The organism is Curvibacter sp. GW821-FHT09D12 (genome assembly GCF_059416245.1).
In genome coordinates this window covers 1-55101 of the sequence record NZ_JBWKOU010000022.1, presented here as the reverse complement: position 1 = coordinate 55101, position 55101 = coordinate 1, and the positions used below count along the sequence as shown (strand labels likewise).

The window sequence follows — 55101 nt, the reverse complement described above, 5'->3', positions numbered from 1 at the left end:
CGTGGGCTCGCCCAACGGTGCCGCACCGGACCCGCAGACCACCACCAACTACCAGGTGGGTGCCGTGCACAAGTCGGACGCGCTCACGCTGTCGGGCGACATCTACTACATCACGGTCAACAACCTGCAGCTCAACACCGGCACCAGCGCCAACCCGAACTACATCAACGCCGGCGGCGCCATCTACAAGGGCATTGAAGGCGAGGCCACCTACATGATCGGCCAGGGCCTGGCCGCCTACGGCAACGTGGGCGTCAACAGCGCCAAGTACAAGGCCGGCAACGCGGCCAACGGCCAGCCGACGGGCGACGTGCCCAACGCCCCCAATGTGACCACTGCCCTGGGCGCGCTCTACAACATTGGCCCCTGGAACGCCTCGCTGATCTTCAAGCGCATCGGCGAGCAGTACAACGCCAAGCTGGGTGGCAAGCTCAGCCACATCGACAACACCGACCTGAACGTGGCCTACACCTTCAAGAACGTCGGTGCGTTGATGGGTGCCAAGGCCCTGAAGCTGCAGTTCAGCGTGTTCAACCTGACCAACCGGCAAAACCTGATCGCCGTGAGCGGCCCGCTGAGCAGCGCCTCCACCCAGTACCAGTGGCAGGCCCCCCGCAGCTACATGCTGTCGGCACGCGCCGATTTCTGAGACGCCGAGCCCTTGGCGCTCTGACTGGGGCCAGCACCCGCTGGCCCCAGATGCCTTCTGCCCCCGCCACTGACCCACTGCACGAGCCCGACATGACCCCCTCAAAACTGTTTGAACTGGCCAACGCCTCCGGCGGCACCCTGTACCTGATGGGCCTGCTGCTGCTGATTGCCCTGACCGTGATCATCGAACGCAGCCGCCACCTGCTGAACATGCAGCAAGCCGGCGTCGACCTGATGAATGCCTTGCGCGACGACCCGGCCCTGCTGGCGCCGGCCACCCAGGTGTTGCTGAAAAAACATGCCGATCAGCCGCATGTGCGGGTGATCCGCAGCCTGGACAACGAGCCCGCCGAATCGTCCAGCGACACCGCAGCCGGCCACATCGAAGAATCGCTGATGCACGAGGTGCCCTTGCTGGACCGATCGCTGTGGGTGCTGGACACCGTCATCACCCTGGCCCCGCTGCTGGGCCTGTTCGGCACCATCGTGGGCATGTTCCGCGCCTTCTCGGTGCTGGACGATGTGCAGAACGGGGCCAGCCAGGTCACCGGCGGCATCGCCGAAGCCCTGATCGCCACTGCCTGCGGCCTGTTCATCGCCATGCTCGGCCTGATCTTCTTCAACTGGCTGAGCACCCGGGTGCGCGTGATCGTGCACCAGCTCGAAACCCTCAAGATCATGCTGCTGAACCGCCGCCGCCCACAGCCCACGCAGCAGGCCTCGCACCTGAAGGCCGTGTGAGTCGCCATGCGTTACTTCGAAACCAAGAAAGCCCGCATCGAGATCATTCCGATGATCGACATCATGCTGTTCCTGCTGGTCTTCTTTGCCATGATGACCCTGAAAATGATCCCCACCTCGGGCCACGTCAGCAAGCTGCCCACCAGCAGCACGGCCACCGCGATGCCTTCGCCCAAACTGCTGGTGGAGGTGCATGAGGACGGCTCGCTGCATGTCGATGGGCAGGCCCTGCCAGCCCCCGAGCTGACGGCCCTGGTCAAGCAGCGCGATGCCGCCCACCTGGCCGTCACCATCGCGGGTGGCGAGCACGTCAACCTGCAGCAGCTGATGGGCGCGATCGACGCCGTGCGACTGGGCGGCGCCACCCAGATCGGGCTGGCGGCACGCACCGTGCGGCCATGAGCACCTTGCCTGCCGCCACCAGGCTGCTGCCCCGCCCCGCAGCGCCCACGCGGCCCCCGCTGTGGCCAGCGTTTGGTGCCGCCTTGACCCTGGAAGCCGCCGCCGTGGCGGGCCTGCTGCTCTGGCTGAGCCTGCACCCGGCCGAGCCACCGCTGCGCGTGCTGCCCTTGCAGATCGAGGCAGCGCCTGCCCCCACGCCCCAGACAGCACCGACACCGCCGGTGAGCAAGCCGCCCCCACCGCTGCCGACCCCCCAGCCCGTGCAACGCAGCCCGCGCCCCGCCATGGTCCCGCCCGCAGCGCCGGCCCCCACGCCACCGCTGCCGGTGAGCAGCGCCCCCAGCGAGGTGGCAGCCACGCCCCAGGCCCAGGCCGCCGCTGCGCCGGCCGTGGCCGCGCCACCGGCACCGCCGCCCCCACCGCCGCCCGCCGGCCCGACGGGGCCTTCGCCCGAGTACATCGCCAAGGTGCGCGCCGCTGTGCAGGCCGCCTTCATCTACCCGCCCGCGGCCGTGGCAGCCGACTTCCATGGCCGTACCCGGGTGGCCTTCACGCTGCGGGGCACCACCCCGGCCAACGCCCGCGTGCTGGTGGGCAGTGGCATGGGCCTGGTGGACCGGGCCGCCCTGCAGTCGGTGCGCTCGGCCATCTATCCATCACCGCCCCCGGAGATGAGCCAGACGGAGTCGCAGTTCGAGGTGTGGGTGGAGTTCAAGCCCTGACCACGGTCAGGGGCAGGTTCAGCGCAGGCCGCCGATATAGCGCGGGGCCTCCGGGTCGGCCGGGCTGGCTGGGGCCGCAGCACGCAGGCCCACCCGCGCCAACTGCTCGCGCGCCGACACAGCCGGCGCCGGCCGAGGGTTCCAGGCCTGATCCAGCTTGTCAGCCCATTCGGCCAGGTCGGCGTGCGCGCCTTCCTGGGCCGCACTGCGCGCCACCCGCACCATCTCAGCCGCGTAGTCGGCATTGACGGCCATCCATTCGGTGTCCGTCACCCGACCGGCCTTGCGGCGCAACAAGACATGCAGGTGGGCCGCGATGGCCAACTTTTCACTGGCAAGCATGAGCGGTTCTCCAGACAAATTCCATCGGGCAGCGGGGACGCAAGCTCATGCCCCCAGGTGCTCTCGGTGCTGGGCCACATCCAGGCCCCCTTGCTCACTGGCCTCGTCCACCCGCAGGCCCACCAACACGCGGGTCAGCCCCAGCACCACCCAAGTCATCACCAAGCTGTAACCCAGCACCGCCACAGCCCCCAGGGCCTGCACCACGAGTTGCCCCTTGGCCCCACCCACCACCGGGTTGGCCAGCAAGCCCGTCATCAGGCAGCCCACCAGGCCCCCGATGCCATGAACGCCAAAGACGTCCAGTGAGTCGTCGGCGCGCAGCAGGCGCTTCAGGCCGGTGGCCCCCCAATAGCAAGCCAGCCCGGCCACCGCGCCGATCAGCACGGCCGAGGCCGGTGTCACATAGCCCGAAGCCGGCGTGATGGCCACCAGGCCCGCCACCACCCCGGAGCACAGGCCCAGCAGCGAAGGGCGGCGGCGGCGCACCCATTCCCCCAGCATCCAGGCCAGGGCACCGGCACAGGCGGCCAGGTGGGTGACCAGCATGGCCAGGCCGGCCCGGCCGTCGGCGGCCAGGGCCGAGCCCGCGTTGAAGCCAAACCAGCCCACCCACAGCAGGCCCGTGCCCACCATGGTCAAGGCCAGGCTGTAGGGCTCAAAAGGCTCCCGCCCGTAACCCTGGCGCGGCCCCAGCACATAGGCACAGACCAGACCTGCCGCACCGGCGTTGATGTGCACCACCGTGCCGCCGGCAAAATCCAGCGTGCCCAGCTGGGCCATCCAGCCCCCAGGCTCCCAGGCCCAATGGGCCACCGGGGCGTACACCAGCAGCGACCACAGGCCGGCAAACCACAGCAGGGCAGAAAACCGCATGCGCTCGACCAGGGCCCCCACGATCAAGGCCGGCGTGATGACGGCGAAGGTCAGCTGGAACATGGCGAACACCGACTCGGGCACATGCGGCGCCAGATGGCTCACCGCCACCTGGGCCCCCTCTTTCACGTAGTCCATGCCTGCAAAGCCGGCCCGCGCCCATGAGCCCAACCAGGGCGTGCCCGGCGTGAAGGCCAGCGAATACCCCAACCCCAGCCACAGCAGGCTGACCAGGGCCGCCACCGCCAGCACGCTGGCCATGGTGTTGATCACGTTCTTGCGCCGCACCATCCCGGCGTAGAACAAGGCCAGGCCCGGCAGGGTCATGAGCAGCACCAGGGCGGTGGCGCTCAGCATCCAGGCCGTGTCGGCCGGGTTCAGGCTGGCCTCGGGCACCAGGCCCGGGCGGCTGATCGCCAGCGCCGACTCGGCCCGCACCGAACAGGCCAGACAGGCCCAGCCCAGCGCCCCAATCACCTTGCTGTTTCCCAACACTCTTGCGCGCATCCTGCCTCCAGGGGTTCTTCTGACGCACAAGCTGCATGACTCATGCCAGGGGCTGAACGGGGCCTGCAGCACGATTGGGGGCAGGGAAACCCCCAATGCACCGAAATGGTCCAAAGTTATACATTTCATGCACTCGCGACGGGCACACAGTGACCTGTCATGGCGGGGGATCGAGGAGACAAACCTTCAAAACAACCAGAACATCATCTGGACGGTGCTCAAAGAAGCTGCCGCAACCTGACAAAGGCGCCCAACCGGGCGCCTTTTTTATTGGCTGAAACGCCTCCGACCCGATCAGCCGATCCCCCCGGCAGGCGATGCGACAATCCGCCCAATGGACTTCTTTCTTGTATCGCTGGCCTCGTTGCTGGCAGGATTCATCGATTCGATCGTCGGCGGCGGCGGCCTGGTCCTGGTACCAGCCCTGTTCGCCATCTACCCCACCACGCCACCGGCCACCCTCTTCGGCATCAACAAGAGCGCCTCGATCTGGGGCACAGGCATCGCCACCTGGCAGTACCAGCGCCGCGTGAGCCTGCGTTGGCCCACCGTGTTGCCCGCCGCAGCCGCGGGCTTTGCCGGGGCCTTTGCGGGGGCCTGGGCCGTGACCCAGATCTCGCCCGAGTTTCTGCGCCGCCTGCTGCCCCTGATCCTGCTTGGTGTGCTGGCCTACACCCTGGCCCGCAAGGAACTCGGACGTCACCATGCGCCGCGCTTTGCGGGCCTGCATGAGACCGCCGCCATCAGCCTGATCGGCTTGGTGATCGGTTTCTACGATGGTTTCTTCGGCCCGGGCACGGGCAGCTTCTTTGTCTTTTTGCTGGTGCGCTGGCTGGGCTACGACTTTTTGAACGCGTCGGCCAATGCCAAGCTGCTGAACACCGCCACCAACCTGGCCGCACTGATCCTGTTCAGCCTCAAGGGCCATGTGTGGTGGCACTACGCGCTGCCGCTGGCGGCGGCCAATGTGCTGGGCAGCGTGCTGGGCACGCGGCTGGCCCTCAAACATGGGGCAGGCTTTGTGCGCGGCGTGTTCATCGCCGTGGTGTCGCTCCTGATCCTCAAGACGGGCTACGACGCCTTCCTGCGCTGAGGCCGGCGGGCCGCGGCCCGCCGCCGCCCGCTCGGTGCGTCAACGGCTGCTGCCGCGCGCCGGCAGTTGGCCCTGCGACAGATCGGGCAACCCGGGCACTTCCGACACCTTGCGCGGGGTGCCTATCGGGGTCTGGGCCTGGCCGGCCTGCACGGCGGCCAGGTCCGGCTCGCTGGGGTATTGCTGCATCAGCCAGTAGTCGAACACCCGGCGTGCGATGGGCGCTGCCGTGGCCCCACCCCAGCCCGCGTTCTCGACCACCATGGCCAGGGCGATCTGCGGGTCCTGGGCCGGTGCAAAGGCCATGTACAGCGCGTGATCGCGGTAGCGCTCGGACAGCTTGGCGGCGTCGTATTTTTCGTTTTGCTTGACCGTCACCACCTGGGCGGTGCCGGTCTTGCCGGCGGCCACATAGCCGGCGCCCCGGAAGGCCGTGGCCCCGGTGCCCTCGGTGTTCACACCCACCAGCGCATTGCGAATGACAGCGATGTTGGCGGGCTTGGCGGTCAACTCGGCCTTGATTTCCTGCTGGGTGTCTTGCGACTGGCGCGTCACCACATCGGTCACCTGGCGGACCAGGTGCGGCTTCATCTTGACGCCATTGTTGGCCAGCACGCCCGTGGCCGTGGCCAGTTGCAGCATGGTGAAGTTGTTGTAGCCCTGGCCAATGCCCAGCGAGATGGTCTCGCCCGAGTACCAACGCTTCTGCTCAGGACGCTTGTAGGCGTTGCGCTTCCAATCGGTGGAGGGCAGGATGCCGCGCACCTCACCGAAGATGTCGATGCCGGTGAGCGCACCAAAGCCGAACTTCTGCATCTCGTCGTGGATCAGGTCCACGCCCATGTCGTTGGCCAGCATGTAGTAATAGGTGTCGCACGACTGCACGATCGACTTGTACATGTCCACCGTGCCATGGCCGCCTTCCTTGTCATCGCGGAAGCGGTGGTTGCCGAACATGAAATAGCCCGGGTCGTAGATCGTCTGCTGGGGCGTGCGCTTGCCCGTCTCCAGCGCGGCCAGGGCCATGAAGGGCTTGTAGGTGGAGCCCGGCGGGTAGGTGCCACGCAAGGCCCGGTTCAACAGGGGCTTGTCGGGTGACTCGTTGAGGGCTTGCCAATTCTCCTGGTCGATGCCGTCCACGAACAGGTTGGGGTCGAAAGTGGGCTTGCTGACAAAGGCCAGCACCTCGCCGGTCTTGGGGTCCAGTGCCACCAGGGCACCCCGGCGCTCGCCGAACAGGTCTTCGACCAGCTTCTGCAGCTTGATGTCGATCGACAGCATCACGGTGTTGCCCGGTGTGGCCGGGTGGCTGGCCAGGCGCCGCACGGCGCGGCCACCGGCCGAGGTCTCCATCTGCTCGACACCGGTGATCCCATGCAGCTGCCGCTCGAAGCTCTGCTCCACGCCCAGCTTGCCGATGTACTCGGTGCCTCGGTAGTTGGCTTCGTCGTCCGAATCCTGGATGTCTTCCTTTTCCCTCTGGTTGACGCGGCCGATGTAGCCGATCACGTGGCTGGCCAGCGGCCCATAGGGGTAGTTGCGAAACAGCCGGGCCTTGATCTCGACGCCCGGAAAGCGGAAGCGCTGGGCGGCAAAGCGAGCCACCTCTTCGTCTGACAGCCGGGTGCGGATGGGCAGCGACTCGAAGCTCTTGGACTCTTCGACCAGCTTCTTGAAGCGACGCCGGTCGCGGGCCTGGATGTCGACCACGGTGGCCAGGCCATCGATCACCTCGTCCAGCGGGCCGGCCTTGGAGGGCGTGATCTCCAGCGTGTAGGCCGAGTAATTGGTGGCCAGCACCACGCCATTGCGGTCCACGATCAGGCCGCGGTTGGGCACGATGGGCACCACCGCGGTGCGGTTGTTCTCAGCCTGCTCGGCCAGGTCCTCGTGACGCACCACCTGCAGGTAGATCAGGCGGGCCACCAGCAAAGAGAAACAAATCAACACCACCGCGCCCGCCGCCACCACACGGGTGCGGAAGCGCCACAGGTCGACCTCGACGTTGCGCAGCTCGGTCATAGCGGCCGGTTTTCATCGCGATCCGGCGGACGCCGTTGAGGCGCCAGCAGCACCCAGGACGCCAGCGGCCACAGCAAGGCCTCGAGCGTGCCCGCCAGCAGGAACCAGAAACCCGGAAAGATGCCGCCCAGCAACACCCGCAAAGCCAGCTCGACCAGGTGCGCACCCAGGAACAATGGCAGCAACTGCAGCGCCTGCGACGGCACACTGAACCACAGCAGGCGGCGTTGCATCTGCGTGGCCAGGTAACTCAAGCCGGCATAGACCAGGGCATGCTGCCCCAGCAGCGCCGACTGGTGCACGTCCATGACCAGGCCCAGCACAAAACCCGCGCCAATACCCACCCGCTGGGGCTGATGCACCGACCAGAACATCAGCAACAGCAGCAGCACATCGGGCATGCCCGGCATGCGGCCCAGCGGCAGCAGGTTGACCAGCAGGCCCACCACCACGGAGGTCCAGATGAAGACCGGATTGGCTGGCAGCAAAAGCTGCTGGCCGCTCGCTTTGCCCATCATTTGCGGCCTCCCTTGCGCTGCGGTGCGGCGGGTTCGGGCTGCGGCCGCGGCGGCACCTGGTCGCCCAGGGGGCTCAGCACCATCACGTGACGCGACGCCATCACCAGGCCCAGGGGCACGCAATGGATGCGCGCAAAGGCCGAATCGGCCCGGCGCTCCACCTTGTCCACCCGGGCCACCGGCAGGCCGGGCGGGTAGACGCCGTCGACCCCGCTGGTGGACAGCAGATCGCCGGCCTGCACATCCGCATTGGCAGGCATGTAGCGCAGCTCCAGGCCGCCACCGTTGGCGATCGGGTCGCCATAGGCCACGCTGCGCGCGCCGGTGCGGGTGTTGAGCACAGGAATCGCGAAATCGCGGTCGATCACCAGGGTCACCTCGGCCAGCAGCGGGTCGACCCGTGTCACCTGGCCCAGCACCCCGGCCTCGTCGATCACCGGTGAGCCCAGCGCCACGCCCTTGAGCTGCCCGCGGTCGATGATGACGCGGCGGGTGTAGGGGTCGGGCGCGTCGTACAGCACCTCGGCCGCCTGGGCCTCGGATTTGAATCGCTCATGCAGCCCCAGCAGCTCGCGCAGGCGGGTGTTCTCCTGCTGCAGTTGCTCGACCTGGTTGGCGCGCTGCGACTGCAAGGCCAGCTTGCGGCGGGCCTCTTCTTCGATCGCCTGTGCCGAATTCAGCGACTCGAAGTACTCAGCCGCCGATTGGCTTGCCCGCACCGGTTGCAAGGCCACCCATTGCAGCGGGTACAAGGCCGTGTCGACCGCCGCCCGCAGAGGGTGCGTCAGGTGAAAGCGCGCATCGGCCACCATCAGAAACACCGACAAGGCGCTGAAGAACAACAGCCGGGTCAGCGGTGTTGGCCCTTGCCGGAAAAGCGACGGCGCGTTGCGGTCCAGGGTTCCCAGAGGCATGTTCGGCTAGACCCAGGTGTCACCAGAATCGCAAAAAGCCGGCCGCCTGAACGACGAACCGGCTTGGTGCGGACATGGTGGTGTTATTCGCTCGTGAAGATGCTGCCCAGACGGTCCATGCGCTCCAGCGCGATGCCGCAACCGCGCACCACGCAGGTCAGCGGGTCTTCGGCGACCAGCACCGGCAGGCCGGTTTCCTCGGCCAGCAGGCGGTCCAGGTCGCGCAGCAAAGCACCACCGCCGGTCAGCATCATGCCGCGGTCGGCAATGTCGGCGCCCAGTTCGGGCGGGGTCTGTTCCAGCGCGTTCTTGACGGCCGAGACGATCTGGTTGAGCGGGTCGGTCAGCGCCTCCAGCACTTCGTTGCTGGAGATGGTGAAGCTGCGCGGCACGCCTTCGCTGAGGTTGCGGCCCTTGACTTCCATCTCGCGCACTTCAGAGCCCGGGAAGGCCGAACCGATCTGCTTCTTGATGGCTTCAGCGGTTGGCTCGCCGATCAGCATGCCGTAGTTGCGGCGGATGTAATTGATGATGGCCTCGTCGAACTTGTCGCCGCCCACGCGGACCGAGCCCTTGTAGACCATGCCGCCCAGCGAGATCACGCCGACTTCGGTGGTACCGCCACCAATGTCCACCACCATCGAGCCGCTGGCTTCGGACACCGGCAGGCCGGCGCCGATGCCGGCCGCCATGGGTTCTTCGATCAGGTACACCGCGGTGGCACCTGCGGCCTCGGCCGCGTCCTTGATGGCGCGACGCTCAACCTGGGTGGAGCCACAGGGCACGCAGATGATGATGCGCGGGCTGGGGGCCAGCAACGTGCGCGGGTGCACCATCTTGATGAACTGCTTGATCATCTGCTCGGTGATCACGAAATCGGCGATCACGCCGTCTTTCATGGGGCGGATGGCCTCGATGTTGCCAGGCACCTTGCCCAGCATGGCCTTGGCCTCACGGCCCACGGCCTGGATGACCTTCTTGCCGTGCGGGCCGCCTTCATGGCGGATGGCGACCACAGAGGGTTCGTCCAGCACGATGCCCTTGTCGCGGGCAAAGATCAGGGTGTTGGCAGTGCCAAGGTCAATGGCAAGGTCGGTGGAGAAATACCGACGGAAGGCTCCAAACATTCAAAATCCTCTCAGGCACGGCATGCGCTTCGGCCCGCCGTCGCCTCAATTTTCGGGGTCAGTTACAGGGTCACCAGGGGTCAAAATGAGCGGTTTTTAGCTCAATTACCAGCACTTTGGGGGGTAACGCGACAAAGACGGGATAATACCCGATCCCCTGTGAATAACTTCCTCCGATCCCCTCGGAACACCGCTGCGACAGCGGCTTTTTTCAGATACCACCCGCTCAAACTCTATGGCCCTCACCTCTCAGGACATAGCCCGGATCGCCAACCTGGCCCGGCTGGAACTTCAACCTGCCGAAAGCGAGCGCATGCTCACCCAGCTCAATGGTTTCTTTGACATCGTCGAAAAAATGCGCGCTGTCGACACCACCGGTCTGGAGCCCCTGGCTCACCCGGTGGCCGCCATCCAGGAGGTGGCGCTGCGCCTGCGTGACGACATCGCCAGCGAGCCCAACCAGCGCGAGGCCAACCAGCAAAGCGCGCCCGCCGTCGAGCGGGGCCTGTTCCTGGTGCCCAAGGTGATCGAGTAAGGAATCGTTCGAATGACCTCCCCTGCATTGCATGACCTCAGCGTGGCCGAACTGGCCCGCCAGCTTCAGAAGCGTGAAGTTTCCGCCGTCGAGGCGGCCCAGCATTTTCTCGGCCGCATCCAGGCCGCACCTGAACTCGGGGCTTTTGTCGCCCTGAACGAAGAGGCCACCCTGGCCCAGGCCCGGGCCGCCGATGAGCGGATTGCGGCCGGCCAGGCCCGCGCCCTGGACGGTGTGCCGATTGCACACAAAGATATTTTTGTTACAAAGAGTTTCCCCAGCACCGCCGGCTCCAAGATGCTGGCGGGCTACCAGTCGCCGTTTGACGCCACCGTGGTCACACGGCTGGCCGATGCTGGCGCGGTGACCCTGGGCAAGCTCAACTGTGACGAGTTCGCCATGGGTTCGGCCAATGAGAACTCGGCCATCGCCCCGCTGGGCTTCGAGCAGCCCGCCCCGGTGCGCAACCCCTGGGACCGCAACCGCGTGCCCGGCGGCTCGTCGGGTGGCAGCGCCGCGGCCGTGGCGGCCCGCCTGGCCCCGGCCGTGACCGGCACCGACACCGGCGGCTCGATCCGCCAGCCCGCCAGTTTCTGCGGCATCACCGGCATCAAGCCCACCTATGGCCGGGCCTCACGCTACGGCATGATCGCCTTCGCCTCCAGCCTGGACCAGGCCGGCCCCATGGCCCGCAGCGCCGAAGACTGCGCCCTGCTGCTGTCGGCGATCTGCGGCCCCGACCCGGACCGCGACTCGACCTCGCTCGACGTGCCGGCCGAAGACTTTTCGCGTGGTCTGAACGACTCGATCGAAGGCCTGCGCATTGGCGTGCCGGCCGAGTTCTTTGGCGAAGGCCTGGCCCCTGATGTGCGTGCCGCCGTCGACGCCGCCCTGAAAGAGTATGAGAAGCTGGGCGCCACCCTGGTGCCGATCAGCCTGCCGCGCACCGAACTGTCCATCCCGGTCTACTACATCATCGCCCCGGCCGAGGCCAGCTCGAACCTGAGCCGCTTCGACGGCGTGAAGTTCGGCCACCGCGCCAAGGACTACGGCGACCTGACCGACATGTACAAGAAGACCCGCGCCGAAGGCTTTGGCGACGAGGTCAAGCGCCGCATCATGATCGGTGCCTATGTGCTGTCGCACGGTTACTACGACGCCTACTACCTGCAGGCGCAGAAGATCCGCCGCATGATTGCCGACGACTTCCAGCAGGCCTTCAAGCAATGCGACGTGATCGCCGGCCCGGTGGCCCCCACCGTGGCCTGGAAGCTGGGCGAGAAATCAGCCGACCCGGTGGCCAACTACCTGGCCGACATCTTCACCCTGCCCGGCTCGCTGGCCGGCCTGCCCGGCATGAGCCTGCCGGCCGGCTTCGGCGAAGGCGGCATGCCCGTGGGCCTGCAGCTGATCGGCAACTACTTCGGCGAAACCCGTCTGCTGAACGCCGCCCACCGCTTCCAGCAAGCCACTGACTTCCACCTCCGCCGTCCGGAGAGCATCTGATCATGAGCAGTCAACCCAAACTCGTGCACGGCTACGAAGTCGTGATCGGCTTCGAAACCCATGCCCAGCTCTCCACCCAGAGCAAGATCTTCAGCCGAGCGCCCACGGCCTTTGGTGCCGAACCCAACACCCAGGCCTGCGCCGTGGACCTGGCCCTGCCCGGCACGCTGCCGGTGATGAACAAGGGCGCCGTCGAACGCGCCATCGAGTTCGGCCTGGCGATCGGCTCGCACATCTCGCCCAAAAGCATCTTCGCGCGCAAGAACTACTTCTACCCGGACCTGCCCAAGGGCTACCAGATCAGCCAGTTCGAGATCCCGGTGGTGGTCGGCGGCCAGGTCGAGTTCTTCCTCGGTGACGAGAAGAAGACGGTGCGTCTGGTACGCGCCCACCTTGAAGAAGATGCCGGCAAATCGCTGCACGAAGACTTCATCGGTCAGTCGGGCATCGACCTGAACCGTGCCGGCACGCCGCTGCTGGAGATCGTGACCGAGCCCGACATGCGCTCCAGCGACGAAGCCGTGGCCTACGCCAAAGAGCTGCACAAGATCGTCACCTGGATCGGCATCTGCGACGGCAACATGCAGGAAGGCAGCTTCCGCTGCGACGCCAACGTGTCGGTGCGCAAACCCGGCCAGCCCCTGGGCACCCGCCGCGAGATCAAGAACCTGAACAGCTTCAAGTTCATGCAGCAAGCCATCGACTACGAGGTGCGCTGGCAGATCGACCAGATCGAAGACGGCCATGCCATCCAGCAGGCCACCGTGCTGTTCGATCCCGACACCGGCGAAACCCGCGCCATGCGCACCAAGGAAGACGCAGCCGATTACCGCTACTTCCCGGACCCCGACCTGCCCCCACTGGTGATCGCCGACGAATGGGTGCAGCGCGTGAAGGCGGCCATGACCGAGCTGCCGCGCACCATGGCCGCCCGCTTCGTGGCCGACTACGGCCTGCCCGAGTACGACGCCACCACCCTGACCCAGAGCAAGGCCATGGCGGCCTACTTCGAGTCGGCGGCCAAGGCCAGCGGCCAGCCCAAGCTGGTCAGTAACTGGGTGATGGGCGAGCTGTCACGCCGCCTCAACAGCGGCGAAGCCAGCATCGAGACCGCTGCCGTGAGCGCGGCCCAGCTGGCGGCCCTGGTGGGCCGCATTGCCGATGGCACCATCTCCAACAACGCCGGCAAGCAAGTGTTTGAAGCGCTCTGGAGTGGCGAGGCCAGCGAAGTCGACGCCGTGATCGAAGCCAAGGGCCTCAAGCAGATGAACGACTCGGGCGCGCTCGAGAAGATCATCGACGAGGTGATTGCCGCCAACGCCGACAACGTGGCGCAGTACAAGGCCGGCAAGGACAAGGCTTTCAACGCCCTGGTGGGCCAGGTGATGAAGGCCAGCAAGGGCAAGGCCAACCCGGGCCAGGTCAACGAACTGCTCAAGAGCAAACTGGCCTGAGGCCAGAGCGAGCGCCTACGCCTGTGTCAGCACCGGGGCCCGCACGGCCCCGGGTGCGCTCAGCGGGCGCCACCCCAGAGCAGGGTCAGGCGCGTCAGCTCGCGGTCAAAACGCTGATTGATGCGTTTTTTCTCCTGCGCCTGCTCCTCGATGAAGCGCAGTTGCGCCTGCTCGGTCGCCAGGTTGTCCTGGCGCCGCATGCGCAGCGCCAAAGGTGCTTTGTTCGGGTCGTGGCGGTAAAACTCGAACTCGGTGTCAATGGCCTTGCGCTGGGCCTTGAGATCATCGATGCGACGCTGCGCCAACACCACCACCTCGTCAACCTGCTTCAGCGACTCGCCACGCTCCGCGTCGTGCGAAGCCCGGTCTGGGTAGCGCGCCAGCAGGGCGCGGTCGCGGCGCTTTTCTTCCAGGACCCGCGCCTGCTCCTCTTCGGCCTGGCGTTGACGAGCCTCCTCTGAGGCGCGCTCCTGGGCGGTCTGGCTGGGGGGAATCTGGCGTTTGACGGTCCCGCTGGGGTTGAGCTCGCGTTGCTCGCGGTCCAGGCACTCGGGAATGGGCCGGTCTGAGGTGATGCGACGGCCCTTGCCGTCCACGCAGGTGAAGATGGCTTGGGCATGGGCAAGCTGCAGTCCACTGTGGACTGCCAGCAAGCCCATCACGGCCCAAACCCTGATCGTCACTCTTTATCCTTCGCTGACTCCGTAGCGTTGGCGATAGGCCAGAACACGCTCGTGATCTGCCGCCGAACCACCCTGCCCGGTTTGTTGCAGATACTGTAACAAGTCCGCCAGCCTGGCGATGGCACAAACCTGCAAACCCAGCCGATCCCGGACATATTGCACAGCGCTGTAAGGCACGTCCTGCCCGTTTTCGGTGGCTTTCTCCTGACGGTCCAGGGCCAGGGCCACGGCATGGGATTGGGCCCCGGCCGCCTGGATGATGGCAATCGACTCGCGCGCGGCAGTCCCGGCCGACATCACATCGTCCACGATCAGCACCCGCCCCTTCAACGGCGCGCCCACCAGGGTGCCGCCCTCGCCATGGTCCTTGGCCTCTTTGCGGTTGTAGGCAAAGGGCACGTTGCGGCCCAGGCGGGCCAGCTCGATCGCGACCGCCGCGGCCAGTGGAATGCCTTTGTAGGCCGGGCCAAAAATCATGTCGAACTCGATGCCGCTTTCCAGGATCCGTTTTGCATAGAATTCGGCCAGACGGCCCAGCTTGGCGCCATCGTCAAACAGCCCGGCATTGAAGAAGTAGGGGCTCAGGCGGCCCGCCTTGGTCTTGAATTCACCAAAGCGCAGCACCCCTGCATCCACCGCAAACTGCACAAAATCCTGGGCCAGCAGGTCTTGACCAGACCCTTGCACGCTCTCAACCACCATGGGGAATTCCTTGTTCAAATTAACCAGCCTCAATCTCAACGGCATCCGTTCGGCCACCACCAAGGGCGTCGAAGCCTGGATTGCGGCCACCCAGCCGGATTGTATTTGTGTGCAGGAGATCAAGGCCCAGGCCCCCGACCTGGCCGGCCGCTTCGAAGAGCTCGCGCAGCTCAAGGGGTACTTTCATCTGGCCGAGAAAAAGGGCTATTCAGGCGTGGGCGTCTACACCCGTCACGCGCCCAGCGACGTGGTGGTCGGCTTCGATGGCGGCGAGTTCGATGCCGAAGGTCGCTATGTCGAATTGCGCTTTGACACCCCCCAGCGCAAGTTCTCGGTCATCAGCAGCTACTTCCCCAGCGGCTCTTCGGGCGAGGAGCGCCAGCAGGCCAAGTTCCGCTTCCTGGCGCTGATGCACCCGCACTTGATGGCCCTGAAGCAACAGCGCGACTTCGTGCTGTGCGGCGACATCAACATCGCCCATCAGCAAGCCGACCTGAAAAACTGGAAGGGCAACCAGAAGAACAGTGGCTTTCTGCCCGAAGAACGCGCCTGGATGACCCAGTTGCTGGCCGATGGCGTGGTCGACGTCTACCGCCGCCTGCAGCCCGACACCACCGAGGCCTGCTACACCTGGTGGAGCAACCGCGGCCAGGCCTACGCCAAGAACGTGGGCTGGCGCCTGGACTACCACCTGGCCACCCCCGCCATCGCCGAGACCGCGCGCACCGAGGCCATCTACAAGGGCGAGAAGTTCAGCGACCACGCACCGATCACGGTGGAGTACGAGCTGGCGCTCTGACACCGCGCCGCCCATCGATGGCGCCCGGCCAGCCGCCAACGGGCTGAGCAGCACCGGATTTGATTCAGGTTTTTTAGGAATGAGGATCCACTAAACCCAGCTTTTTTTTGAGCGTCTTCCTGCTTACGCTGCGCCCAGGATCATTTTTCATCCAGGAGCAGACCATGAAGAAACTCTTAACCGCACTGGCCGTGGTGCTGTCGCTGGGCCTGGCGACCGCCTCCATGGACGCCGAGGCCGCCAAACGCATGGGCGGCGGCAAGTCCGTCGGCACCCAACGCGAGGCGGTGCAGAACAAGGCCCCGTCCAGCCCGGCCACCCAGGCCAACCCCAGCGCGGCGCCCGCAACAGCGGCCACGCCAGCCGCTGCCGCCGGCACGGCCGCAGCCCGCAAGCCCTCCTGGGCCGGGCCGCTGGCCGGCCTCGCCGCCGGCCTGGGCCTGGCGGCCTTGGCCTCGCACTTCGGCTTTGGCGAGCAGTTGGCCTCCATGATGATGATGGGCTTGCTGGCCGTCGCCGTCATGGCCGTGATCGGCTTCGTGCTGCGCCGGCGCGCCCAGGGCAGCCCGGGCACTGGCCAAGCGGCTCCAGGCCTGATGCCGGCCGCCATCGGTCCTCAAGTCGCCCCAGGGGTCGGCCCCGGTGCGCCCTACGCCACCGCGCCTCAAGCCACGCAGCCGCAGAACGCCTACAAAGTTGCGACGCCATCCAGCCCACTGGGCACCGGGTCCGGCTCGCTCATCGGCTCGGCCCTGCAACCGGTGGCTCAACAAGCCGCGATTCCGGCGGACTTCGATCGGGCGGGCTTCGAGCACCATGCCAAGTCCAACTTCGTCCGGCTCCAGGCGGCCTATGACAGCGGCCAGCTTGACGCCCTGCGCGAGTTCACCACGCCGGAGATGCTGGCCCAATTGCAACAGGAATTCGGAGAGCGTGGCGCAGCCCCGCAACGCGGTGAAGTCCTGCAACTCGAGGCCCAGGTGCTCGACGTGGCGCAAGAACCCCCGCGCTACCTGGTGAGCGTCCGCTTCACCGGCTTCATCCGCTACGGCGCGGGCATCGACGATGAGGTGTTCGACGAGGTCTGGAACCTGAGCAAGCCCCTGGCAGGTGCCGGCGGCTGGGTGCTGGCCGGGATCCAGCAGACCGCCTGAGAGCCCGGCCTCAGGCCGCCGCCTGCAGCAGCCGCTGCACGATGGGGTGCTGCACCTTGCGCTCGGTGCCAATGGCATAGAAATGCTCGGTCACCCCCTCGCAAGGGCCAATGCGGCGCACCGGGTAGTGGGACTGCAGATCCTCATGCGCCAGCTCGGAAGCCGGAAACACCCCCATGCCACTGGCGCCGAAGGTCTTCAGCAGCGCACTGTCCTCGAACTCACCGACTACCCGGGGCCGCACCCCCTGCTGCTCGAACCACTGATCCAGGCGGGCCCGCAAGGCCGTGTGGCCCGTGGGCAGCAGCACCGGCACATCGGCCAGGCTGGCCGGGAAGTGGCGGCTGCAAGACTGGGCCATGGCCGCCGTGCCATACCAGGCGATCGACGAGGTGCCCATGAGGTGGCTGTAGAGCTTGATGTTCGGATTGACGGGTGCCGGCCGGTCGGACAGCACCACATCGAGCCGGTGCAGCGCCAATTCACCGAGCAGGTCGTCCAGTTCGCCTTCATGGCACAGCAGGCGCAGGTGCGTGACCTCCATGATCGGGTTCAAGAGGCTGCGCACCACCAGCTTGGACAAGCCGTCACAAATCCCCACGGCCAGCCGCACCATGGGCGCGCTGACCGCATCGCGCACGCGGGTGGGCAGGCTCTCGCCGAGCTGGAAGATCTGGTCCGCCTGCTGCATGGCGGCCATGCCCGCATCGGTCAGCACCAGCCCTCGCCCGGCCGGTTTGAGCAGCGCATAGCCCAACGAACGCTCCAGCTCTCGGACCTGGGCACTGATGGTCTGCACCGCCATGCCCAACCGCTCGGCCGCCTTGGAGATACCGCCCTCCTTGGCGACCACCCAGAAGTAATACAGGTGCTTGTAATTGAAAGAGGCGCTCATGACGAAAGCTCTGTATTTTCAGGAACCTTGATGCGAAATTATCTGCTTTCAATGAAGTCATTGCCCCCCAGTCTTTGAGACGCCATTCACTCACTGGAGATCGTCATGCAGGTCATTTTCGAGTCTCGCCCCCTGACGGCACCGGCTGCACGAGCAGGCCGTGAGCACAGTGGGGGCCGGCGAAGTCGCCATGACCCCACCTGCCGAGGTCTGATAACACACCCAGGCTCACACAAGCTTTAACATATAGTTACATCACGCGCTGACCCTGTGCTGCACAGGGCCCGGGAAGGACGCGATCAGGTGACAGGGCCCCAGCAAGAAGGGCCAGGACCTGAAACCCACCAAGTCCTTTTTTTGATCGCGCCTTCATGACTGCACCGCCAGCCACCGCTTTGAACCCACCTCTGCGCCCCGCGACCAGCCGCGAACTCTGGGACGGCCTGCATGCCCACCACCCCACCCTGAGCCGGGCCCGGCACCTGGGTGAGGCCCTGCAGCAAAGCGGGCTGGTCGGACGCGCCACCATCGAAAGCGCCCTGGCCCACCAGCAAAAGCAACGGCACAACGCCCCCGCGGGTGAACACCAGGACAGGACCCTGCTCGGCCAGATTCTGGTGCGCAACGGCATTCTGAGCGAGGCGCAATTGCAGGCCGCCATTGCGGCCTGGCTGGGCAGCCCCGTGATCGACCCGCGCCAGCTCTCACCCGACCCCGCCGCACTGGCCCTGGTGCCCCACCATGTGGCCGAACGTGAATCCGTGCTGCCGCTGCTGCTCGAAGACGAGGTGCTGGTGCTGCTGATGGCCGACCCCTGGGATCAACGCCTGCTCGATGAGCTGCGCTTCCTGACCCAGCACCGCCTGCTGCCGGCCCTGGCCGCCCCCGGTACCTTGCAGCCTACCATCGCGCGCTTCTATCCGCGTCGGACCGGCACCACCGGACCAACGGGCACCCCGGCCACGGCGGACGCCCCCAAGGTGCTCGACGCGCACGCGCTGGCCAGTGAACTGGCGCCTGCCGGCGACGTGGAAACCCACGTCGACCCGACCCAGGTCAGCGAATCGGACAACACCCTGGTGCGCCTGATCAACACCCTGATCAGCGAGGCCCAGGCCCACCGGGCCTCGGACATCCACATCGAGATGCAGCCCGCACCGGCACCGGTGCGCATCCGGCTGCGCGTGGATGGCCGCCTGATCAACTACCTCGAAGTGCCCTGCCACTGGCGTTTCGCACTCGTCACCCGGCTCAAGATCATGGCCGGGCTGGACATCTCGGAGCACCGCAAGCCGCAGGACGGCAAGATCGACTTCTCGCGCTTTGGCAACTCACGCCTGGAGATGCGCATGGTCACCGTGCCCACCTCGCAGGGCCTGGAGGACGTGGTGCTGCGCCTGTTGGGCAGCCACCGCCCGCTTCCGCTGGACAGCATCGGCCTGAACCCCGACAACCTGCTGGCCCTGCGCGCCATGGCCCAGAAAAGCTACGGCCTGATCCTGGTCTGCGGCCCCACGGGCTGCGGCAAGACCACCACCCTGCACTCGCTGATCCGCGACATCAACACCGAGGACCGCAAGATCTGGACCGCAGAAGACCCGGTCGAGATCACCCAGGAGGGCCTGCGTCAGGTGCAGATCAACCCGCGCATCGGCTGGACCTTTGCCGCCGCCATGCGCACCTTTTTGCGTGCCGACCCCGACGTGATCATGATCGGCGAGATGCGCGACGAGGAGACCGCCCGCATCGCAATCGAGGCCTCGCTCACCGGCCACCTGGTGTTGTCCACCCTGCACACCAACTCGGCCCCCGAAAGCGTCGGGCGTCTGCTGGAGATCGGGCTCGACCCCTTCAACTTCTCCGACTCGCTGCTGGCCATCCTGGCCCAGCGCCTGGTGCGCCGGCTGTGCCCGCATTGCCGCGAAGCCCAGCCCGCCACCACCGAGGCACTGCAGGGCCTGGCCCGTCAGTACCTGCTCAGCGCCTGCGATGGTGTGGCCCAACCCAGCGCTGAAGATGTTCAGCACCAGGTCGAGCAATGGCAACACACCCACGGCCGGGGGCCACAAGGCCTGATGCTGTACCGCGCCCACGAAGCCGGCTGCCCGCACTGCGAGCACCATGGCTACCAGGGCCGGCTGGGGCTGCACGAGCTGATGCTGAGCAATGACACCATCCGCGGCCAGATCCGCCACCGCGCCAGCGGCAGCGAGCTGCGCCAGAGCGCCCTGGCCGCCGGCATGAAGACCCTGCGCCAGGACGGCATCGACAAGATGCTGCACGGCCTGACCGACCTGAACGAGGTGCTGGCGGCTACCAACCTGTGAGCGCCGCGGTGGCCGGGGCTTGAGCGCTCAGTGCGGCAGCGCCAAGGCCCGGGACTGCAAGCTGTGCTGCGCCCGCCAGGCCTGGGCCTCGGCCCAGTGTGGCGGCACACAGCCGCGCTGCTGCACGCACAGGCTGGCACAGGCCAGGGCATGGCCGAGCAGGGCCTGCGCATCGTCGCCCGACAAGCGCTGCAGGCGGTCGGCCCAGTTCGACGCCTCCAGCGGTGAAGGCAAGCGCTGCAGCAAGGCCGCCAGCAGGCCCGCCAGAAAGCTGTCGCCCGCCCCCACGGTATCGACCACTGTCAAGGCATCGGTCTCACGCGCCTGCCAGGCCGCCCCCGGCCTGGTCAACAGACAGGCCCCCTCGGCCCCCAGGGTCAGCAGCAGCCAAGGGCAGCCCGATTGGCGCTGCAAGTGCACTGCACGCTCCAGTGCCGTGTCGCCGGGCAGCGCCAGGTGCAGCAAGTCTTCGTCACTGACCTTCACGATGTGGGCCTGGGCCAGCACCGCCAGCACATGCTGTCGGTAGGCCTGCAGATCCGGCATCACCGAGGGTCTCAGGTTGGCGTCCACCACCACACCGCGCCCGGCCGCACGCTGGGCTTGCAGCCAGGGCAGGTAGATGCCCGCATCGCGGGCATCCAGCGCCAGGCCGCCGGTGCAGACCAGCTCCAGGCTGTCATGAGGCCGCAGGGCCTGGGCCAGCCCCTGCGCACTGACCTGCCGGTCGGCCACGCCCTCACGGTAGAAGGCGTAATCAGGGTGCCCGTCGGCATTGAGCCCCACCAAGGCCAGCGAGGTGGCCTGGGGCACGGGCTCGGCTTGCGCGAGACGCACGCCATCGCGCAACAACTGGGCCTGCAGTTCACGGCCAAAGCGGTCACGTGAAAACGGGTTCAGGTACAGCGTGCCCACGCTCTGGCAGGCCAGGGCGCGGGCCAGGTTGTACACCGCCCCGCCCAGACAGGGTTGGTAGTGGCCGTCGGCCAGGCCCACCAGGTCAATCAAGGCTTCGCCGGCAACAGCCACGCGCAGTGGCAAAGGGGATTCGGTCATGGCAGTCGGGCAATGGGTTCGGAAGCGGGGTCCGTCACAGGGGTCAGGAAAAGGCTCAAAACAGGGCCTGCAGCGCCGGGTAGGCGGCTCGAAAACGTGGATGGCGCGCCTGCAGCAGCGCCTGCAGCTCGGGCTCAGGCTCGAAACAGGCCTGGGTGGGCAGGGCCTGGCACACGGTGGCTTCGTCGCCGCCATCGGCCAGCCAGGCCAGGCGTGCCGCGCCCAGGGCCGCCGCTGCATCGGCCCCGACGGGCCGCAGCAAGGGGCAGCCCAGGCCGCTGGCCAGCAGACCGGCCCAGACATCGCTGCGCGCCCCGCCCCCCACCAGCGAGAAGGCCGCTGGCGCTTGACTGGGCGACGGGCCCATCGCCTGCAGACCGTCAAGCAGGCCGAAGCCCACCCCCTCCATCACCGACCAGGCCAGATCCGCCGGCCCGTGGCGGCTGCGCAGGCCCAAGAACACGCCACTGGCCTGAGGATTGTTGTGAGGGGTGCGCTCGCCCCCGAGGTAGGGCAGAAACAAGGGCGCCTCGGCCCGCTCAGCCAGGCTCAAGCGACCTGCCAGGCGGCTCAGTTCGGCCTCATCGGCCACGCCGGTCAGGCGCCGCAGCCAACTCAGGGCACTGGCGGCGCTGAGCATCACCGACATCTGGTGCCAGCGCCCCGCCAGAGCATGGGCAAAGGTGTGCACGGCCTGATCCGTGAGGGGCCGGAACGCGTCGCAGACGCGGAACACCACGCCTGAGGTGCCCAGCGACACCAGCCCCTGCCCCGCCCGAACCGCCCCCACACCGATGGCGCTGGCGGCGTTGTCGCCCCCGCCACCCGCCACCCGCACACCGGCCGGCAGGCCCCAGCGCTCGGCCAGCACGGACCGCAGCAGGCCCGACACCTGATCGCCCTCGACCAGCCGAGGCATGTGCGACAGGCCCAGGCCACAGGCTGCCAGCAAGGGCTCGCTCCAGCAGCGCCGCCCCACATCCAGCCACAGCGTGCCCGAGGCGTCGGACATCTCGCTGACGGCCTCGCCCGTCATCTGCAGGCGCAGCCAGTCCTTGGGCAGCAACACGCGGCGCGTGCGCTCGAACAGCGCCGGCTCATGGCGGCGCAGCCACAGCAATTTGGGTGCGGTGAAGCCCGGCATGGCCAGGTTGCCGGCCACCGTGTGCAGCCCAGGGGCCAGGGCCTCCAGTTCGGCACATTCGGCTTCGCTGCGGCCGTCGTTCCACAGAATGGCCGGGCGCAGCACCCGGTCCTGGGCGTCGAGCAGCACGGCACCATGCATCTGGCCCGACAGGCCCAACGCCTGCACGCTGCCCCAGGCTGCCGGGGCCTGGGCGCGCAGGCGCTGCAGCGCCTGCTCCACCGCCTTCCACCAGGCCTGCGGGGCCTGCTCGCTCCAGCCCTCGCGGGGCAGTTGCAAGGTCAGGGCCGCGTCGGCACAGGCCATCATCCCCAGCTCAGGGTCGAGCAGGCAGGCCTTGACACCCGAGGTGCCGAGATCGATTCCGAGGTACATGGGCACGGCCTTTCAGGTCTTGAGGCCAAAGCGCTTGTCCACCTGGCGCCGGTACTCGCTGGGGGTCATGCCCTTGATGTCGAGAAAGCGCCGGTTGAAGTTGGCCATGTTGTTGAAACCCACTTCATAGGCAATGTGGGTGATGAGACGATCCGACTCCATCAGCAACTGGCAGGCGCGATTCACCCGCACATGGCTGACGAAGTCGGTGAAGGTGTTGCCGGTGGCGCGGCGGAAGAAGCGCGAGAAGCGGCTCTCGCTCATGTCCAGCTCTGCCGCCAGTTCGGTGGCCGACACCGGCTCGCTGAGGCGGTCGGTGATGCGCATCAGGATGGCATTGATCTGGTCGAGCTGGGCGTCGTTGTCCTCGCTCTGCAGCCGGGCGCTCGACAGCAGCCTGAAGTCGGTGCAGCGCCCCAACTCGGCCATGAAATCACAGAAGGCGGCAAACCGCGCCAGGCCCTGCAGGCGCTTGATGCAGTGCCAGTGCTCGGTCGCCTGCTGCTGCAGGCCGAAGAACTCGATGCCATGGCGGGCCCGCTCCAGCAGGGGCAGCAGCTCACGCAGCTCCGGAATCTGCTGGCTGCCCTGCTCGATGGGCTCATGGCGGAACTGGATCACCAGATCGCGCTGCGGCACACCGCCCTCGGGCACATCGACGCTCACCCAGTTGTGCGGCAGGCGCGGCCCGGTCAGCACCAGGTGGCCGGGCTGGAACTGGCCGATCCAGTCCCCCACAAAGGCCTTGCCGGTGGTGGCTGTGATCAGGTGCAGCTCGTATTCGTCGTGGTAGTGCCAACGGGCCAGCGGCGTGGGAAAGCCGTGCGACAGGCAGCGGATCAGCCCGACCTCATCGGGCGCCTCGTAGCCCAGCTCGGTCGGGCGGCTGTAGTCGTGTTCAAGCTCGGGCTTGAGCTGGCGGGGTTTGGTGGACATGGCGGCGCAGCAGGGTGGACTCGGAACAGGACGGACTCAGGACAAGGCTCAGGACATCACATTACCGCCATCGACGTTGAGGGTCTGGGCCGTGATGTAAGCCGCCTCGTCGCTGGCCAGGAACACGGCGGCCCCGCACAGGTCGGTGGGCTGGCCCATGTGCCCCAGAGGCACGGCGGCGCCCACCTGCTTTTTCTTTTCGCCCGGGGCCAGGTGCTCGTAGCGGGCGAACAGGGCATCGACATGCTGCCACATGGGGGTGTCGATCACGCCGGGCGAAATTCCGTTGACCCGGATGCCGTGCGGTGCCATGGCCAGGGCGGCACTCTGGGTGTAGCTGATGACGGCAGCCTTGCTGGCGCAGTAGTGAGACACCAGGGCCTCGCCCCGGCGCCCGGCCTGCGAGGCCATGTTGATGACCGCGCCGCCGTGCACGCCCTCGGCCACCATGTGGGCCAGCACCTTCTGCATCACAAAGAAGGCGCCCTTCACATTGACCGCAAAGATCCGGTCGTACATCGCCTCGTGGCTGTCGAACAAGGGGGCCATGTCAAAAATGGCCGCGTTGTTGAACAAGGTGGTGATGGCCCCGTAGCGGCTGCGGGCCTGCTCGATCAGGGTGTCGATCTGGGCCAGCCGGGTCACATCGGCCTGCTGGTAGTGCAGGGCCTCGGGGTGGCGCTGCATCAGGGCCGCCAACTCGGGCGTAGGCTGGGCCCCGATGTCGGCCACGGTGCAGTGCGCCCCTTGGGCCAGGTAGGCCCCGGTCACCGCCAGGCCGATGCCGCCGGCGGCCCCGGTCAACAGGGCGTGCTTGTGCTTCAGTCGCTCGCTCATGCCTTTTGCTCCTCGATGAATTGGGTGACGCGCTGGCTGGCTTCGCGCAGGGCGGCCACCAGGCGGCGGTCGCCGGCCAGGTCGCCCCACAACGTGGGCAGGGCGGCGAACGCCCGTACCGGGTCGGCCGCCTCGCAGACGGTGTGGGCCTGGGCCGGGTCCATCGCCTGGTCCTGGTAGACGTAGTGAATGCGCCCCTGATGCCAGCGCTGCAGGTAGGCCAGGAACAGGGCCGGCAGCACCGCCACGCTGCGGATGCTGGCCCCTGCGGCCAGCCGCTCGCGCACCGTGGGCACGATGAAGCCCGGGATCTTCGAGAAGCCATCCATGGCCACGCGCTGGTTGGTGTCGGCGATGGCCGGGTTGCCGAAACGCTCCAGCACCACATCGCGGTAGCGGGCCAGGTCGATGGGGCTGGGGTGCTCGGGGGTGTCGAGCACCGGGATCACATCGTCGGTGACGTAGTCGTAGGCCAGGCGGCGGATCACCGGGTGCAGTGTGCCCTCGTGGATGCAGGTCAGGCCCAGCAGGGTACCGGCCCAGGCGATGCAGCTGTGGGTGGCATTGAGCAGGCGGATCTTGGCCTCTTCATGGGCCTGGACCGAGCCCACCATCTCGACCCCTACCCGCTCCCATTCGGGCCGCCCCGCCACAAAGCGGTCTTCGATCACCCACTGGATGAAGCTTTCGCCCATCAGGGCCGCCGGGTCGTCCACACCGGTGGCGGCAGCCACGCGCTCACGCACCGCGGGCGTGGGTCGCGGCGTGATGCGGTCGACCATGGCGTTGGGGCTGCTGGTGTGGCGCTGCACCCAGCCCGACAAGGCGGTGTCACCCAGCTGCTCGATGAACTGAAGCAGCCCGCTGCGGGAGCGGTCGCCGTTGTGGCGCAGGTTGTCGCAGTTCAGCAGGGTCACCGGGCCGCCTCCCAGGCGCATGCGCTCACGCAGGATGGCGCACAAGGCGCCGTAGATCGTGCTGCCGGCCCGGCCCTGCCGGGCGGCCAGCAGGTCGGCCTGCAAATCGGCCTGGGCCAACTCCAGCCGGTTGGCCGAGTCGAGGTAGTAGCCCGCCTCGGTGACGGTGAAGGAGATGATGCCGGTGCGCGCGTCGCTCCCAAGCCGGATCAGCCCGCTGAGTGCCGGGTCGTACGGCACCACGGTCTGCAAAGCCGTGATGCGCTGATACACCCGCTCGCCTTGCGGGCTCACGGTCTCCAGGGTGTAGGCGCCGTGCTGGGCCTGCAGGGCCTCGATCGTGTCAGCCATGTCGGGGCGCAGGTTGCCGGCAGCCAGGGCCCAGCGGCGGTCGCCGAGTTGCTGCAACTGATGCAGGTAGACGGCCTGATGGGCGCGGTGGAATGAGCCCAGCCCCAGGTGGAGCATGAGGAAAGGGGTGTCGTGGTCGGCCATGGGAAAAAAGGAATGGGTCGGTCTGGGATCAGTCAATGGCTCAGGGCTTCGCGGGCCAGGCCAGTGCGGGTGATGCGGCCCTGGGCGTCAAAAAGGTGGGCCGCATCGAAATCGATCTGCAAGCCCACCTCATCGCCCGCCTTCAGGGCGCTGCGGCTGTTCTGGCGGGCCACCAGCTGAGCACCTTCGGGGGTACCGACATAGATCAAGGTCTCAGCCCCCAGGGCCTCCAGCAGTTCCACCCGGCCGCGCAACGGGCCCTGGCCCGGCGGGCACAGGCTCAGGTGCTCGGGGCGCAGCCCCACCGAGCCGCCCGCAGGCAGGTCCCAGCCCGGCTGGGCCGGCAGCAGTTGAGCGGCCACCACGTTCATTTTCGGCGTACCGATGAACTGGGCCACGAACTGGTTGGCGGGGCGGTCGTACAACTCCAGCGGGGTGCCGACCTGCTCGATCTGCCCGTCGCGCAGCACCACCACCCGGTCGGCCAGGGTCATGGCCTCGACCTGATCGTGGGTGACGTAGATGGTGGTGGCCCCCAGCTCGCGATGCAGCTTGGCGATCTCGACCCGGGTCTGGCCACGCAGGGCCGCGTCGAGGTTGGACAGCGGCTCATCGAACAAGAACACCTTGGGCGCACGCACGATGGCGCGGCCGATCGCCACGCGCTGGCGCTGGCCGCCCGAGAGCTCCTTGGGGGTGCGCTGCAGGTAGGGTCCCAGGTTGAGGATGTGGGCCGCACGCTCCACTTTGTCGCGAATCACGGCGGGGTCGGCCTTGGCCAGCTTGAGGGCAAAGCTCATGTTCTCGAACACGCTCATGTGCGGGTACAGCGCGTAGCTCTGGAACACCATGGCCAGATCGCGCTTGCTGGAGGGCTGCTCGGTGATGTCGCGCCCATCCAGCATCAGGCGGCCGCCGTCGCTGCTCTCCAGGCCCGCGATCAGGCGCAGCAAGGTGGATTTGCCGCATCCCGAGGGGCCGACGAAAACGATGAACTCGCCCTGCTCGATGTGCAGGTCGATGCCCTTGATGGCGCGGTGCTCGCCAAAGAATTTTTCAATGCCATGCAGTTGCAGATAGGCCATGGGGAAATCTCTTGAAAGGGTTTACTTGACGGCGCCGAAGGTCAGGCCCTGCACCAGCTGCTTCTGGCTGAACCAGCCAAACACGACGATGGGCGCGATGGCCAGCAGCGAAGCGGCCGACAACTTGGCCCAGAACAGGCCTTCAGGGCTGGAATAGCTGGCAATCAGCGTGGCCAGCGTGCCCGCCTTGGCCGAGCTGAGGTTGAGGCTCCAGAAGGCCTCGTTCCACGACAGCACCAGGCACAGCAGGCCGGTTGACGCCAGCCCACCCAGGCCCAGGGGCAGCAGCACCAGGCGCAGCTCCTGCCACAGGGTGGCGCCATCCATGCGGGCAGCCTCCAGGATCTCGTGCGGGATGTCCTTGAAGTGCGAGTACAGCATCCACACCATGATGGGCAGGTTGGACAGGGTGAAGAGAATCACCAGGCCCAGCCGGGTGTCGAGCAGCCCGCTGTGCTGGGCCATCACGTACACCGGCACCAGGGCGCCCACGGCAGGCATCATCTTGGTGGACAGCATCCACATCAGGAGGTCCTTGGTGCGGGCGCTCTTGAAGAAAGCCATCGAATAGGCGGCCGGCGCCGCGATGGCCAGGCCCAACAGGGTGGACAGGACACTGGTGATGGCCGAGTTGCTGGCATACAGCAGGTAGTCGCTGCGCAGTTGCACCTCACGGAAGTTGTCCAGCGTTGGGCTGAACGCCAGCAGCGGTGGCACGGCAATGGCCTGCATCTCGGTCTTGAAGGCGGTCAGTACCAGCCACCCCAAGGGAAAAAACAGCAGCAGGGTGATGCCCCAGGCCACCAGGGTGCGCAGCATCAGCGCGGGCGAAAAAGAAGTGGATCGCGACATGCTGGGCTCACTTGTCGAGGTTCTTGCCAACCAGGCGGATCATGAAAGCAGCGGCGATGTTGGCCAGCACCACGGCGAACAGCGCGCCGGCCGAGGCCACGCCGGCATCGAAATTGAGCAGGGCCTGCTTGAAGATCAGGAAGGCCACATTGGTGCTGGCATCGCCTGGCCCGCCCCCGGTGGTGGTGTAGATCTCGGCAAACACGCTGAGCAGAAAAATCAGCTCGATCATCACCACCACGGCCACCGAGCGCCCCAGGTGCGGCAGGTAGAGGTAACGCAACTGCTGCAGGTAGTTGGCGCCGTCCATGCGGGCCGCCTCGATCTGCTCGCGGTTCATGCTCTGCAACGCGGTCATGAAGATCAGCGTGGCAAAGGGCAGCCATTGCCAGGCCACCATGATGACCACGGCCAGCAGCGGGTAATCAGTCAGCCAGTCGACCGGCGTGGCGCCGAAGAACTGCCAGACCTGGGCCAGCACGCCATAGATGGGGTTCATCATCATGTGCTTCCACAGCAGGGCGTTCACGGTGGGCATGACGAAAAACGGCGAGATCAGCAGCAGGCGCACCAGGCCGCGCCCCGGAAAAGGGGCGTCGATCAGCAGGGCCAGAGCAATGCCCAGCACCGTGGTGATGAGGATCACGCTGCCCAGCAGCAGCAGGGTGTTCATCACCGCGGTCCCGAAGGAGGGATCGGTGAGGAAGTACTCGAAGTTCTCCAGCCCGGCAAAGCCGGTCTGGTCGGGCTGCATGAGGTTGTAGCGGATGAGCGAGAAGTAGATCGTCATCCCCAGAGGGACGATCATCCACAGGAACAGGCTCAGCACCGCCGGGGTCAGCAGCAGCCGGGGCAGCAGTCGTTTCATGGGGCGGGTTTCTTCAGACGATGGGCAAAGTCGAAAGGTGTGGCGCCCCGCACAGGCACCACACCGGCGAATGCGGCCTCAGCTCACTTGTAGTAGCCGGCCTTCTTCATCTCGCGCTCGGCCGCCGCCTGCGAGGTCTTCAGCGCGGCATCGACCGTCACCTTGCCGGCCAGCGCCGCACTCATCTGCTGCCCCACCGAAATGCCGATGGCCTGGAACTCGGGGATGGCGGCAAACTGCACGCCCACATAGGGCGACTTGGGCAGGGTGCTGTCGTTCGGGTTGGCGCTGTCGATGGCGGTCTTTTCGGCGGCCGCGAAGCGAGCCGCCTTCTGGAACTCGGGGGTCGCATAGGTGCTCTTGCGGGTCCCCGTGGGCACGCTGGCCCAACCGTTGGTCTTGGCCACCAACTGGATGTACTCCTTGGACGTGGCCCAGTTGATGAACTTCTGGGCCGCATCGACCTTCTGCGAGCCGGCCGGAATGGCCAGGGCCCAGGCCCACAGCCAGTTGGCGCCCTTGGGCGTGACCAGGGTCGGGGCCTGGGCAAACGCCACCTTGTCGGCCACCTTGGACTGCTTGGGATCGCTGACAAACGAGGCGGCGATGGTGGCGTCCACCCACATGCCGCACTTGCCTTCGTTGTACAGCGCCAGGATCTCGTTGAAGCTGTTGGCCGACGAGCCCGGCGGGCCGTACTTCCTCAGCAGGTCGACATAGAAATTGACCGCGTCGTGCCAGGGCGTGCTGTCGATCTGGGGCTTCCAGCCCATGTCGAACCATTGCCCGCCCGCGGTGTTGACCATGGTGGACAGAAAGGCCATGTTGTCGCCCCAGCCCGGCTTGCCCCGCAGGCAGATGCCATAGACCCCGTTCTTGGGGTCATGGATCTTGGCAGCCAGGTCGCGAACCTCGTTCCAGGTGGGGCGCTCGGGCACGGTCACACCGACCTTGTCGGCAAGATCCTTGCGGTACATGAGCATGGAGCTTTCGCCATAGAAAGGTACGGCAAACAGCTTGCTGTCCACCGACAGGCCATGGCGCATGGCCGGCAGCAGGTCGTCCACGTCGTACGTGGCGGCGGGTTTGACCTCTTGCAGCCAACCTTTCTTGCCCCAGATCGGGGTTTCGTACATGCCGATGGTCATGACGTCGAACTGGCCGCCCTTGGTGGCGATGTCGGTGGTGACGCGCTGACGCAGCGTGCCCTCTTCCAGGGTGACCCATTTGAGCTTGATGTCGGGGTTGGCCTGCTCGAAGTTCTTGCCCAGCTTCTGCATTTCGATCATGTGGCCGTTGTTGACCGTGGCAATCACCAGTTCGGTCTCGGCCTGGGCCGTCGCGCTGACGGCCAGGGCCAGGGCCGCCGTCAGGGCCAGACGGGTGTGTTGTTTCATGGCTTGTCTCCTCTTGGGGAATCGATTGGGGTTCGCGTCGTCAATGCTTTTTTGCAGCCAGCATCGATGGTTTGAACGATACCGATGCGCTCAATCGACTTTGGTACGAAAAAAATCAATCCCAATACGAAATTGCATTGACTGCCTAGGATTTCTACCTAGACGCTACAAATTCGTACCTAAGTAACGAAATCCAAGCCACACCGCCTCGGGCGGCCCCGAGGCGGTGACAGGCACAATGCGACCCAGGCTGGGCGCCGACCTTCATCCCCAGGTCGGGCCCACGGAGTCCATCCCCCTCTTTTTTGCAAGCCATGCTCCACTACCTCACCCTCCCCGTCACCGCCTTTCAGCAGAACTGCTCCCTGGTCTGGTGCGATGAAACCCGGCAGGCCGCTGTGATCGACCCCGGTGGCGATCTGGACCGTTTGCTGGCCGAAGTCGAGCGCCTGGGCCTGAAGCTGGAGCAGATCTGGCTGACCCATGCCCACATCGACCATGCCGGCGGCACTGGCGAGCTGGCCCGGCGACTGCAGCTGCCCATCGTCGGGCCGCATCCGGGCGATCAGTTCTGGATTGATGGCCTGCCCGAGCAAAGCCGGATGTTCGGCTTCCCGGTGGCCGAGGCCTTCACGCCCACGCGCTGGCTGGCCGACGGCGATACGGTGCAGATCGGGCGCCACACGCTGCAGGTGCGGCACTGCCCGGGGCACACGCCGGGCCATGTGGTGTTCTACTCGCCCGAAATCAAACGGGCCTTCGTGGGCGATGTGCTGTTTGCCGGCAGCATCGGGCGCACCGACTTTCCGCAGGGCAACCACCAGCAGTTGATAGACAGCATCACCCAGCGTCTGTGGCCCATGGGTGACGACACGGTGTTCATCCCCGGGCATGGGCCCGAGAGCACTTTCGGGCGCGAACGCCAGAGCAACCCCTACGTCGGGGGGACCTGAGAGCCCCGACCTGCCCCCAGGCAGGGGCCGGGATCAGCCCGCGCTGGGCAGGGTCAGCACAAAGCGGGCCCCACCGCCCTCGCGGTCTTCGCAGTGCACGGTGCCGCCGTGGCGCTCGGCAATCGACTTGACCAGCGCCAGCCCCAGGCCCACGCCGCCTTCGCGCTCGCTCGCGCCGGGGAGGCGGTAGAAGGGCTCGAAGATGCGCTCGCGCTGCTCGGGCGGTACGCCCGGGCCCCGGTCGCACACGGCCAGCAAAATCATCGGGCCTTGGCGTGACAGGTGCACCGAGATATCGCCACGGCCGTAGCGGCGCGCGTTCTCGAGCAGGTTGCGCACGGCACGCCGCATCAGCCTGGACACCCCGTTGACCACCAGTTCACCGCTGTCCTCGGCGGCCTCCAGATCCGCATCCACGCGCGACGCCTCTTCCGCAGCCAGGCCGATCAGGTCGACCTTCTCCAGCGTGCCCATGTCGGCCTCACTGGCGTCGAGCCGGCTGGCCAGCAGGATCTCGTCGATCAGCTGATCCAGCTCGCCGATGTTGCGCTTGATCTCGTCACGAAAAGCCGGCGACGCCTGTTCACCCAGCAACTCCACCCCCATGCGGATGCGCGCCAGCGGCGAACGCAGCTCGTGTGAGGCATTGGCCAGCAGCTTCTTGTGCGACTGCATCAGGGTTTCGATGCGCTCGGCGGCCAGGTTGAAGCGCCCCGCCAGGTAGGCCACTTCGTCATGACCCTTGACTGGAACACGCACCGACAGGTCGCCGTCGCCCCAGCGTTCCACGCCGCGCTGCAATTGCTCCAGGCGCCGGGTCAGCTTGCGGATGATGGGGTAGGTGGCCAGGGCCACCGCCACCGCAGCCAGGCCCAGGGTCCAGAAAAAGCCGAAGGGCGGGCGGCTCCAGAAATTGCGCGGCGGGCGCGGCAGGTGCACATTGAGCACCTCGCCGTTGTGCATGGTGACCACGAACTCCGGGCCATGACGCACCGCTTCCAGTGGCGGACCGTCGCCGCGTGGAGGGCCGTCCCCATCGGCCGGCCCGGCGCCCGGGCCACCGGGCGGCGGCGGGCGCAGCCCGTCGGGCGAATGCGGGCCGGGTTCACCGGGCGGCGGCTCGCGCCCATCGGGGTGGGGGCCATGGCGGCGCAGCGCCCCCGCGCCCACCACCTCGCCAGCGGCATTGCGCACCACGGCCTCCAACAGCGGCGGCTCGGTCGTCACACGCCAGGCCCAGGCCACGCCCAGGGTAAGCAAGGCCATGGCCAGCAACACAGCCAGCCAGATGCGGACATACAAGCGCCGGGTCAGGCGCTGCAAAGGGGAGCCGGTGAAGGCACTGGGCGAAGCCGCCAGGGGTGGAGGTGTGGACAAGATCAGTCCTGTTGCTTGGCAAAGACGTAGCCGACACCCCGCACGGTGAGGATGCGCTTGGGCGACTTGGGATCGGCCTCGATGGCCAGGCGGATGCGCCCCATGTGCACGTCGATGGAGCGATCAAAGGCTTCCAGCTCGCGGCCGCGCACCGCTTCCATGATCTGGTCGCGGGTCAGCACCCGGCCGGCACGCTCGGCCAGCGTGATCAGCAGGTCGAACTGGTAAGAGGTCAGCTCGCAGGGTTCGCCCGCCACGGTGACGCTGCGCGCGTCGCGGTCGATCTCCAGCGAGCCGAAACGCATCACCTGCGAGGGTGCGCCAGGCTGGTCGCCCTTGCGGCGCAGGATGGCACGGATGCGCGCCAGCAGTTCGCGCGGCTCGAAAGGCTTGGGCAGGTAGTCGTCGGCGCCCAGCTCCAGCCCGATGATGCGGTCCATGGGGTCGCCCTTGGCCGTCAGCATCAGGATCGGGGTCTGGGCCTGCGGCCCTTGCAGCGAACGGATGCGGCGGCAGATCTCCAGGCCGTCCAGGTCGGGCAGCATCAGGTCCAGCACCACCAGGTCGGGGCTGCTGACCTGGCTTTGCAACTGCTCCAGACCGGCATGGCCGGTGGCGGCATGGCTGACCGCAAAGCCGGACTGGCCCAGGTATTCGCCGACCATCTGGGCCAGGCGGGCATCGTCTTCAATCATCAGGAGCTGGGTGTTCATGCAAGGCTTCGGTGTAAAGTTTCTTGACAGATCATCAATTTTTCTTGTACGCGGCGATTGAAGTGACCGTAAAGAAAAGTAAACAGAACATCACAGGCAGCAGACACGGATTCAGCCCCGAGCCCCCTGGGGGCTCTGGGGACTCTGGATCGGGATGCGCGACGCCAGCGCCACCAGCAGCAGCACCGGCACCCCCAGCAAGGCGGTGCTGGTGAAGAAAGAGCCATAGCCGAAGCTGTCGACATAGCGCCCCGAAAAGCCGGCCAGCCATTTGGGCAGCAGCAGCATGATCGAGCTGAACAGCGCGTACTGGGTGGCCGAGTAACTGATGTTGGTCAGCGAGGACAGGTAGGCGATGAAAGCGGCCGAAGCAATGCCCCCGGCCAGGTTGTCGGCCGACACCACGAAGACCAGGCCCGTCACGTCGTGCCCGCGCGTGCCCAGCCAGGCAAACAGCAGGTTGCTGGCCGCACTGAGCACGGCCCCCAGCATCAACACCCGCATCACGCCCAGGCGCAGCGACAGGGCGCCACCGATGAAGGCCCCGGCCAGGGTCATCACCACGCCATAGACCTTGGTGACGGCCGCCACCTCGTCCTTGGTGAAACCCATGTCCACATAGAAGGGGTTGGCCATGATGCCCATCACCACATCACTGATGCGGTAGATCGAGATCAGGCCCAGGATCAGCACGGCCTGCCAGCGGTAGCGGCGCAGAAAATCGGCGAACGGGTCGACCAGCGCACCGCGCAGCCACTCCAGGGCATTGCGCGCCGGCGGCAAGGCGGTGCGCACCGGCTCGGCCGACAGCAGCACGGTGATCAGGCCCACCGCCATCGAGGCGGCCATCACCAGGTAGGCACGCTGCCAGGCCAGGTGCTGATAGGCGTCGGCACCCGGCGCCTCGGCCCGTGCCGCCACCCACAGCACGCCGGCACCGGCCCAGATCATGGCCAGCCGGTAACCGGTCTGGTAGGAGGCCGCCAGCACCGCCTGCTCATTGCTGGGGGCCGATTCGATGCGGAAGGCATCCAGTGCGATGTCCTGGGTGGCCGAGCCGAAGGCCACCACCAGGGCAAAGACGACCAGGGCATGCAGGTCCTGCTGCGGATCGGTCAGCGCCATGCCGGCCAGGCCGCCCATGACCGCCAGCTGCGACAGCAACAGCCAGCCGCGGCGGCGCCCCAGCCAGTGCGTGAGGCCGGGCAAGGGCATGCGGTCCACCAGCGGCGCCCAGGCCCACTTGAAGGCATAGGCCAGGCCCACCCAGGACAGGTAGCCGATGGTGGTGCGATCGACCCCTGCCTCGCGCAGGCGAAAGCTCAGGGTGCCCAGCACCAGCAGCAGGGGCAGGCCGGCCGCAAAGCCCAGCGCCAGCATGCGCACGCTGGCGGGCTCCAGGTAGACCTTCAGGGTCTCCAGCCATGACTTGCGGGGGGTGGGCTCGGGGCTGGCGCTGGCTTGGTTCATGCGGGAATAATAAGCGCTGGTCCACTGCACACATCCCTTGCCCATGCTTGAGCGCGCACTGCCTCGTCTCTCCCCTTGCCCGGCACGCCGGCACCGCCCTGCCCTGTTGTCCACCCTGGTCCTGGCACTGGCCCTGTCCGTGGGAATGGCCGCCCCCGCGCAGGCCCAGGGCGTGAGTGAATCCGTGGGCAAGAACTCGGCCTTCACCGGCCTGGTGTCGGCCAGCCAGGTCGAACAGGCCGCCGTGCAGCAGTACGGCCAGATGCTGCGCGAGGCCCAGGCCAAGAACGCGCTGGGCAGTGACAACCACCCCCAGGTGCTGCGCCTGCGCAACATCGCGCGCCGCATCATCCCTTTCAGCTATGCCTGGAACCCGCGCGCGCGCGAGTGGCGCTGGGAGGTCAACCTGATCGGCTCGAAGCAGATCAACGCGTTTTGCATGCCCGGCGGCAAGATCGCCTTCTACACCGGCATCCTGGACCAGCTCAAGCTGACTGACGACGAGGTGGCCATGGTGATGGGCCACGAAATTGCCCACGCGCTGCGCGAGCACGCGCGCGAACGCATGGGCAAATCGGCGGCCACCAACATCGGGGTGAACGTGCTCAGCCAGGTGCTGGGCTTTGGCCAGGTGGGCCAGACCTTGACGCAGTACGGTGCCCAGTTGCTGACCCTGGAATTCAGCCGCGAGGACGAGTCCGAGGCCGATCTGGTGGGCATGGAGCTGGCGGCACGGGCCGGCTTCGACCCGCGCGCCGGCGTCACCCTGTGGGAGAAGATGGGCGCCGCCAGCAAGGGCGCGCCGCCGCAGTTCCTCTCCACCCACCCCTCGGGCAAGACCCGCATCGCCGACATCGAGCGCAACCTGCCCAAGGTCATGCCGCTGTACGAGGCCAGCCAAAAGCGCTGATCTGAGCTCAAGCCCCCTCGGGCAGCGCCTCGGCCAGGGCCCGCAAGGCCGCCGAAGGGTGGCCCCGTCGGGTCACCAGCCAGGTGGTCTGCTGCGCCCAGGGCTCGGGCAGGGCCTGCACCTGCAGGCCGCGCTGGTCCAGGCCCCGCAGCACCGCGGCCGGTACCAGGCCCATGCCCATGCCGGCCGACACCGCCGCCACCAGGGCGTGGTACGAGCCGATCTCGATGCCGGCACTCACCGACCGCCCCTGGGCCTGGGCCCAATCCAAGGCCACGTCGCGGTAAGCACAACCGGTGCTGAAGGTGACCAAGGAGGTGGACTGGTCCAAGGCCCCCCCGCTGGGCGCGATCAGCACCATGTCTTCGCGGTAGACCGGCTGCCACTGCAAGGCGGGCCGGTCGGCCGGGCCGGCCACCAGGGCGGCATCCACCTCGTGCTGCTCCAGGGCCTGCAACATGGCCCCGGTGGTGCCGGTGCGCACCGCCAGCCGCATGCCGGGCTGCTGCTCGCGCAGGCGCGCCAGCACGGGGGCCAGTCGCACGGCCGCCGTGCTCTCCATCGAACCGATGCGCAGCACCGCCCCCTGGCCGGTGCCGGCCAGCTCCTGGCGCAAGGCGCTCATGTCACGCACCAGGGCAGCGCTGCGTTCGTACAGGTGCCGCCCCTCGGGCGTGAGCTGCAGGCGTCGGCCCGTGCGCTCGAACAAGGCACAGCCCAAGTCACGCTCCAGCACGCCCAGCCGCGCCGAAATGCTGGACTGCACCCGGTGCAGGCGGCTGGCGGCGGCGGTGACGCCGCCATGGTCGACGACGGCTCGGAAGGTCTGCAGATCGGCAAAGTCCATGGTTCGCTTAAATCGATGGTTTTGATCATTTTTATTCGTTGGACCCGATTTGTCACGCCACCGAGAATGCCCCCATGAACACCGCTGCCCCCACCCCCTTCCCGACGGATGCGTTGAGCACCCGTTTCAGCCAACGCTTCGGCCTGCGCCTGCCGGTGGCCCTGGCCCCCATGGCCCTGGCCTCGGGCGGCGCCCTGAGCGCGGCCTGCGCCCAGGCCGGTGCCCTGGGCCTGGTGGGCGGCGGCTACGGCGACCTGGACTGGACCCGGCGCGAATACACACTGGCCCAGCAACTGGGCGCTTCGGCGCAAGCCAACGCCCGCATCGGCTGCGGTTTCATCACCTGGAAGCTCGATGAAGACACCTCGGCCCTGGACTGGCTGCTGGACCAGGCCGACGAGGCCCTGCCCCGGGCCCTGATGCTGTCCTTTGGCGACCCGCGTCCCTATGCCGCACGCCTGCAGGCCCGCCGCATCCCCCTGATCTGCCAGGTGCAGCGGCTGGAGCAGGTGCCCCAGGCGCTGGAGGCCGGCGCCGAAGTCATCGTGGCACAGGGCGCCGAGGCCGGTGGCCACGGCATGAACTCGCTCAATGGGCGTGCCACCTTCACCCTGGTGCCTGAACTGGCCGACTGGCTGGCCGCGCATTCACCCGCCACCCTGCTGCTGGCCGCCGGCGGCGTGGCCGATGGCCGCGGCCTGGCCGCCGCCCTGACGCTGGGGGCAGACGGTGCCCTGGTGGGCTCACGCCTGTGGGCCAGCGCCGAAAGCCTGGCCCCCGCCGGCGCCAAGGCCCAGGCGCAGACCAGCACGGGCGACGGCACGGCACGCTCCGAGGTGTTTGACATCCTGCGCCGCAAGAACTGGCCCGCGCCCTATGACTTTCGCGCCCTGCGCAACCCGCTGCACCGGCAGTGGGAATCACGCATCGAGGCGCTTCGTTCCGACCCGGCCGCGGCCCGGGCCACCTACGACCAAGGCGTGGCCGCAGGGGACTTCAATGCCGCCCACGCCACCGTGGGCGAAGCCGTGGGCCTGATCCACGACTGCCCGCCCGCCGCCGAACTGCTGCAGCGCATGGCCGAGCAGGCACTCAGGCTGCACAACATCTGAGCGTTGACCCGCCCGCGCAGGGCTGGACAGGGCAAAGAGCATCCGCGGCGAGCCTTTGAATTCAGCTGGCCTCAAACGAAGAAGTCAGGCCGGCGCCGGGCCGCCCCAAGGCGGGCTGCCACCCCCTTGGGGGGCTGAGCCCTGCGGCTCCAGGCCTGCCTGCGCAGGGCTGGACAGGGTGAAGAGCGTCCGCGTCTCGCGGCCGCACCAGGCAAAGACACGCAGTGAGGGAGCGTGGGGGCCCTATTCCACCCAAGGCTGATCGAAGGCCGAGCCCGCCATGTGCGGGCGCTGCGCATTCAAAGACTCGCCGGCCAGCACCTGCTCATAGCATTGCAGATAGCCCAGCGCCATGGCGCTGGCGCTGAAGCGCTCCAGCACATGGGCGTGGCAGGCGTGGCGGTCACCCTGCCAGGCGCGCACCGCATCGGCCAGCTCGCGAGCGCTGCTGCTGAGGCAGCCACCGCCCTCGGGCACCAGCTCGGGCAGCGCGCCATAGGGGGTGGCAAACACCGGGCAGCCAAAGTACAGGCTCTCGATCACTGCCAGGCCAAAGGGTTCGTGCCAGCGCACCGGCAGGATCAGCCCTTTTGACGCATTGAGCAGATCGAATTTCTGCTGACCACCCACCATGCCGAAAAAATGCACCCGTGGCGACCAGGTGAAGCGAAACCCGCGGCGCAGGTTCAACCGCGTGCCACCCAACACGTCCAGCTCCACCCCGGCCAGGGCGGCGACGCGGATGGCACCCTTGACGTTCTTGACGCGCCAGGCCGCCTTGCCCAGAAAGTGGTGGTGGCCGCGCGCCCGCTCGAAATCGACCGGGCCATAGGCCTGCCAATCCAGCCCGTTGTGCACAAAGCGCTGGCTGCCGTGGCGCTCGGCATGGTTGCGCGAGACAAACACCGTGTTGAGCGCCAGCGGATCAGGATCACGCCCGTTGCCATGCTCGGTCACCAGAAACGGCCGACCGATGTCCTCTTTGGGGTTGAACTGGAAATGCACCACGTCCACGTCGGCCGGCACCTGCTCGGCCCAGGACAGGCCTGGGCGGATGGGCAGCACCTGGGCAAAGTCGCAGTGCGAGCCCTCGGGCACCAGGTAGCTGACCCGGTGCCCCCTCTGCACCAGGGCACGGCCCAAGTCCCAGATCACGCGCTCGGTGCCGCCATAGGCAAACACCGGGATCGGCGCATGGTTGACCAGCAGCACATGCATGGCGGGCGTCCTCAGGCCAGGGCCGCAGGTGCGGCCTCGTTTTCAGGGGGCGCCTGCAGTGCGGCGTACAGCAGCAGGCTCACGAACAGGTAGAACATGGTGCCGCTGTTGTGCCCCAAAAAGGCCTGGGTCAGGCCAAAGCCCAGGTAGCACAAAGGCAGCATCAGGCCCGCAAGCTGCAGCGCGTGGCGTTCGGGCGGCAAGCGGCAGCCGGCCCGCGGCCAGAACAGCCACAGCACCACGCCGTACAGCGCCAGCACCGAAGACAGGCCCAGCAGGCCGCGCTTGGCAAACACGTCCAGGAACTCGTTGTGGGCATGGCCGTACTTCAGCACCTCGGCCGGGGCCTGGCCGGCAGCGACCAGGCGCTTTTTCTCTTCCACATAGCCGGCCAGGGTCCACCCCAGCAAGGGCTTTTGCAGGCCCATGTTCCAGGCCAGGCGCCAGTGCGCCAGCCGCTGGCCCACCGAGTTCTCGGAAGTGCCCAATTCCTCGTACTGACGCGCCTCGCTGACGGCCTGTTCCAGGCGTTGCTTGAGCGTGGGCCCCATGGCCGTCACCAGCACGCCCAGGCACACAGCCAGCGCGGCCAGGGCACCCAACAGGCGCCGGCCTGGCACACGGCCCCGCAGCAGGCTCACCAGAGCCGGCAAGGCAAAGGCCAACGCCAGCCAACCTCCGCGCGACTGCGACAGCAGCGAAGCGGTCAGCCCCAGCCCCACGCCCAGGCTCAGTCCTGCCCGCCACAGCCCAGCCCGTGGTCCGGGTTGCCAGGTGACCGCCCCCACCAGGCACATCATGGCCATCAGCAGGCTCAGATTGCCGTACTGGATGGCATTGGTGAAGCCTTCGGCCCGCCACTCACCCTGCACCCCATATTGATAGAGCGCGACCGCGCCACTGAGGCTGGCCCCCACGGCCAGGCCGGCCCAGAGGGCGCGTGGTCGTGGCGGAAAGCGCAGCGCAAAAAACAGGCAGGGCAAGGCCAGAAAGTACTTGAGGGGCTTGTCCAGGCTGCGCCAACTGCCCTGGCTGATGAGCGCATCGATCAACCAGTCGATGCCCACGAACAGCAACACCCCCACCAGCCAGCGGGCCCGCGGCCAATGCAGTGGCTGACACCACCAGCGTGGCGCGGTGGCCAAGGCGGCCAGCAACAACAGGCCAGCCCCCCACGAATACCCGCTGGGCAGGCACAGCGACAGCGCCGGCAGCAAAAAGGCCGCCAGAGTGCAGACCTGCCGGGCCATCGCCTCGATCGGCGAAGGCCGACCGGGGTGGGGAGACGCCTGGTTCATGCTCAACGCCCCACCGATTGGCTCAGGCTGTCGCGGTCGTAATACAGCGCGGCATAGCGGAAGAAGCACTCCAGGGCGATGAAGAAACAAAACAGAAAGCCCGGCCCGCCCCCCATGAAGCCCAGGCGGAACACATACAGGCGCAAGAAGATGGCAAAGGCCGAGGCCATGCCACGCAACACCCCCCCGCGCTTGCCGGCGGCGGCCCGCTTGGCGGCGCCCAGCATCGCGTACTGGGTGAGCTTTTCCAGGCTGCCGCGCACCGTCTCGCGCGAGTAATGCAACAGCTTGGCCTTGAAGGCGTGGCGCGGCAGGGGCTGGCCGCCATCGCGCAGCACGGCGTGCTCGTGCACCACCCCGTCAAAGCGTTCGATCATGTCGCGCCGGAACATGCGGTCCAGGCGCGACTGCGACAGAAAGTGCTTGAGCTCGCGGCCGTAGGCCACCACGCTCCACTCGATCTGCCACACCGCGCGCTCATTGGAGCGCACCGCGGCTTCGATCTCGGCCTGCAGCGCGGGCGTGACCACTTCGTCAGCGTCCAGGTAGAACAGGTAATCGCCCGTGGCATGCGCCAGCAGCCGGGTGCGCTGCACGGCAAAGCCCTGCCAGTCGGGGTACAGGTGCACCTCGGCGCCCAGGCGCCGGGCGATGGCCACGGTGTCGTCGGTGCTGCCGCTGTCCACCACCACCACCTGGTCGGCAAAGGCAGCGCTGCGCAGGCAGTTCTCGATGCGGTGCGCCTCGTTCTTGGTCAGTACGCCGATGGTCAGGGTCGGCCGATCGGCACGCACAGCAGGGGAAGATTGCGACATGGTGGGTTCAAGAAAAGTGGGAACGGCCTCAGGCCTGCGGCGGCAATTGCCACACGCCGCGCAGGCGGCCCCAGGCGCGCGCCAGATGCTTGGGCGAGAGCAGCAAGGCGCGGGCCAGCACGTTCAAGGCCGCCGACGCCATCAGGCGCCGATGCGCCCGGCGCCCCGCCACCGCCCCCAGGTGCTTGGCCATGAAGCGGATCTTGGACTGCGCATGGTGGTAGCCGCGCCAGTACTCCGAGCGCCAGGGCCGCGGCCCGCGCACCGAGCCACGCGACAGGTGGGTGACGCGGATGTCGGGCAGCACCAGGATCTGGCCCTGGCGCTGGAACACGCGCAGGCACAGGTCCTCGTCCTCGTAGTACAGGAAAAATCGGGGGTCGAAAAAACCCACCGGGGCCATGGCCGCCATGTTCAGCAGCATCACGGCGGCACAGGCATAGCCCACGGCCAGCGGGCCTTCGGCGGCACCGGTGCGGGGCTTCCAGGCGTGGCGCGGCCAGCTGTAGTTGACCTGCAGGCGTCCGTCGCTGTCGGTCAGCTGCGGCACCAGCACGCTGGCCTCGGGCCATTGCCGTGCGGCACGCACCAGCGCACCAATCGCCTCGGGGGTGAGCACGCAGTCGGGGTTCAGCAGCAGCGCATAGGGCGTGGCCACCTGGGCCAGGCCGGCGTTGTTGGCCACGCCATAACCTTTGTTGGCCTCCAGCCGCAGCAGGCGCGCCGCCGGCAGGCAGCGCGCCACCTGGGTGGGCGTGTCGTCCTGGCTGGCGTTGTCCACCACGATGACGTGCGGCAGGCGTGCCAGTGCCTGCCCCAGCACCGGCAGGCAGTGGCCACTGTTGTAGGTCACCACCAGCACGGTGACCTGGGCCAGCAGGTCATCGAGCAGCAACTCGGTTTCCGGGGCGCTCATGCCAGACGATGGGGTGTGGGGCCCGCGGGCCGCCAGGGCATCAGTGGTGATGCGACACCACTTCGCCCGCCTTCAGGCGGTACACCGTGCCGCAATACGGGCACTTGGCCTCACCGGTGCGGGCCACGTCCAGATAGACCTTCGGATGGCTGTTCCACAGCTTCATGTCGGCCTTGGGGTTGGGGCAGAACACGCCCCCCTGGGCGTTGAGGTCCTTGGCCAGCAATTCAACAGCAGCGCTACTCATGGGGTCCCTTGTTTGGAATATGGAAATGCAATGACGCTCAGACCGGGCTCAGCCAGTGGGCGTATTGGGGGTTGCGGCCGTTCACGATGTCGAAGAACGCCGACTGGATTTTTTCAGTGATGGGCCCGCGCGAGCCGATGCCGATCTCGATGCGGTCCAGTTCGCGGATCGGGGTGACCTCGGCGGCTGTGCCGGTGAAGAAGGCTTCGTCGGCAATGTAGACCTCGTCGCGGGTGATGCGCTTTTGCACGATCTCCAGGCCCAGGTCCTTGGCAATGTGGAACACGGTGTTGCGGGTGATGCCGTTCAGGGCACCAGCCGACAGGTCGGGGGTGTAGATCACGCCGTTCTTCACGATGAAGATGTTCTCGCCCGCACCTTCGGACACAAAACCCGAGGAATCCAGCAACAGGGCTTCGTCGTAGCCGTCGTCGGTGGCTTCCATGTTGGCCAGAATCGAGTTGCTGTAGTTGCTCACCGCCTTGGCCTGCGTCATGGTGATGTTGACGTGGTGGCGGGTGTAGCTGGAGGTCTTGACGCGGATGCCGCGCTTCAGGCCCTCTTCGCCCAGGTAAGCACCCCAGGCCCAGGCGGCCACCATCAGGTGGATGGTGTTGCCTTTGGGGCTGACGCCCAGCTTTTGCGAGCCGATCCAGGTCAATGGGCGCAGATAGCAGCTTTCAAGCTTGTTTTCACGCACCACAGCTTTCTGGGCTTCGTTGACTTCTTCCTTGCTGAAGGGCAGCTTCATGCGCAGGATCTTGGCGCTGTTGAACAGGCGCTCGGTGTGGTCTTCCAGGCGGAAGATGGCCGTGCCGTTGACCGTGTTGTAGGCGCGCACCCCCTCGAAGGCGCCACAGCCGTAGTGCAGGGTGTGGGTCAGGACGTGGATCTTGGCGTCGCGCCAGTCCACCATCTGGCCATCCATCCAGATCTTGCCGTCGCGGTCGGCCATTGAAGGGGCGAGTGTGCTCATGCGCTGGTGTCCTTGGGTGTTTGCCGTGCTGATGCGAAAACCCCGCCACGGCACACCGCCGGGCAGGTCAAAACCCGATTTTAAGGGGCCGGCGCGGCATCGGAATCGTCGTCCTCACTCACAGGGGGGCGGTACAGCGTCCATTTCACCAGCCGGCCATTGAGGAATTCGGCCGTCACATGGGATTTGGAGCCATCGGTCCAGCGGAAAACCTCGGGCTGCTCATCCTTGGCCGAGAGCTGCTCGCCCAGGGCACGCGTCAATGCCAGCACGTGCAGCATGGGCACGCCAGGGCGCAGCTTGGCGTTGAGCATCACCGCGCTACCCACATAACCGATGGGATTGTTGTTGGCCCGCTTGAGCACCTGCATGAGGCGGGTGTAGTGCATCAGCACCCACATCACCACGCCCCCCAGGGCCACCGCCACGCCCCCCAGGCCATAGGCCCGGTACGACATCGCCACCAGCAGGATGCCACCCACGGGCACCAGGATTTTCTTGAAATTCATGCGCGCATTGTCCTATGAGCGTGAGCCCCGGGGCCTTGTGGCTTGTGCGTAGCGCCAGCCTGGGCGGCGCTGGGCGGGCTCCGGCAGGCTCGGGCTCACTCGAACTCGCGGCGGATCAGGTCGATGGCCTCGTCCACCCGCTCGACCGCGTGCACGGTCAGGCCCTCGATGGGCTTCTTGGGCGCATTGGCCCGCGGCACCACCGCCACGCTGAAGCCCAGCTTGGCGGCCTCTTTGAGCCGCTCCTGGCCGCGCGGCGCGGGGCGGACCTCACCGGCCAGGCCCACTTCGCCAAAGGCCAGAAAGCCCTTGGGCAAGGCCTTGCCGCGCAAGGACGAGGTGATGGCCAGCAGCACCGCCAGGTCGGCCGCCGGCTCGCTGATGCGCACCCCGCCCACGGCGTTGACGAACACGTCCTGGTCCATGCAGGCCACGCCGGCATGTCGGTGCAGCACGGCCAGCAGCATGGCCAGGCGGTCGCGCTCCAGGCCCACGCTGAGGCGACGCGGGCTGGGGCCGCCGCCGTCGACCAGGGCCTGGATCTCGACCAGCAGCGGGCGCGTGCCCTCCAGCGTGACCAGCACACAGCTGCCGGGCACCGGCTGGCTGTGCTGCGACAAAAAGATCGCGCTGGGGTTGCTCACCCCCTTGAGGCCGCGCTCGGTCATGGCAAACACGCCGATCTCGTTGACCGCGCCAAAGCGGTTCTTGATGGCCCGCACCAGGCGGTGGGTGGAATGGGTGTCGCCCTCGAAATACAGCACCGTGTCGACCATGTGCTCGAGCACGCGCGGGCCGGCCAGCGCGCCCTCCTTGGTGACGTGGCCGATCAGCACGATGGCGATGCCTGTGCCCTTGGCCAGGCGCGTCAGGTGGGCTGAACACTCGCGCACCTGCGCCACCGAGCCCGGTGCCGAGCTGAGCTGGTCGCTGTAGATGGTCTGGATCGAGTCGATCACCGCCACCGCCGGCTGGCGCGCCTCGACCGTGGCCAGGATTTTTTCGAGCTGGATCTCGGCCATCACCTTGACCTGGCTGTTGTCCAGGCCCAGGCGGCGCGAGCGCAGCGCCACCTGGGCGCCGCTTTCCTCACCGGTCACGTACAGGGTCTCCAGCCCGCTGCGCTGCAGCGCATCGAGCGCCTGCAGCAACAGGGTCGACTTGCCAATGCCCGGGTCGCCCCCGATCAGCACCACCCCGCCCTCCACGATGCCGCCGCCCAGCACCCGGTCCAGCTCCTCCAGCCCGCTGGGCGTGCGCGCCACCTCGGTCGCCTCGATGGCCGACAGCGGCGTGACCGCCTGCGCCAAGCCCGCATAGCCCGAATAGGACGGCGTGCTCAGCCGGTTCTTGCTGGCCGCGCCCGAGCCCTCGGCCACCGACTCGACCAGGGTGTTCCAGGCATTGCACTGCGGGCACTTGCCCAACCACTTGGCACTGGTGCCGCCGCATTCGGTGCAGGTGTAGACGGTTTTTTCTCGGGACATGGGGAGGGGGCTTGGAGAACAGGCGGCCACTATATCGGCTGGCGCAGGGCCTGTGCGGGTCAGTGGCCCGGATGGAACTGCCCCCAGTCAGGCCTGCAGCCCCGTCATAGCGCCGCGGCGAAGGTGGGGCCGAAAGAGGCCGGGGCCGCAGCCTGCGCAGAAAAGCCCACACAGGCCAGCGCCACGTGGCGCGGCACCGGCCTGGCGCCACTGCGGTAATAGGCCAGCATGCGGCGCGACAGGCCCAGCGCCTGCGCCGCCTGGTCCAGGGTCAGATGGTGACGCTCCATCCATTCGATGATGAACTCATGCGAGGCCTCACCCGCCTGCTCGATCGCCCGGGCCCGCAGGTTGTCTGCCGCCAGCTCGAGCGCATCGTCCGGGCCCCAGATCACGCTACCCCCCCAATCCCCGAGGCCGGCCGTGGCAAACACCGCCGGATCCTGCAAGGCGGCCAGGCTGGGATAACGACGGATCACCGGGCTCAGATCCAAGGTCAGGATCTGACCGTCGGCATAGTGCAATTGCAGGCCATGAGGGGGGATGACCTGCACCGACTGCAAGGTGAAGTGCGGATGACTCATGGATTCAGCTCCTTCCAGCGCGTCAGCAAGAGGGGTCGATGTTCAGCCGCCCATTTCAGAGCATCAGACAGCTCGCGCTGCCCCAGATGCCCCGAAAAGACAGCCAAGGTCGAGATCACCACCAACGCTTCGCGCCCATCACGAGCGCGAACATGAAAATGAGGGGGGGGTGGTCGGCGGCATACATCGTCACGTTGCCATTGGCTAGACGGAGCAGTGTAGGCATGACATTGAAAGAGTGCAATGAATGCACCCTATCCGCCCCTAGACCTGCACCGTGATGCATCCATCGCCTGAACAGACCGGTGGTCCAAAGCAGAACGCCGAAGCCGCCATCGAGCAGCCGCTCCGCAACGGGCATCTGTCACCCCCTGAATGGACAGGGGCCACTGACGAACGTCTTCATGCGTTCAACAACGCCAGGGCGTGTCAACACTGATCTCATCGGCGCGAAGCCTGCTGGCCAAGCGCCAATCAAGGCGCGTGTCGCGGCCTAGCGCCAAGGATTCAAACACAATCAAGGCCATGCCCCGCTCCACCCTCACCCCCTGCTGCGGCGCCTGCTGCTCTTCATCCTGGTGCTGCCAGTGCTGGCCTGGTTCATCGTGAAGCCGGTGCGCGTGGCGCTGCCGGGGCTCAACGACGTGAGCTGTGTGGCACAGATCTGCGTGGACGACGCAGCCCGCCTGGGTCAAGCCCAGCAGCTGGAGCGCGAGGCCCGTGATTTCATCGCGCAGCGCTTTGGGGTGCAACTGGCGCAGCCCCGGCTGGTGTTCTGCTCTCAAGCCACCTGTGCCGAGCAGTTCGGCCTGGGGGCTCGGTCTGCCGTGACGGTGGGGACCCTAGGCACGGTGATCGGGCCCAAGGCCTGGCGATCCCACTATGTGCGCCACGAGCTGATCCACCAGCTGCAGGCCGAGCAGTTGGGATCAGTGCTGCTGTTGCTCAAGCCCACGTGGCTGATCGAAGGCATGGCCTACGCCCTGAGCGACGACCCCCGCCCCCAACTGGCCGAGCCCTGGCAGGCGCACCGGGCGCGGTTTCTGGACTGGTATGGGCAGGAGGTACCTGCGGCGTTGTGGGAGCGTGCGCGGCAGACGTGGGTCATGGCGCGTTAGGATGACAATTCACCTGCAATGTCCCCGTCGAGGGGGCTTGCCTGCGTCATCAAACCCACAACAGTTCGATGACGAAATTCAAGGCAAATGCTGACTTGTGTGCCAAGGGATGAGTAAATCAATGCCAGATCACGCTCCCATCGTTCAGATTGTTGAAGTGCTAGGCTCCAGCGAACAAGGGCAGGCACGCCCTTATCTGTGCCGAGGGGCAGACGATCATCTTTATTACGTCAAAGGGCAACAAACCAACAGGGCAAGTCTTTGGCGTGAGTGGATTTGCGGGCACCTTGCACAGGCTTTCGGGCTGCCGATTCCGCCATTCAGGCTTGTGCAGGTTGACGAATGCTTGCATCAGGAATTGCCACGTGAGCTAAAAGATATTGGGCATTTGCCCGCATTCGGCTCTCGCAAGCACGCCAACGCTGGGTGGCTGGAATGGGGTGTCGCAGATCGTGTGCCAGAGTCGGCACAACGGGATATCCTGGTCTTCGACTGGTGGATCAGAAACACCGACCGAGTCAAAGGCAACTCGAACCTGCTGTGGGATGCAATGCAGGAGGGGGTTGTGGTGATCGACCATAACAACGCGCTCGATCCCACATTTGATTCAAATAGCTTTTTGGAAAGCCATCTCTTCTCTAGACAATGGAAGCCGCTCACCGGCGATTTGGTCACCATGGCTCAGTATCAACAAAGGCTATGCGAAGCACTACCTGCCGCCACACAAGCCACCCAACAGGCCCCGGAAGAGTGGATGTGGGAAAATTCTCAGTTCGACATTCCGGCCAAGTTTGACCTGAAAGGTGCCTTGGCTGTACTTTCACGATGTGCTGCAGATTCTGAACTTTGGAGGACGGTATGAAGCCAGTTGCGTGCCGCTACGCCGTGGTTCAGTTCACGCCATACAGCGAAACAGGTGAGTTCGCGAACGTGGGGGTGGTGCTCATATGCCCCAGTACCCAATACTTCGGGTTTCAGCTGCAGACCCGTCGATACAAGCGGATCACGGGGTTTTTCGAGGAGTTGCCCAAGGATGTGTACCTGCGCGCCATGCAACTCATCAAGGCAGAGTTGGAGCGCATTGCCGGTGTGGTGGCAGCGGCACCAGAATCTGGCCGGGTGGAATACCTTCGCCATGTGTTTGACGGCCTGATCCACCCACGCGAAGCGATCGTGCGCTTCAGCACGACCAAAGTGGTGCTGACCGACAACCCAGCGGCTGAACTGACCCGTCAATTTGACCACTACGTCGATCGCGCATTTGCCTCGCAAGAGTATGTCGAGCAAGCCATTGAAAAGCGCATTCGCCAGCTGCTCAGCGGGCTTGAGCTGCCGCGCCCTTTCCGGGCAGAGAAAGTGGGCAACCAGGATGTGTACGTGCGATTTCCCCTGGTCCAGCGGCAGGGCACGCAGATCTCCAAGATCATCAAGCCCTTCAATCTAAATCAAAGAGAGCCGATGGGCATCTATGACCACGGAGGGACTTGGGTTCAACGGGTTCGGTTGCTGCGCAAGCACAGCCTTTTGCCGCCAAACGTCTTGTTTGCGGTGTCGGCCCCCCCGGAGTCTGATGGCAAGCGCCACGCTGCATTCAGCGAGATTCAACGTGATCTGCAGGCCGAAAGCGTGATTTTGGTAGACGAACAGGCCAGCCACCGCATTGAAGAGTTCGCACTGGCTTGAACGGAGGCCCGCGTGATCGTTGTGCGGCCCATTGCATGCTCCTGGCGATGAGCAGCCGCTGCAGCGGCCCCTTGCCAACATAAGGCCCATCGGCAGTATTCGTGATTCGTGAATATTGCATTGCTGGTCAATTTGCCCCATTCGCTGGCGGGCATGCCCCTAAACAGCCAGCACGAGAATGAGTCAACGGCTTCTATCACCCTGATGCCCACACAGAGAGGCAATAGAACACGCCTCCCGCCCATTGAGCCCGATGTTCTGCCGCCCAAGCACCACGTCAGAACCGGGCTCACCGATCAAGACCGGACATTGACCCGGGCAAGCAGCGCCCAACTGAAGCTAGATGGCCTTCCTCCACAAGGACCGTCATGCCCCTAGGCATGGTCCCCTATCTCGAACTTTGGAGGACAGTATGAAACCAGTTGCGTGTCGCTACGCCCTGACCCGGCTCAGGCTCTGCGGCCAATCATTTGCAAAGACGGCCTTTGTGCGCCTCTGCCGTCAGGCAGGCATGCACGTGAACGAGCAAGATCGCCTGCATCTGCCGGCCGAGCGTGCGGCTGTGCACAGGATGCCGGCCAAAACACCTTTGACGGCAAGACTGACGCGGATGAGCGACGAGGTCCGACTGCGCAGTCGGTAGAAGCCCAACCCGCCGAGGTCGACCCCATCCACCGCAGCCTGGCCCGCCTGGGCGCAGACCAACCGCAAGAGCGCATGGAGCTGTTGCGTGGCGAGTTCGTGGACGTGCTGCCCGTCAGCCGCAGCTTTGAATTCCGGCTTGCCAACGCTCAGGAGATCATCCGGAGCAGGATGTCTTCACACTTGCACGATGTGGATGAGCTCAACAAGCACCTGAACCAGGCCGTCCAGATTCAGGTCACCCTGGCCACGGGCGGCCGCGCTACCTGCTGACCGAGATGCCCCCGTGGCAAGCTGTGGGCGATGCTTGATGGCCCAACAGCTTATCGGGCCCGCCCGCCCCAAGCCTCCAAGGCCTCCAAAAACCCCGCCACCTGCCCCTCCTCCGTGGCCCACGAGGTGACCAGCCGGATCACCGAATGCTGCGGCTCGGCCGCGGGGCCCCAGGTGTGGAACGAGAAGCGCTCTTGCAGCCGGGCGATGAGCGCATCGGGCAGGATGGGAAAGACCTGGTTGGTCTCGACCCGGGCCGAGAGGGCGTAGCCCTGGGCGACGATGCCGGCGGCCAGTCGGGCGGCCAGGGCGTTGGCTCGGCGGGCCAGCGCGGTGTAGAGGTCGATCTCGCCTTCACCCTCGGCTTGATCGAACAGCACCTTGAACTGGGTGCCCAGCAGCCGGCCCTTGGCCAACAGGCCGCCGCGCTGCTTGATGTGGATGGCGAAGTCGGGCTTCAGCGCGGGGTGGCAGACCACGATGGCCTCGCCCAGCAGGGCGCCGGCCTTGGTGCCGCCGATCCAGAACAGATCAGCCAGGGCGGCGATGTCGGCCAGGGTGACATCGCTGTGGGGCGAGGCCAGGGCGGCGCCCAGGCGCGCGCCGTCGACGAAAAGAATGAGGCCGCGCTGCCGGGCCAGGGCCGAGAGGGCTTGCAGCTCGGCCAGGGTGTAGACGGTGCCGATCTCGGTGGCGTTGGACAGGTACAGCAGCCGGGGCCGGGCCATGTGGGGGAAGTGGGCGTTGGCGGCCAGCGCGCTCTCGATGTGGGCGGGGGTGAGCTTGCCGTCCACCGCGGGCACGGTGATCAGCTTGTGCCCGGTGGCCTCGATGGCACCGGCCTCGCGCCCCACGATGTGGCCCGATTGGGCGGTGATGACGGCCTCGTGCGGGCGCAGGCAGGCCGCGATCGAAATCAGGTTGGCCAGTGTGCCGCTGGCCACAAAGTGGATGTCGCCCTCAAAGCCGGGGCCCACGCGGGCCTGGATGCGGGCGATGGCCTCGGCGGTGAAGGTGTCGATGCCGTAGGGAGCTTGCTGTACGAGGTTGGATTCGACCAGGGCGCGCAGGATCTCGGGGTGGGCGCCTTCGCTGTAGTCGTCCAGAAAGCTGTAGGGGGTCGGCATGGGCTGTGGGGGTGATGCGAGGATGGATCGGAGGGTTCAGGCAGCCACCCGGTTGCGCCCTGCCGCCTTGGCCAGGTACAGGGCCTGGTCGGCACGGGTGAGCACGGTGTCCCACTCGGTGTCGGTGGGCAGCACGGTGGCAATGCCGATCGAGACGCTGCAGGCCGGGGTGTTGTCGGGCCCCGGGGGCAGGGCCTCGACGCGGGCGCGCAAGCGTTCGGCCAGGGCGTGGGCCGAGGCCGGGTCGCTGGCGGGCAGCAGGGCCAGAAATTCTTCGCCGCCATAGCGGCCCAGGTGGTCGGTGGCGCGCAGCGCCTGCTGCACCTCATCGGCCACGCGGCGCAGGGTGCGGTCGCCGGCCTGGTGGCCCAAGGTGTCGTTGATGCGTTTGAAGTGGTCGAGGTCGAGCAGCAACAGGGCATAGGGTTGGCCCAGGCGCCGAAAACGATCGTGCTCCTGCCCCACCAGCTCCAGGATGGCGCGGCGGTTGAACAGATGGGTCAGCTCGTCGTGGCGGGCCAGGTGCTCGAACTCCTGCCGCACCCGTTCGCTGGCCATGAGCTGGGCGCCGACCAGCACCATCAGGATGGTGAAGCTGAAGGTGGCCACGAACACGGTGTGGATGGGTGAGCCGGGGTCGAAGCGCTGGGTGGTGGGCAAATCCACCCAGTAGGTGGACAGACCCCGGGCCAACAGCACCAGGGTCTGCCAGGCCATGGCGATCATCATCACCCGCGAGGCAAAGCCGCGACCGTGGCGGTACAAGGTGCGGGTGTGGGCCGCGCAGATCAGGGCCATGACCAGGCCGAAGATCAGCATGCGGGGCCGGTAGTCGGGCCAGAGGTCAAAAAACACCCACAGACCGAACAGGCACAAGCCACACAGCGCCACCCAGGGGCCCCAGCGCCAGGACAGGCCGAAGAAATCGCGTGTGCCCGCCAGCAGGCACACGGTGCAAGCCAGCAGCAGGCCATTGCCGGCCAGGCCGACCAGGGTGGCGGGCAGCACGCCCAGCAAGCCATAGAACACGGTCGAGCCCAAGGCCAGCAAGGCCGCCACGGCCCACAGCCGCAGGCCATGGATGCGCGACGGAAAGTTGCGCTGCATGCCCATCAGCACCAGGCCCAGCACCGCGCACTGCAAGGCGGCCAGCAGGTTGAAACTGCGCATGTCGAGGGCAAGCATGAGGCGGGTGCGGTGTCAGGCGGCCGTGACCGCCCTGAAAAACAAAAAGAAGACGACCGCCCAGTGTAGTGATGGCGCTCTCCGGGCGTCGTGCGGGGCCATCAGCCCTGGGGGGGGGGGCGTGGCGCGGGCGGCTCAGCGCCCCGCCGGGGCGGCTGGGGCTGCCGCACTGAACCCCTCCAGCGCCTCGTCCAGGCAGGCCCAGGCAGGGGCGCTGGCAGTCCAGATGTTGGCGGTGGGCTGGATGCGCGAGGGCTCGTCCAGGGTGCCAATGCGCACCACCGTCAGGCCGGGACGGCCGCTGGAGTCTGAGAACAGCTGGGTGCCGCAGTGGGTGCAGAAACGGCGCGTGACGGTGTTGCCACTGTCGGCCGGCTTGTCAAACCGGCCAGGGCTGCCGCTGATCTCCATGGCGTCGCTGGCAAACATCACGTTGGCGGTGCCATTGGAGGCAATGCGCTGGCAGTCGCGGCACCAGCAGATGCGGGCGGCGCCGGGTTCAGCCGCGATGCGAAAACGGATTTGGCCGCACAGGCAGCCGCCGAGGTAGGGGGCAGAAGACACGCTCATGAGACAGGGCTCCTCGTTGTTCCGGGCTGAGGGTGGAATGGACTGGCGGCGGCAGCAGGCGCTGGGCGCCGCGGCATGCACTGTCGCACAAGTTGCCCGCCAGGCTCGGCCGCATCGGGCAACGCAGCCGTGAGTCCAGGGGTTTTCACCAAGGGCTCTTCATCCATCAAACATTTAACATGTTAAATAAATGAGCCCCCCACCCCTGCCCCCCGTCCCGCCCACGATCCAGCCATTTGCCCACCGCAACCTGCCGCGCCTGTTGCTGCAGGCGCGCGAGGCGGTGATGGCGCACACCCGGCCCAACCTGCGCCAGCATGGACTGTCGGACCAGCAATGGCGGGTGCTGCGGGTGCTGGGCGAGCATGGCGTGGTCGAGACGGGGCGGGTGGCGCGAGAGGCCTTCATCCTCGGGCCCAGCCTGACCGGGGTGTTGACGCGCATGGAGCGCGACGGCCTGATCCAGCGCCAGCGTGACCCCGACGACGCCCGCCGCACCGCGGTGCAGGCCACCGACAAGGGCCTGCGCCTGGTGGAGACGCTGTCTTTCACCATCGAGGCCCACTACCAGTGGATGGAACAGACCCTGGGCAAAGACAAGCTGCTGCAGCTCTACCAGCTGCTCGACACCCTGATCGAACTGGAGCAACCATGAGCCCCGCCCCCTGGCAACCCGCAGGCACCGTCTATGGCGCGCTGCTGAACTTCCGCCGCGAATACGAGCAGTGGCAGCCCCGCATGCACGAGGCTCCCTACAAGGCCCCCCCGCAAGCCCCGGTGCTGTACGTGAAGACCGCCAACACCTGGAACCCCGATGGCGGCCAGGTGGCCCTGCCCCCCGGGGTGGCCGGCGTGGAGGCCGGCGCCACGATCGGCCTGGTGATGGGCGAGCAGGGCCCGGTGGCCTGTGCGCTGCTCAATGACTTCAGCCTGCCCCATGCCAGCTACTTTCGCCCGCCGGTCAAGTTCCGCTGCCGCGACGGCTTTCTGGGCACGCCCGGGCAGACCGTACCGCTCACCGCCCTCGCCGACCTGGCTGCGCTGCAGTTGCAAGTCCATGTGAACGGCGCCCTGCGCCAGACGGTGGCGCTGTCGCAGCTGATGCGCCCGGCCGCCACCCTGCTGGCCGAGGTCAACGCCTTCATGACGCTGCGCCCCGGCGATGTGCTGATGCTGGGCTGCGATGTCGGCCCCGACGGCCACCGCCCCCTGCTTCAGCCGGGTGACACCGTCACGCTCACCGCCCCGGGCCTGGCGCCCCTGACCCACCACATCCGCACCGAGGCCCTGGCATGAAGCACGCCCGCATCCTGCTCAACAACGCCCCCGAGCGCGGCCCGCTGCACGCAGTGGAAGACGAGGGCGCGCTGCGCCTGGACGAGGGTCAGCGCGTGCCCTTCGAGGCCGTTCAATGGCTGCCGCCGCTGGCACCGGTGTCGCGGGCGCGCAGCATTTTTGCGCTGGGGCTCAACTACGCCGACCACGCCAAAGAGCTGGCGTTCAAGCCGCCCGAAGAGCCCCTGGCCTTCATCAAGGGCGAGGCCAGCCTGATCGGCCACCGGCAGCACACCGTGCGCCCGGCAGGCGTCAAGTTCATGCACTACGAATGCGAGCTGGCGGTGGTGATCGGCCGCACGGCACGCCACGTGAAGCGCGCCGACGCCTACGACTACGTGCAGGGCTACACCGTGGCCAACGATTACGCGATACGCGACTACCTGGAGAACTGGTATCGCCCCAACCTGCGCGTGAAGAACCGCGACACCTGCACCCCGCTGGGTCCCTGGCTGGTGGACGCGGCCGACATCCACGCCCGCCCCGGTGGCCCCATGAACCTGGCCTTGCAGACCACGGTGGACGGCCAGATCACCCAGCGCGGCAACACCCGCGACATGGTGTTCGACGTGCCCTATCTGATCGAGTACTTCAGCGCCTTCATGACGCTCTCGCCCGGCGACCTGATCCTGACGGGCACCCCCGATGGGGTGGTCGACTGCCCCCCAGGCGCCGAGATCGTGACCACCATCGAAGCCATCGGCGAACTCCACAACTTCATTCGACAAGGTTGAGCCCCATGCAACAGATCCAGCACCTGATCAACGGCCAGAGCGTCGCCGGCCGCGACACCTTCGAAACCATCAACCCCGCCACCCAGGAGGTGCTGGCCGAAGTCGCCAGCGGCGGCGAGGCCGAAGTCCACGCCGCCGTGGCCGCCGCCAAGGCCGCCTTCCCCCAATGGGCCGGCCTGCCCACCACCGAGCGCGCCAAGCTCATGCGCAAACTCGGCGAGCTCATCACCCGCCACGTGCCCGAGATCGCCCAGACCGAGACCAACGATTGCGGCCAAGTCATCTCCCAAACCGGCAAGCAGCTCGTGCCCCGCGCGGCCGACAACTTCAGCTACTTCGCCGAGATGTGCACCCGCGTGGACGGCCACACCTACCCCACCCCCACCCACCTCAACTACACCCTGTTCCACCCCGTGGGCGTGTGCGCCCTCATCAGCCCCTGGAACGTGCCCTTCATGACCGCCACCTGGAAGGTGGCCCCCTGCCTGGCCTTCGGCAACACCGCCGTGCTCAAGATGAGCGAGCTCTCCCCCCTGTCCGCCGCCCGCCTGGGCGAGCTGGCCCTGGAGGCCGGCATCCCCGCCGGCGTGCTCAACATCGTGCACGGCTATGGCCAGCAGGCCGGTGAACCCCTGTGCAGCCACCCCGATGTACGCGCCATCAGCTTCACCGGCTCCACCGCCACCGGCAACCGCATCGTGCAAAGCGCGGGCCTCAAGAAATTCAGCATGGAGCTGGGCGGCAAGAGCCCCTTCGTGATCTTTGCCGACGCCGACCTGGACCGCGCCCTGGACGCCGCCGTGTTCATGATCTTCAGCAACAACGGCGAGCGCTGCACCGCCGGCAGCCGCATCCTGGTGCAAAAGTCGATCTACGCCGACTTTGCGCAGAAGTTCGCCGAGCGCGCCCGCCGCATCACCGTGGGCGACCCGCTGGACGAAAAAACCATCGTGGGCCCCATGATCAGCCCCGCCCACCTGGCCAAGGTGCGCCGCTACATCGAGCTGGGCCCCAAGGAAGGCGCCACGCTGCTGTGCGGCGGCCTGGACCGCCCGGCCTACGCGCCCGAG

General features: G+C 66.8%; 57 protein-coding genes (1 of these 57 only partly in view). 22 read left to right on the top strand and 35 right to left on the bottom strand.

What is annotated here, in order from left to right; genetic code table 11:
• From AC07PT_RS24930 to AC07PT_RS24915, 4 genes are all read left to right on the top strand, one after another.
• Positions 1–649: the final stretch of a TonB-dependent receptor gene (locus AC07PT_RS24930; protein ID WP_494658489.1), read on the top strand. 1610 nt of this gene lie to the left of the window's left edge; 649 of the gene's 2259 nt are visible here — the last part of the coding sequence; the start codon falls outside the window, past its left edge; the stop codon is at positions 647–649.
• 92 nt (positions 650–741) lie between these two features.
• Positions 742–1392: a MotA/TolQ/ExbB proton channel family protein gene (locus AC07PT_RS24925; RefSeq protein ID WP_492350069.1), complete on the top strand. Its 651-nt coding sequence runs from the start codon at positions 742–744 to the stop codon at positions 1390–1392.
• A gap of 6 nt (positions 1393–1398) precedes the next feature.
• Positions 1399–1794 carry an ExbD/TolR family protein gene (locus AC07PT_RS24920; RefSeq protein ID WP_494658488.1) on the top strand — a complete coding sequence of 132 codons (396 nt, stop codon included), beginning with the start codon at positions 1399–1401 and terminating at the stop codon, positions 1792–1794.
• Positions 1791–2516, top strand: a complete 726-nt coding sequence (locus AC07PT_RS24915; protein WP_494658487.1) for an energy transducer TonB — start codon at positions 1791–1793, stop codon at positions 2514–2516. Before AC07PT_RS24920 ends, AC07PT_RS24915 begins: the two co-directional genes overlap by 4 nt.
• An 18-nt stretch (positions 2517–2534) precedes the next feature.
• Here AC07PT_RS24915 and AC07PT_RS24910 read toward each other — a convergent pair whose 3' ends face one another.
• Positions 2535–2858: a hypothetical protein gene (locus AC07PT_RS24910; RefSeq protein ID WP_492350072.1), complete on the bottom strand. Its 324-nt coding sequence runs from the start codon at positions 2856–2858 to the stop codon at positions 2535–2537.
• 45 nt (positions 2859–2903) lie between these two features.
• Positions 2904–4241: an ammonium transporter gene (locus tag AC07PT_RS24905; protein WP_492350073.1), complete on the bottom strand. Its 1338-nt coding sequence runs from the start codon at positions 4239–4241 to the stop codon at positions 2904–2906.
• Between the two features lie 334 nt (positions 4242–4575).
• On the opposite strand from AC07PT_RS24905, the gene AC07PT_RS24900 reads away from it, so the two are divergent.
• Positions 4576–5334, top strand: a complete 759-nt coding sequence (locus AC07PT_RS24900) for a sulfite exporter TauE/SafE family protein (RefSeq protein WP_492350074.1) — start codon at positions 4576–4578, stop codon at positions 5332–5334.
• Positions 5335–5373: 39 nt separating this feature from the next.
• Here the strand turns inward: AC07PT_RS24900 and mrdA are convergent, their stop codons facing one another.
• The 4 genes from mrdA to AC07PT_RS24880 all read right to left on the bottom strand — a co-directional run bounded on the left by mrdA (position 5374) and on the right by AC07PT_RS24880 (position 9915).
• The gene (gene mrdA, locus AC07PT_RS24895) at positions 5374–7356 is read right to left on the bottom strand and encodes a penicillin-binding protein 2 (RefSeq protein ID WP_492350075.1); all 1983 of its coding nucleotides are present in this window, start codon (positions 7354–7356) and stop codon (positions 5374–5376) included.
• Positions 7353–7874 (bottom strand): rod shape-determining protein MreD, encoded by a 522-nt coding sequence (mreD, locus tag AC07PT_RS24890; protein ID WP_492350076.1) that lies wholly within the window; start codon positions 7872–7874, stop codon positions 7353–7355. The genes mrdA and mreD overlap by 4 nt, the downstream gene beginning before the upstream one ends.
• Positions 7871–8788, bottom strand: a complete 918-nt coding sequence (gene mreC, locus AC07PT_RS24885; RefSeq protein ID WP_492350077.1) for a rod shape-determining protein MreC — start codon at positions 8786–8788, stop codon at positions 7871–7873. The genes mreD and mreC overlap by 4 nt, the downstream gene beginning before the upstream one ends.
• Positions 8789–8871: 83 nt before the next feature.
• Positions 8872–9915, bottom strand: a complete 1044-nt coding sequence (locus AC07PT_RS24880; protein WP_019577858.1) for a rod shape-determining protein — start codon at positions 9913–9915, stop codon at positions 8872–8874.
• Positions 9916–10150: 235 nt separating this feature from the next.
• Here AC07PT_RS24880 and gatC point away from each other — a divergent pair, with 235 nt between their 5' ends.
• From gatC to gatB, 3 genes are read left to right on the top strand one after another with little or no spacing between them, the layout of a single operon-like run.
• On the top strand, positions 10151–10450 hold the full coding sequence (gene gatC / locus AC07PT_RS24875) for an Asp-tRNA(Asn)/Glu-tRNA(Gln) amidotransferase subunit GatC (protein ID WP_019577859.1): 300 nt from the start codon (positions 10151–10153) through the stop codon (positions 10448–10450).
• Positions 10451–10462: 12 nt separating this feature from the next.
• Complete coding sequence (gene gatA / locus AC07PT_RS24870; protein WP_492350078.1) at positions 10463–11956, top strand: Asp-tRNA(Asn)/Glu-tRNA(Gln) amidotransferase subunit GatA; 1494 nt, start codon at positions 10463–10465, stop codon at positions 11954–11956.
• A gap of 2 nt (positions 11957–11958) precedes the next feature.
• Positions 11959–13410 (top strand): Asp-tRNA(Asn)/Glu-tRNA(Gln) amidotransferase subunit GatB, encoded by a 1452-nt coding sequence (gene gatB / locus AC07PT_RS24865; RefSeq protein WP_494658486.1) that lies wholly within the window; start codon positions 11959–11961, stop codon positions 13408–13410.
• Positions 13411–13469: 59 nt separating this feature from the next.
• Here gatB and AC07PT_RS24860 read toward each other — a convergent pair whose 3' ends face one another.
• Positions 13470–14093, bottom strand: coding sequence for a DUF4124 domain-containing protein (locus AC07PT_RS24860; RefSeq protein ID WP_492350080.1), 624 nt, complete (start codon positions 14091–14093; stop codon positions 13470–13472).
• 3 nt (positions 14094–14096) lie between these two features.
• Entirely contained in the window at positions 14097–14795 is a 699-nt protein-coding gene (gene pyrE / locus AC07PT_RS24855) for an orotate phosphoribosyltransferase (protein ID WP_494658485.1), read from the bottom strand.
• Positions 14796–14805: 10 nt separating this feature from the next.
• On the opposite strand from pyrE, the gene AC07PT_RS24850 reads away from it, so the two are divergent.
• Positions 14806–15594 carry an exodeoxyribonuclease III gene (locus tag AC07PT_RS24850; protein ID WP_492350082.1) on the top strand — a complete coding sequence of 263 codons (789 nt, stop codon included), beginning with the start codon at positions 14806–14808 and terminating at the stop codon, positions 15592–15594.
• Between the two features lie 164 nt (positions 15595–15758).
• Entirely contained in the window at positions 15759–16748 is a 990-nt protein-coding gene (locus tag AC07PT_RS24845; RefSeq protein ID WP_494658484.1) for a Tim44 domain-containing protein, read from the top strand.
• A 10-nt stretch (positions 16749–16758) separates the two neighbouring features.
• Here the strand turns inward: AC07PT_RS24845 and AC07PT_RS24840 are convergent, their stop codons facing one another.
• Complete coding sequence (locus AC07PT_RS24840) at positions 16759–17643, bottom strand: LysR family transcriptional regulator (protein WP_492350084.1); 885 nt, start codon at positions 17641–17643, stop codon at positions 16759–16761.
• A gap of 371 nt (positions 17644–18014) precedes the next feature.
• Between AC07PT_RS24840 and AC07PT_RS24835 the strand changes: the two genes are divergently transcribed.
• Positions 18015–19970, top strand: coding sequence for a GspE/PulE family protein (locus AC07PT_RS24835; RefSeq protein WP_492350085.1), 1956 nt, complete (start codon positions 18015–18017; stop codon positions 19968–19970).
• Positions 19971–19997: 27 nt separating this feature from the next.
• Here the strand turns inward: AC07PT_RS24835 and AC07PT_RS24830 are convergent, their stop codons facing one another.
• The 9 genes from AC07PT_RS24830 to AC07PT_RS24790 all read right to left on the bottom strand — a co-directional run bounded on the left by AC07PT_RS24830 (position 19998) and on the right by AC07PT_RS24790 (position 29932).
• Positions 19998–21026: a PfkB family carbohydrate kinase gene (locus AC07PT_RS24830; protein WP_494658483.1), complete on the bottom strand. Its 1029-nt coding sequence runs from the start codon at positions 21024–21026 to the stop codon at positions 19998–20000.
• A 55-nt stretch (positions 21027–21081) separates the two neighbouring features.
• Positions 21082–22545 carry a xylulokinase gene (xylB, locus tag AC07PT_RS24825; protein ID WP_494658482.1) on the bottom strand — a complete coding sequence of 488 codons (1464 nt, stop codon included), beginning with the start codon at positions 22543–22545 and terminating at the stop codon, positions 21082–21084.
• 12 nt (positions 22546–22557) lie between these two features.
• Positions 22558–23481 carry an AraC family transcriptional regulator gene (locus AC07PT_RS24820; protein ID WP_494658481.1) on the bottom strand — a complete coding sequence of 308 codons (924 nt, stop codon included), beginning with the start codon at positions 23479–23481 and terminating at the stop codon, positions 22558–22560.
• A 48-nt stretch (positions 23482–23529) separates the two neighbouring features.
• Positions 23530–24318: an L-iditol 2-dehydrogenase gene (locus AC07PT_RS24815; RefSeq protein ID WP_494658480.1), complete on the bottom strand. Its 789-nt coding sequence runs from the start codon at positions 24316–24318 to the stop codon at positions 23530–23532.
• Positions 24315–25730 carry a D-arabinitol 4-dehydrogenase gene (gene dalD / locus AC07PT_RS24810; protein WP_494658479.1) on the bottom strand — a complete coding sequence of 472 codons (1416 nt, stop codon included), beginning with the start codon at positions 25728–25730 and terminating at the stop codon, positions 24315–24317. The genes AC07PT_RS24815 and dalD overlap by 4 nt, the downstream gene beginning before the upstream one ends.
• A 32-nt stretch (positions 25731–25762) precedes the next feature.
• The gene (locus AC07PT_RS24805; protein ID WP_494658478.1) at positions 25763–26815 is read right to left on the bottom strand and encodes an ABC transporter ATP-binding protein; all 1053 of its coding nucleotides are present in this window, start codon (positions 26813–26815) and stop codon (positions 25763–25765) included.
• A gap of 21 nt (positions 26816–26836) precedes the next feature.
• The gene (locus tag AC07PT_RS24800) at positions 26837–27667 is read right to left on the bottom strand and encodes a carbohydrate ABC transporter permease (protein WP_492350092.1); all 831 of its coding nucleotides are present in this window, start codon (positions 27665–27667) and stop codon (positions 26837–26839) included.
• 7 nt (positions 27668–27674) lie between these two features.
• Positions 27675–28535, bottom strand: a complete 861-nt coding sequence (locus AC07PT_RS24795; protein ID WP_492350093.1) for a carbohydrate ABC transporter permease — start codon at positions 28533–28535, stop codon at positions 27675–27677.
• A gap of 83 nt (positions 28536–28618) precedes the next feature.
• Positions 28619–29932, bottom strand: a complete 1314-nt coding sequence (locus AC07PT_RS24790) for an ABC transporter substrate-binding protein (protein WP_494658477.1) — start codon at positions 29930–29932, stop codon at positions 28619–28621.
• Between the two features lie 314 nt (positions 29933–30246).
• On the opposite strand from AC07PT_RS24790, the gene AC07PT_RS24785 reads away from it, so the two are divergent.
• A complete protein-coding gene (locus AC07PT_RS24785) occupies positions 30247–30885 on the top strand; it encodes an MBL fold metallo-hydrolase (RefSeq protein ID WP_492350095.1) in 639 nt (212 codons plus the stop codon).
• A gap of 33 nt (positions 30886–30918) precedes the next feature.
• Here AC07PT_RS24785 and AC07PT_RS24780 read toward each other — a convergent pair whose 3' ends face one another.
• The 3 genes from AC07PT_RS24780 to AC07PT_RS24770 form a co-directional block, all read right to left on the bottom strand.
• Positions 30919–32151, bottom strand: coding sequence for a HAMP domain-containing sensor histidine kinase (locus AC07PT_RS24780; protein WP_494658501.1), 1233 nt, complete (start codon positions 32149–32151; stop codon positions 30919–30921).
• A 113-nt stretch (positions 32152–32264) separates the two neighbouring features.
• Positions 32265–32975 (bottom strand): response regulator, encoded by a 711-nt coding sequence (locus tag AC07PT_RS24775; RefSeq protein ID WP_494658476.1) that lies wholly within the window; start codon positions 32973–32975, stop codon positions 32265–32267.
• A gap of 111 nt (positions 32976–33086) precedes the next feature.
• Positions 33087–34445, bottom strand: a complete 1359-nt coding sequence (locus tag AC07PT_RS24770) for an AmpG family muropeptide MFS transporter (protein WP_494658475.1) — start codon at positions 34443–34445, stop codon at positions 33087–33089.
• A 43-nt stretch (positions 34446–34488) separates the two neighbouring features.
• On the opposite strand from AC07PT_RS24770, the gene AC07PT_RS24765 reads away from it, so the two are divergent.
• Positions 34489–35355 (top strand): M48 family metallopeptidase, encoded by an 867-nt coding sequence (locus AC07PT_RS24765; RefSeq protein WP_494658474.1) that lies wholly within the window; start codon positions 34489–34491, stop codon positions 35353–35355.
• Between the two features lie 7 nt (positions 35356–35362).
• Here AC07PT_RS24765 and AC07PT_RS24760 read toward each other — a convergent pair whose 3' ends face one another.
• The gene (locus tag AC07PT_RS24760; RefSeq protein WP_494658473.1) at positions 35363–36202 is read right to left on the bottom strand and encodes a LysR family transcriptional regulator; all 840 of its coding nucleotides are present in this window, start codon (positions 36200–36202) and stop codon (positions 35363–35365) included.
• A gap of 74 nt (positions 36203–36276) precedes the next feature.
• Here AC07PT_RS24760 and AC07PT_RS24755 point away from each other — a divergent pair, with 74 nt between their 5' ends.
• The gene (locus tag AC07PT_RS24755) at positions 36277–37314 is read left to right on the top strand and encodes an NAD(P)H-dependent flavin oxidoreductase (protein ID WP_494658472.1); all 1038 of its coding nucleotides are present in this window, start codon (positions 36277–36279) and stop codon (positions 37312–37314) included.
• A 243-nt stretch (positions 37315–37557) separates the two neighbouring features.
• On the opposite strand, the gene AC07PT_RS24750 is transcribed toward AC07PT_RS24755, so the two are convergent.
• The 10 genes from AC07PT_RS24750 to AC07PT_RS24705 form a co-directional block, all read right to left on the bottom strand.
• Entirely contained in the window at positions 37558–38532 is a 975-nt protein-coding gene (locus tag AC07PT_RS24750) for a glycosyltransferase (protein ID WP_494658471.1), read from the bottom strand.
• 11 nt (positions 38533–38543) lie between these two features.
• A complete protein-coding gene (locus AC07PT_RS24745; protein WP_494658470.1) occupies positions 38544–39830 on the bottom strand; it encodes an O-antigen ligase family protein in 1287 nt (428 codons plus the stop codon).
• A 2-nt stretch (positions 39831–39832) separates the two neighbouring features.
• Positions 39833–40645 (bottom strand): glycosyltransferase family 2 protein, encoded by an 813-nt coding sequence (locus AC07PT_RS24740; RefSeq protein WP_492350103.1) that lies wholly within the window; start codon positions 40643–40645, stop codon positions 39833–39835.
• Between the two features lie 28 nt (positions 40646–40673).
• On the bottom strand, positions 40674–41561 hold the full coding sequence (locus AC07PT_RS24735) for a glycosyltransferase family 2 protein (RefSeq protein WP_492350104.1): 888 nt from the start codon (positions 41559–41561) through the stop codon (positions 40674–40676).
• 40 nt (positions 41562–41601) lie between these two features.
• On the bottom strand, positions 41602–41808 hold the full coding sequence (locus tag AC07PT_RS24730) for a zinc-finger domain-containing protein (RefSeq protein ID WP_492350105.1): 207 nt from the start codon (positions 41806–41808) through the stop codon (positions 41602–41604).
• 37 nt (positions 41809–41845) lie between these two features.
• A complete protein-coding gene (locus AC07PT_RS24725; RefSeq protein ID WP_492350106.1) occupies positions 41846–42784 on the bottom strand; it encodes a branched-chain amino acid transaminase in 939 nt (312 codons plus the stop codon).
• An 80-nt stretch (positions 42785–42864) separates the two neighbouring features.
• On the bottom strand, positions 42865–43293 hold the full coding sequence (locus AC07PT_RS24720) for a glycerate kinase (RefSeq protein ID WP_492350107.1): 429 nt from the start codon (positions 43291–43293) through the stop codon (positions 42865–42867).
• 95 nt (positions 43294–43388) lie between these two features.
• Positions 43389–44780 (bottom strand): DNA repair protein RadA, encoded by a 1392-nt coding sequence (radA, locus tag AC07PT_RS24715; RefSeq protein ID WP_492350108.1) that lies wholly within the window; start codon positions 44778–44780, stop codon positions 43389–43391.
• A 104-nt stretch (positions 44781–44884) separates the two neighbouring features.
• Entirely contained in the window at positions 44885–45364 is a 480-nt protein-coding gene (locus tag AC07PT_RS24710; protein WP_492350109.1) for a DUF2442 domain-containing protein, read from the bottom strand.
• On the bottom strand, positions 45361–45483 hold the full coding sequence (locus AC07PT_RS24705; RefSeq protein ID WP_494658500.1) for a DUF4160 domain-containing protein: 123 nt from the start codon (positions 45481–45483) through the stop codon (positions 45361–45363). The genes AC07PT_RS24710 and AC07PT_RS24705 overlap by 4 nt, the downstream gene beginning before the upstream one ends.
• Before the next feature lie 468 nt (positions 45484–45951).
• On the opposite strand from AC07PT_RS24705, the gene AC07PT_RS24700 reads away from it, so the two are divergent.
• The 4 genes from AC07PT_RS24700 to AC07PT_RS24685 all read left to right on the top strand — a co-directional run bounded on the left by AC07PT_RS24700 (position 45952) and on the right by AC07PT_RS24685 (position 49080).
• Positions 45952–46482, top strand: coding sequence for a hypothetical protein (locus AC07PT_RS24700; RefSeq protein WP_494658469.1), 531 nt, complete (start codon positions 45952–45954; stop codon positions 46480–46482).
• Between the two features lie 121 nt (positions 46483–46603).
• Positions 46604–47344, top strand: coding sequence for a HipA family kinase (locus AC07PT_RS24695; RefSeq protein WP_494658468.1), 741 nt, complete (start codon positions 46604–46606; stop codon positions 47342–47344).
• The gene (locus AC07PT_RS24690) at positions 47341–48165 is read left to right on the top strand and encodes a DUF3037 domain-containing protein (protein WP_494658467.1); all 825 of its coding nucleotides are present in this window, start codon (positions 47341–47343) and stop codon (positions 48163–48165) included. Before AC07PT_RS24695 ends, AC07PT_RS24690 begins: the two co-directional genes overlap by 4 nt.
• Before the next feature lie 717 nt (positions 48166–48882).
• A complete protein-coding gene (locus AC07PT_RS24685) occupies positions 48883–49080 on the top strand; it encodes a hypothetical protein (RefSeq protein WP_494658466.1) in 198 nt (65 codons plus the stop codon).
• Between the two features lie 50 nt (positions 49081–49130).
• On the opposite strand, the gene AC07PT_RS24680 is transcribed toward AC07PT_RS24685, so the two are convergent.
• The 3 genes from AC07PT_RS24680 to AC07PT_RS24670 form a co-directional block, all read right to left on the bottom strand.
• Positions 49131–50207, bottom strand: coding sequence for a threonine aldolase family protein (locus tag AC07PT_RS24680; protein WP_494658465.1), 1077 nt, complete (start codon positions 50205–50207; stop codon positions 49131–49133).
• A 36-nt stretch (positions 50208–50243) separates the two neighbouring features.
• Complete coding sequence (locus AC07PT_RS24675) at positions 50244–51392, bottom strand: GGDEF domain-containing protein (RefSeq protein ID WP_494658464.1); 1149 nt, start codon at positions 51390–51392, stop codon at positions 50244–50246.
• Between the two features lie 135 nt (positions 51393–51527).
• Positions 51528–51962, bottom strand: a complete 435-nt coding sequence (locus AC07PT_RS24670) for a GFA family protein (protein ID WP_494658463.1) — start codon at positions 51960–51962, stop codon at positions 51528–51530.
• A 190-nt stretch (positions 51963–52152) separates the two neighbouring features.
• On the opposite strand from AC07PT_RS24670, the gene hpaR reads away from it, so the two are divergent.
• The 4 genes from hpaR to AC07PT_RS24650 form a co-directional block, all read left to right on the top strand.
• Positions 52153–52617, top strand: a complete 465-nt coding sequence (gene hpaR / locus AC07PT_RS24665; protein WP_494658462.1) for a homoprotocatechuate degradation operon regulator HpaR — start codon at positions 52153–52155, stop codon at positions 52615–52617.
• Positions 52614–53258 carry a fumarylacetoacetate hydrolase family protein gene (locus AC07PT_RS24660; protein WP_494658461.1) on the top strand — a complete coding sequence of 215 codons (645 nt, stop codon included), beginning with the start codon at positions 52614–52616 and terminating at the stop codon, positions 53256–53258. The genes hpaR and AC07PT_RS24660 overlap by 4 nt, the downstream gene beginning before the upstream one ends.
• Positions 53255–54031: a fumarylacetoacetate hydrolase family protein gene (locus AC07PT_RS24655; protein WP_492350116.1), complete on the top strand. Its 777-nt coding sequence runs from the start codon at positions 53255–53257 to the stop codon at positions 54029–54031. The genes AC07PT_RS24660 and AC07PT_RS24655 overlap by 4 nt, the downstream gene beginning before the upstream one ends.
• A 5-nt stretch (positions 54032–54036) precedes the next feature.
• The coding region (locus AC07PT_RS24650; RefSeq protein WP_494658460.1) for an aldehyde dehydrogenase family protein at positions 54037–55101 on the top strand (1065 nt) is incomplete at its 3' end.

Bases quoted from the DNA above. Each gene is read 5' to 3' on its own strand.
- AC07PT_RS24925 (WP_492350069.1), top strand. From the start codon at position 742: ATGACCCCCTCAAAACTGTTTGAACTGGCCAACGCCTCCGGCGGCACC.
- AC07PT_RS24920 (WP_494658488.1), top strand. From the start codon at position 1,399: ATGCGTTACTTCGAAACCAAGAAAGCCCGCATCGAGATCATTCCGATG.
- AC07PT_RS24915 (WP_494658487.1), top strand. From the start codon at position 1,791: ATGAGCACCTTGCCTGCCGCCACCAGGCTGCTGCCCCGCCCCGCAGCG.
- AC07PT_RS24910 (WP_492350072.1), bottom strand. From the start codon at position 2,858: ATGCTTGCCAGTGAAAAGTTGGCCATCGCGGCCCACCTGCATGTCTTG.
- AC07PT_RS24905 (WP_492350073.1), bottom strand. From the start codon at position 4,241: ATGCGCGCAAGAGTGTTGGGAAACAGCAAGGTGATTGGGGCGCTGGGC.
- AC07PT_RS24900 (WP_492350074.1), top strand. From the start codon at position 4,576: ATGGACTTCTTTCTTGTATCGCTGGCCTCGTTGCTGGCAGGATTCATC.
- mrdA (WP_492350075.1), bottom strand. From the start codon at position 7,356: ATGACCGAGCTGCGCAACGTCGAGGTCGACCTGTGGCGCTTCCGCACC.
- mreD (WP_492350076.1), bottom strand. From the start codon at position 7,874: ATGATGGGCAAAGCGAGCGGCCAGCAGCTTTTGCTGCCAGCCAATCCG.
- mreC (WP_492350077.1), bottom strand. From the start codon at position 8,788: ATGCCTCTGGGAACCCTGGACCGCAACGCGCCGTCGCTTTTCCGGCAA.
- AC07PT_RS24880 (WP_019577858.1), bottom strand. From the start codon at position 9,915: ATGTTTGGAGCCTTCCGTCGGTATTTCTCCACCGACCTTGCCATTGAC.
- gatC (WP_019577859.1), top strand. From the start codon at position 10,151: ATGGCCCTCACCTCTCAGGACATAGCCCGGATCGCCAACCTGGCCCGG.
- gatA (WP_492350078.1), top strand. From the start codon at position 10,463: ATGACCTCCCCTGCATTGCATGACCTCAGCGTGGCCGAACTGGCCCGC.
- gatB (WP_494658486.1), top strand. From the start codon at position 11,959: ATGAGCAGTCAACCCAAACTCGTGCACGGCTACGAAGTCGTGATCGGC.
- pyrE (WP_494658485.1), bottom strand. From the start codon at position 14,795: ATGGTGGTTGAGAGCGTGCAAGGGTCTGGTCAAGACCTGCTGGCCCAG.
- AC07PT_RS24845 (WP_494658484.1), top strand. From the start codon at position 15,759: ATGAAGAAACTCTTAACCGCACTGGCCGTGGTGCTGTCGCTGGGCCTG.
- AC07PT_RS24840 (WP_492350084.1), bottom strand. From the start codon at position 17,643: ATGAGCGCCTCTTTCAATTACAAGCACCTGTATTACTTCTGGGTGGTC.
- AC07PT_RS24835 (WP_492350085.1), top strand. From the start codon at position 18,015: ATGACTGCACCGCCAGCCACCGCTTTGAACCCACCTCTGCGCCCCGCG.
- AC07PT_RS24830 (WP_494658483.1), bottom strand. From the start codon at position 21,026: ATGACCGAATCCCCTTTGCCACTGCGCGTGGCTGTTGCCGGCGAAGCC.
- xylB (WP_494658482.1), bottom strand. From the start codon at position 22,545: ATGTACCTCGGAATCGATCTCGGCACCTCGGGTGTCAAGGCCTGCCTG.
- AC07PT_RS24820 (WP_494658481.1), bottom strand. From the start codon at position 23,481: ATGTCCACCAAACCCCGCCAGCTCAAGCCCGAGCTTGAACACGACTAC.
- AC07PT_RS24815 (WP_494658480.1), bottom strand. From the start codon at position 24,318: ATGAGCGAGCGACTGAAGCACAAGCACGCCCTGTTGACCGGGGCCGCC.
- dalD (WP_494658479.1), bottom strand. From the start codon at position 25,730: ATGGCCGACCACGACACCCCTTTCCTCATGCTCCACCTGGGGCTGGGC.
- AC07PT_RS24805 (WP_494658478.1), bottom strand. From the start codon at position 26,815: ATGGCCTATCTGCAACTGCATGGCATTGAAAAATTCTTTGGCGAGCAC.
- AC07PT_RS24800 (WP_492350092.1), bottom strand. From the start codon at position 27,667: ATGTCGCGATCCACTTCTTTTTCGCCCGCGCTGATGCTGCGCACCCTG.
- AC07PT_RS24795 (WP_492350093.1), bottom strand. From the start codon at position 28,535: ATGAAACGACTGCTGCCCCGGCTGCTGCTGACCCCGGCGGTGCTGAGC.
- AC07PT_RS24790 (WP_494658477.1), bottom strand. From the start codon at position 29,932: ATGAAACAACACACCCGTCTGGCCCTGACGGCGGCCCTGGCCCTGGCC.
- AC07PT_RS24785 (WP_492350095.1), top strand. From the start codon at position 30,247: ATGCTCCACTACCTCACCCTCCCCGTCACCGCCTTTCAGCAGAACTGC.
- AC07PT_RS24780 (WP_494658501.1), bottom strand. From the start codon at position 32,151: ATGGCCTTGCTTACCCTGGGCGTGGCCTGGGCCTGGCGTGTGACGACC.
- AC07PT_RS24775 (WP_494658476.1), bottom strand. From the start codon at position 32,975: ATGAACACCCAGCTCCTGATGATTGAAGACGATGCCCGCCTGGCCCAG.
- AC07PT_RS24770 (WP_494658475.1), bottom strand. From the start codon at position 34,445: ATGAACCAAGCCAGCGCCAGCCCCGAGCCCACCCCCCGCAAGTCATGG.
- AC07PT_RS24765 (WP_494658474.1), top strand. From the start codon at position 34,489: ATGCTTGAGCGCGCACTGCCTCGTCTCTCCCCTTGCCCGGCACGCCGG.
- AC07PT_RS24760 (WP_494658473.1), bottom strand. From the start codon at position 36,202: ATGGACTTTGCCGATCTGCAGACCTTCCGAGCCGTCGTCGACCATGGC.
- AC07PT_RS24755 (WP_494658472.1), top strand. From the start codon at position 36,277: ATGAACACCGCTGCCCCCACCCCCTTCCCGACGGATGCGTTGAGCACC.
- AC07PT_RS24750 (WP_494658471.1), bottom strand. From the start codon at position 38,532: ATGCATGTGCTGCTGGTCAACCATGCGCCGATCCCGGTGTTTGCCTAT.
- AC07PT_RS24745 (WP_494658470.1), bottom strand. From the start codon at position 39,830: ATGAACCAGGCGTCTCCCCACCCCGGTCGGCCTTCGCCGATCGAGGCG.
- AC07PT_RS24740 (WP_492350103.1), bottom strand. From the start codon at position 40,645: ATGTCGCAATCTTCCCCTGCTGTGCGTGCCGATCGGCCGACCCTGACC.
- AC07PT_RS24735 (WP_492350104.1), bottom strand. From the start codon at position 41,561: ATGAGCGCCCCGGAAACCGAGTTGCTGCTCGATGACCTGCTGGCCCAG.
- AC07PT_RS24730 (WP_492350105.1), bottom strand. From the start codon at position 41,808: ATGAGTAGCGCTGCTGTTGAATTGCTGGCCAAGGACCTCAACGCCCAG.
- AC07PT_RS24725 (WP_492350106.1), bottom strand. From the start codon at position 42,784: ATGAGCACACTCGCCCCTTCAATGGCCGACCGCGACGGCAAGATCTGG.
- AC07PT_RS24720 (WP_492350107.1), bottom strand. From the start codon at position 43,293: ATGAATTTCAAGAAAATCCTGGTGCCCGTGGGTGGCATCCTGCTGGTG.
- radA (WP_492350108.1), bottom strand. From the start codon at position 44,780: ATGTCCCGAGAAAAAACCGTCTACACCTGCACCGAATGCGGCGGCACC.
- AC07PT_RS24710 (WP_492350109.1), bottom strand. From the start codon at position 45,364: ATGAGTCATCCGCACTTCACCTTGCAGTCGGTGCAGGTCATCCCCCCT.
- AC07PT_RS24695 (WP_494658468.1), top strand. From the start codon at position 46,604: ATGCCAGATCACGCTCCCATCGTTCAGATTGTTGAAGTGCTAGGCTCC.
- AC07PT_RS24690 (WP_494658467.1), top strand. From the start codon at position 47,341: ATGAAGCCAGTTGCGTGCCGCTACGCCGTGGTTCAGTTCACGCCATAC.
- AC07PT_RS24685 (WP_494658466.1), top strand. From the start codon at position 48,883: ATGGAGCTGTTGCGTGGCGAGTTCGTGGACGTGCTGCCCGTCAGCCGC.
- AC07PT_RS24680 (WP_494658465.1), bottom strand. From the start codon at position 50,207: ATGCCGACCCCCTACAGCTTTCTGGACGACTACAGCGAAGGCGCCCAC.
- AC07PT_RS24675 (WP_494658464.1), bottom strand. From the start codon at position 51,392: ATGCTTGCCCTCGACATGCGCAGTTTCAACCTGCTGGCCGCCTTGCAG.
- AC07PT_RS24670 (WP_494658463.1), bottom strand. From the start codon at position 51,962: ATGAGCGTGTCTTCTGCCCCCTACCTCGGCGGCTGCCTGTGCGGCCAA.
- hpaR (WP_494658462.1), top strand. From the start codon at position 52,153: ATGAGCCCCCCACCCCTGCCCCCCGTCCCGCCCACGATCCAGCCATTT.
- AC07PT_RS24660 (WP_494658461.1), top strand. From the start codon at position 52,614: ATGAGCCCCGCCCCCTGGCAACCCGCAGGCACCGTCTATGGCGCGCTG.
- AC07PT_RS24655 (WP_492350116.1), top strand. From the start codon at position 53,255: ATGAAGCACGCCCGCATCCTGCTCAACAACGCCCCCGAGCGCGGCCCG.